Source organism: Nonomuraea polychroma (genome assembly GCF_004011505.1).
Lineage (GTDB): Bacteria > Actinomycetota > Actinomycetes > Streptosporangiales > Streptosporangiaceae > Nonomuraea > Nonomuraea polychroma.
Genome location: NZ_SAUN01000001.1, coordinates 8652426 through 8709734, shown reverse-complemented (window position 1 = coordinate 8709734; position 57309 = coordinate 8652426). Strand labels below are relative to the sequence as shown.

The 57309-nt window shown below is 68.7% G+C and carries 49 protein-coding genes, 2 rRNA genes, 1 pseudogene and 1 riboswitch (2 of these 53 running past the window's edge); of the genes and pseudogenes, 26 read left to right on the top strand and 26 right to left on the bottom strand.

All coding sequences use genetic code 11. The annotated features are described in order from the left end of the window. Positions 1-995, top strand: a 23S ribosomal RNA gene (locus tag EDD27_RS39960); it begins 2110 nt to the left of the window's first position. Between the two features lie 80 nt (positions 996-1075). After that, positions 1076-1192: ribosomal RNA gene (gene rrf, locus EDD27_RS39955) — 5S ribosomal RNA — on the top strand. Between the two features lie 252 nt (positions 1193-1444). Here the strand turns inward: rrf and EDD27_RS59005 are convergent. After that, positions 1445-1840: pseudogene (locus EDD27_RS59005) on the bottom strand (transposase family protein); the annotation flags it as partial. Positions 1841-1896: 56 nt separating this feature from the next. Then, a complete protein-coding gene (locus EDD27_RS39945; RefSeq protein WP_206641861.1) occupies positions 1897-2454 on the bottom strand; it encodes a DinB family protein in 558 nt (185 codons plus the stop codon). Between the two features lie 22 nt (positions 2455-2476). Between EDD27_RS39945 and EDD27_RS39940 the strand changes: the two genes are divergently transcribed. Continuing rightward, positions 2477-2923: a VOC family protein gene (locus tag EDD27_RS39940; protein ID WP_241564510.1), complete on the top strand. Its 447-nt coding sequence runs from the start codon at positions 2477-2479 to the stop codon at positions 2921-2923. Between the two features lie 141 nt (positions 2924-3064). Here the strand turns inward: EDD27_RS39940 and EDD27_RS39935 are convergent, their stop codons facing one another. Further along, a complete protein-coding gene (locus EDD27_RS39935) occupies positions 3065-3829 on the bottom strand; it encodes a PhzF family phenazine biosynthesis protein (RefSeq protein WP_127936997.1) in 765 nt (254 codons plus the stop codon). A 167-nt stretch (positions 3830-3996) separates the two neighbouring features. Between EDD27_RS39935 and EDD27_RS39930 the strand changes: the two genes are divergently transcribed. After that, positions 3997-4380: a cell division protein SepF gene (locus EDD27_RS39930; protein ID WP_127936996.1), complete on the top strand. Its 384-nt coding sequence runs from the start codon at positions 3997-3999 to the stop codon at positions 4378-4380. Between the two features lie 413 nt (positions 4381-4793). Here the strand turns inward: EDD27_RS39930 and EDD27_RS39925 are convergent, their stop codons facing one another. The 5 genes from EDD27_RS39925 to EDD27_RS39905 all read right to left on the bottom strand — a co-directional run bounded on the left by EDD27_RS39925 (position 4794) and on the right by EDD27_RS39905 (position 12378). After that, positions 4794-6083, bottom strand: coding sequence for a hypothetical protein (locus EDD27_RS39925; protein WP_127936995.1), 1290 nt, complete (start codon positions 6081-6083; stop codon positions 4794-4796). A 164-nt stretch (positions 6084-6247) separates the two neighbouring features. After that, positions 6248-7975: an arginine--tRNA ligase gene (gene argS / locus EDD27_RS39920; protein ID WP_127936994.1), complete on the bottom strand. Its 1728-nt coding sequence runs from the start codon at positions 7973-7975 to the stop codon at positions 6248-6250. After that, on the bottom strand, positions 7972-10326 hold the full coding sequence (locus EDD27_RS39915; protein WP_127936993.1) for an HAD-IC family P-type ATPase: 2355 nt from the start codon (positions 10324-10326) through the stop codon (positions 7972-7974). The genes argS and EDD27_RS39915 overlap by 4 nt, the downstream gene beginning before the upstream one ends. A gap of 41 nt (positions 10327-10367) precedes the next feature. After that, the gene (gene plsX / locus EDD27_RS39910) at positions 10368-11387 is read right to left on the bottom strand and encodes a phosphate acyltransferase PlsX (protein ID WP_127936992.1); all 1020 of its coding nucleotides are present in this window, start codon (positions 11385-11387) and stop codon (positions 10368-10370) included. Between the two features lie 433 nt (positions 11388-11820). Beyond that, complete coding sequence (locus EDD27_RS39905; protein ID WP_241564509.1) at positions 11821-12378, bottom strand: DUF1707 SHOCT-like domain-containing protein; 558 nt, start codon at positions 12376-12378, stop codon at positions 11821-11823. Between the two features lie 200 nt (positions 12379-12578). Here EDD27_RS39905 and EDD27_RS39900 point away from each other — a divergent pair, with 200 nt between their 5' ends. Then, a complete protein-coding gene (locus EDD27_RS39900) occupies positions 12579-13895 on the top strand; it encodes a KamA family radical SAM protein (protein WP_127936991.1) in 1317 nt (438 codons plus the stop codon). A 402-nt stretch (positions 13896-14297) separates the two neighbouring features. After that, on the top strand, positions 14298-15155 hold the full coding sequence (locus EDD27_RS39895) for a hypothetical protein (protein WP_127936990.1): 858 nt from the start codon (positions 14298-14300) through the stop codon (positions 15153-15155). A 480-nt stretch (positions 15156-15635) separates the two neighbouring features. Here the strand turns inward: EDD27_RS39895 and EDD27_RS54880 are convergent, their stop codons facing one another. From EDD27_RS54880 to EDD27_RS39885, 3 genes are all read right to left on the bottom strand, one after another. Continuing rightward, the gene (locus EDD27_RS54880) at positions 15636-15791 is read right to left on the bottom strand and encodes a hypothetical protein (protein ID WP_164903389.1); all 156 of its coding nucleotides are present in this window, start codon (positions 15789-15791) and stop codon (positions 15636-15638) included. Between the two features lie 579 nt (positions 15792-16370). Next, positions 16371-17237, bottom strand: coding sequence for an ABC transporter ATP-binding protein (locus EDD27_RS39890; protein ID WP_241564508.1), 867 nt, complete (start codon positions 17235-17237; stop codon positions 16371-16373). Next, positions 17230-18165 (bottom strand): ABC transporter permease, encoded by a 936-nt coding sequence (locus EDD27_RS39885; protein ID WP_127936989.1) that lies wholly within the window; start codon positions 18163-18165, stop codon positions 17230-17232. The genes EDD27_RS39890 and EDD27_RS39885 overlap by 8 nt, the downstream gene beginning before the upstream one ends. Before the next feature lie 474 nt (positions 18166-18639). On the opposite strand from EDD27_RS39885, the gene EDD27_RS39880 reads away from it, so the two are divergent. The 5 genes from EDD27_RS39880 to EDD27_RS39860 all read left to right on the top strand — a co-directional run bounded on the left by EDD27_RS39880 (position 18640) and on the right by EDD27_RS39860 (position 24341). Further along, positions 18640-20283 carry a peptide ABC transporter substrate-binding protein gene (locus EDD27_RS39880; protein ID WP_164903993.1) on the top strand — a complete coding sequence of 548 codons (1644 nt, stop codon included), beginning with the start codon at positions 18640-18642 and terminating at the stop codon, positions 20281-20283. A gap of 126 nt (positions 20284-20409) precedes the next feature. After that, positions 20410-21354: an ABC transporter permease gene (locus EDD27_RS39875; protein ID WP_127936988.1), complete on the top strand. Its 945-nt coding sequence runs from the start codon at positions 20410-20412 to the stop codon at positions 21352-21354. Beyond that, the gene (locus tag EDD27_RS39870; RefSeq protein ID WP_127936987.1) at positions 21347-22288 is read left to right on the top strand and encodes an ABC transporter permease; all 942 of its coding nucleotides are present in this window, start codon (positions 21347-21349) and stop codon (positions 22286-22288) included. Before EDD27_RS39875 ends, EDD27_RS39870 begins: the two co-directional genes overlap by 8 nt. Before the next feature lie 33 nt (positions 22289-22321). Next, positions 22322-23341, top strand: a complete 1020-nt coding sequence (locus EDD27_RS39865) for an ABC transporter ATP-binding protein (protein WP_127936986.1) — start codon at positions 22322-22324, stop codon at positions 23339-23341. Continuing rightward, positions 23328-24341 (top strand): ABC transporter ATP-binding protein, encoded by a 1014-nt coding sequence (locus EDD27_RS39860; RefSeq protein ID WP_127936985.1) that lies wholly within the window; start codon positions 23328-23330, stop codon positions 24339-24341. Before EDD27_RS39865 ends, EDD27_RS39860 begins: the two co-directional genes overlap by 14 nt. A gap of 88 nt (positions 24342-24429) precedes the next feature. On the opposite strand, the gene EDD27_RS39855 is transcribed toward EDD27_RS39860, so the two are convergent. The 4 genes from EDD27_RS39855 to EDD27_RS39840 form a co-directional block, all read right to left on the bottom strand. After that, positions 24430-25599 (bottom strand): lipid-transfer protein, encoded by a 1170-nt coding sequence (locus EDD27_RS39855; protein WP_127941274.1) that lies wholly within the window; start codon positions 25597-25599, stop codon positions 24430-24432. 11 nt (positions 25600-25610) lie between these two features. Next, entirely contained in the window at positions 25611-26015 is a 405-nt protein-coding gene (locus EDD27_RS39850; protein WP_127936984.1) for a Zn-ribbon domain-containing OB-fold protein, read from the bottom strand. Between the two features lie 25 nt (positions 26016-26040). Then, positions 26041-27168: a S8 family serine peptidase gene (locus tag EDD27_RS39845; protein ID WP_127936983.1), complete on the bottom strand. Its 1128-nt coding sequence runs from the start codon at positions 27166-27168 to the stop codon at positions 26041-26043. A gap of 228 nt (positions 27169-27396) precedes the next feature. Continuing rightward, entirely contained in the window at positions 27397-28209 is an 813-nt protein-coding gene (locus tag EDD27_RS39840) for an SAM hydrolase/SAM-dependent halogenase family protein (protein ID WP_127936982.1), read from the bottom strand. A gap of 117 nt (positions 28210-28326) precedes the next feature. On the opposite strand from EDD27_RS39840, the gene EDD27_RS39835 reads away from it, so the two are divergent. The 3 genes from EDD27_RS39835 to EDD27_RS39825 are packed head-to-tail and all read left to right on the top strand — an operon-like array spanning position 28327 to position 30044. Beyond that, positions 28327-28626 carry a DUF3263 domain-containing protein gene (locus tag EDD27_RS39835; protein WP_127936981.1) on the top strand — a complete coding sequence of 100 codons (300 nt, stop codon included), beginning with the start codon at positions 28327-28329 and terminating at the stop codon, positions 28624-28626. A gap of 39 nt (positions 28627-28665) precedes the next feature. Then, positions 28666-29436, top strand: a complete 771-nt coding sequence (otsB, locus tag EDD27_RS39830; protein WP_127936980.1) for a trehalose-phosphatase — start codon at positions 28666-28668, stop codon at positions 29434-29436. Positions 29437-29471: 35 nt separating this feature from the next. Continuing rightward, positions 29472-30044, top strand: coding sequence for a hypothetical protein (locus EDD27_RS39825; protein WP_127936979.1), 573 nt, complete (start codon positions 29472-29474; stop codon positions 30042-30044). Between the two features lie 3 nt (positions 30045-30047). Here the strand turns inward: EDD27_RS39825 and EDD27_RS39820 are convergent, their stop codons facing one another. Continuing rightward, entirely contained in the window at positions 30048-31472 is a 1425-nt protein-coding gene (locus EDD27_RS39820; RefSeq protein ID WP_127941273.1) for an alpha,alpha-trehalose-phosphate synthase (UDP-forming), read from the bottom strand. A 31-nt stretch (positions 31473-31503) separates the two neighbouring features. Between EDD27_RS39820 and EDD27_RS39815 the strand changes: the two genes are divergently transcribed. From EDD27_RS39815 to groL, 5 genes are all read left to right on the top strand, one after another. Then, on the top strand, positions 31504-32058 hold the full coding sequence (locus EDD27_RS39815) for an RNA polymerase sigma factor (RefSeq protein WP_127936978.1): 555 nt from the start codon (positions 31504-31506) through the stop codon (positions 32056-32058). Between the two features lie 79 nt (positions 32059-32137). After that, positions 32138-32279: riboswitch (SAM riboswitch) on the top strand. 13 nt (positions 32280-32292) lie between these two features. Continuing rightward, on the top strand, positions 32293-33528 hold the full coding sequence (thrC, locus tag EDD27_RS39810; RefSeq protein ID WP_127936977.1) for a threonine synthase: 1236 nt from the start codon (positions 32293-32295) through the stop codon (positions 33526-33528). Between the two features lie 23 nt (positions 33529-33551). Then, on the top strand, positions 33552-33827 hold the full coding sequence (locus EDD27_RS39805) for a MoaD/ThiS family protein (protein ID WP_127936976.1): 276 nt from the start codon (positions 33552-33554) through the stop codon (positions 33825-33827). A gap of 241 nt (positions 33828-34068) precedes the next feature. Beyond that, positions 34069-34269 (top strand): cold-shock protein, encoded by a 201-nt coding sequence (locus EDD27_RS39800; protein ID WP_127936975.1) that lies wholly within the window; start codon positions 34069-34071, stop codon positions 34267-34269. Between the two features lie 329 nt (positions 34270-34598). Next, entirely contained in the window at positions 34599-36224 is a 1626-nt protein-coding gene (gene groL, locus EDD27_RS39795) for a chaperonin GroEL (protein WP_127936974.1), read from the top strand. Positions 36225-36465: 241 nt separating this feature from the next. On the opposite strand, the gene EDD27_RS39790 is transcribed toward groL, so the two are convergent. Next, positions 36466-36996 (bottom strand): YbhB/YbcL family Raf kinase inhibitor-like protein, encoded by a 531-nt coding sequence (locus EDD27_RS39790; RefSeq protein ID WP_127936973.1) that lies wholly within the window; start codon positions 36994-36996, stop codon positions 36466-36468. A 62-nt stretch (positions 36997-37058) separates the two neighbouring features. After that, positions 37059-39059: a HelD family protein gene (locus EDD27_RS39785; protein WP_127936972.1), complete on the bottom strand. Its 2001-nt coding sequence runs from the start codon at positions 39057-39059 to the stop codon at positions 37059-37061. An 800-nt stretch (positions 39060-39859) separates the two neighbouring features. Here EDD27_RS39785 and EDD27_RS39780 point away from each other — a divergent pair. Next, complete coding sequence (locus EDD27_RS39780; protein WP_127936971.1) at positions 39860-40195, top strand: hypothetical protein; 336 nt, start codon at positions 39860-39862, stop codon at positions 40193-40195. 235 nt (positions 40196-40430) lie between these two features. On the opposite strand, the gene EDD27_RS39775 is transcribed toward EDD27_RS39780, so the two are convergent. The 3 genes from EDD27_RS39775 to EDD27_RS39765 all read right to left on the bottom strand — a co-directional run bounded on the left by EDD27_RS39775 (position 40431) and on the right by EDD27_RS39765 (position 44059). Then, positions 40431-42077, bottom strand: coding sequence for a DNA repair helicase XPB (locus EDD27_RS39775; RefSeq protein WP_127936970.1), 1647 nt, complete (start codon positions 42075-42077; stop codon positions 40431-40433). A 68-nt stretch (positions 42078-42145) separates the two neighbouring features. Beyond that, a complete protein-coding gene (locus EDD27_RS39770; protein ID WP_127936969.1) occupies positions 42146-42502 on the bottom strand; it encodes a DUF4190 domain-containing protein in 357 nt (118 codons plus the stop codon). 78 nt (positions 42503-42580) lie between these two features. After that, positions 42581-44059, bottom strand: coding sequence for an AMP-binding protein (locus EDD27_RS39765; RefSeq protein WP_241564506.1), 1479 nt, complete (start codon positions 44057-44059; stop codon positions 42581-42583). Between the two features lie 314 nt (positions 44060-44373). Between EDD27_RS39765 and EDD27_RS39760 the strand changes: the two genes are divergently transcribed. Then, positions 44374-45090, top strand: a complete 717-nt coding sequence (locus EDD27_RS39760) for a hypothetical protein (protein ID WP_127936967.1) — start codon at positions 44374-44376, stop codon at positions 45088-45090. Here EDD27_RS39760 and EDD27_RS39755 read toward each other — a convergent pair. Continuing rightward, on the bottom strand, positions 45068-47398 hold the full coding sequence (locus tag EDD27_RS39755) for a helicase C-terminal domain-containing protein (protein WP_127936966.1): 2331 nt from the start codon (positions 47396-47398) through the stop codon (positions 45068-45070). The genes EDD27_RS39760 and EDD27_RS39755 overlap by 23 nt on opposite strands. A gap of 45 nt (positions 47399-47443) precedes the next feature. Between EDD27_RS39755 and EDD27_RS39750 the strand changes: the two genes are divergently transcribed. Next, positions 47444-48304 carry a hypothetical protein gene (locus tag EDD27_RS39750; RefSeq protein WP_127936965.1) on the top strand — a complete coding sequence of 287 codons (861 nt, stop codon included), beginning with the start codon at positions 47444-47446 and terminating at the stop codon, positions 48302-48304. On the opposite strand, the gene EDD27_RS39745 is transcribed toward EDD27_RS39750, so the two are convergent. Together EDD27_RS39745 and EDD27_RS39740 are read right to left on the bottom strand one after the other, a co-directional pair. After that, complete coding sequence (locus EDD27_RS39745) at positions 48297-48914, bottom strand: TetR/AcrR family transcriptional regulator (RefSeq protein WP_127936964.1); 618 nt, start codon at positions 48912-48914, stop codon at positions 48297-48299. The two genes, EDD27_RS39750 and EDD27_RS39745, sit on opposite strands and share 8 nt — an antisense overlap. Before the next feature lie 34 nt (positions 48915-48948). Further along, positions 48949-49344 (bottom strand): hypothetical protein, encoded by a 396-nt coding sequence (locus EDD27_RS39740; RefSeq protein WP_127936963.1) that lies wholly within the window; start codon positions 49342-49344, stop codon positions 48949-48951. A 103-nt stretch (positions 49345-49447) separates the two neighbouring features. On the opposite strand from EDD27_RS39740, the gene EDD27_RS39735 reads away from it, so the two are divergent. After that, positions 49448-50065 carry an HAD family hydrolase gene (locus EDD27_RS39735; RefSeq protein WP_127941272.1) on the top strand — a complete coding sequence of 206 codons (618 nt, stop codon included), beginning with the start codon at positions 49448-49450 and terminating at the stop codon, positions 50063-50065. Between the two features lie 89 nt (positions 50066-50154). Then, complete coding sequence (locus EDD27_RS39730) at positions 50155-50550, top strand: cold-shock protein (RefSeq protein ID WP_127936962.1); 396 nt, start codon at positions 50155-50157, stop codon at positions 50548-50550. 24 nt (positions 50551-50574) lie between these two features. Here EDD27_RS39730 and EDD27_RS39725 read toward each other — a convergent pair whose 3' ends face one another. Continuing rightward, positions 50575-52128, bottom strand: coding sequence for an MFS transporter (locus EDD27_RS39725; RefSeq protein ID WP_127936961.1), 1554 nt, complete (start codon positions 52126-52128; stop codon positions 50575-50577). A gap of 126 nt (positions 52129-52254) precedes the next feature. Between EDD27_RS39725 and EDD27_RS39720 the strand changes: the two genes are divergently transcribed. Next, complete coding sequence (locus EDD27_RS39720; RefSeq protein WP_127936960.1) at positions 52255-53061, top strand: DUF3027 domain-containing protein; 807 nt, start codon at positions 52255-52257, stop codon at positions 53059-53061. 330 nt (positions 53062-53391) lie between these two features. Continuing rightward, positions 53392-56427 carry a sacsin N-terminal ATP-binding-like domain-containing protein gene (locus EDD27_RS39715; RefSeq protein WP_127936959.1) on the top strand — a complete coding sequence of 1012 codons (3036 nt, stop codon included), beginning with the start codon at positions 53392-53394 and terminating at the stop codon, positions 56425-56427. Positions 56428-56542: 115 nt separating this feature from the next. On the opposite strand, the gene EDD27_RS39710 is transcribed toward EDD27_RS39715, so the two are convergent. Further along, positions 56543-57309, bottom strand: partial view of an alpha/beta hydrolase gene (locus EDD27_RS39710; RefSeq protein ID WP_127936958.1) — the 3' portion only. It continues 706 nt past the right edge of the window; only the last 767 of its 1473 coding nucleotides appear in the window; its start codon lies beyond the right edge, outside the window; it ends in the stop codon at positions 56543-56545.

The following is a 57309-nucleotide window of genomic DNA, read 5'->3' as shown; positions in this document are numbered from 1 at the left end:
GCGGTGGTAACTATAACCATCCTAAGGTAGCGAAATTCCTTGTCGGGTAAGTTCCGACCTGCACGAATGGCGTAACGACTTCCCCGCTGTCTCAACCACAGACCCGGCGAAATTGCACTACGAGTAAAGATGCTCGTTACGCGCAGCAGGACGGAAAGACCCCGGGACCTTCACTACAGCTTGACATTGGCGTTTGGAGCGTCTTGTGTAGGATAGGTGGGAGACTGGGAAGCTCGGACGCTAGTTCGGGTGGAGTCATTGGTGAAATACCACTCTGGTCGTTTTGAACGTCTAACCCTGGTCCGTGATCCGGATCGGGGACAGTGTCTGGTGGGTAGTTTAACTGGGGCGGTTGCCTCCTAAAGGGTAACGGAGGCGCCCAAAGGTTCCCTCAGCCTGGTTGGCAATCAGGTGTCGAGTGTAAGTGCACAAGGGAGCTTGACTGTGAGACTGACGGGTCGAGCAGGAGCGAAAGCTGGGACTAGTGATCCGGCATCGGCATGTGGAAGCGGTGTCGCTCAACGGCTAAAAGGTACCCCGGGGATAACAGGCTGATCTTCCCCAAGAGTCCATATCGACGGGATGGTTTGGCACCTCGATGTCGGCTCGTCGCATCCTGGGGCTGGAGTAGGTCCCAAGGGTTGGGCTGTTCGCCCATTAAAGCGGTACGCGAGCTGGGTTTAGAACGTCGCGAGACAGTTCGGTCCCTATCCGCTGCGCGCGCAGGAGACTTGAAAGGGGCTGTCCCTAGTACGAGAGGACCGGGACGGACGAACCTCTGGTGTGCCAGTTGTATCGCCAGATGCACGGCTGGTTGGCTACGTTCGGAAGGGATAACCGCTGAAAGCATCTAAGCGGGAAGCTCGCCTTGAGATGAGGTCTCCCTCCCTGTGAAGGGGTAAGGCTCCCGGTAGAAGACCGGGTTGATAGGCCGGAGGTGGAAGCGCGGTAACGTGTGGAGCTGACCGGTACTAATAGGCCGAGGACTTGACCACAAAGCAGACTTGTTGAAAGTCGTTGCTCGCGTCCATTATGTGATTCTGAGACAGCAAACGACTGTGCTGTTTCTCAGGGTTACGGCGGTTATGGCGGGAAGGAAACACCCGGTTACATTCCGAACCCGGAAGTTAAGCTTCCCAGCGCCGATGGTACTGCACTCGGGAGGGTGTGGGAGAGTAGGTCACCGCCGGACAATCTTTGAAGGAAGGGCCCCGACACATGTGTCGGGGCCCTTTCTGCGTTGTGGGGGAAGCGATCAGCAGGTCGGAGGCATCGACGTGCTCCAGTTGGCGGGCGAGCACGTCGAGCCGGGGATGATGGCACGCGAATGCGGTCCCTGTTCTTGATCGACTGGCTGGTTAACGTGATCATCATGGGTCCGCGTTTGTCAGCTCCGCACCGGAGCGTGCGCGCGATCGGAAGGTCATCTTCGGCTGCGGGCGACTCCTTCGTAGCCCAGGTCTCCCAAGGAGCGCAGGTCGCCGGCCGCGACGGCCAACGCAGGCAGGATCCCGGTGTGCACGCGTACGGCGGTGGTGTCGTGCTCGCGACCGGGCCGCACCTGGGAGGTCCAGATCGGCCGGCCGTCCGGGAGGGTGATGACCGGCACGTTGCCGCCGTCGGTGTGGTGCTCTCCCGACCACCACAGGTTCACGCCTTCGTGCGGGCCGGGGGCGGCGACCCGGTCGGCGCTTGCGCGGCAAGCACGTCGATGCCCTCATGAAGGCGCACGTAGTCCGGGGGATTTGCCGATCGCGTTGTCGACGGCCAGCTGGCGCACCCGGGTGGTGTCGAGCAACCAGCGGATCACCAGCACCGCCTGCTTGAAGCGGCTCAAGGCATTGGGTGCCGCAGCGGGTGCCCCTCAACGGATTGGGCGCACCCTACCCAGGATCATTACTGACCTATGCGTCCGTCGATCCGCTCGCGCAACAGGTCGACGTGACCCATGTGGCGGCCATACTCCCAGACCATCCCGACCAGCACCTCGCGCAGCGACATCTGCGCTCCACCGCTGCCATGCAGATTCATGGGATCGTCGCCCGTGATGTCGAGACTGGGCGCCTCGGCCACGAACCGCTCGGCGAAGTCCACCTCCGCACGCCATGCGTCCCACGCCTCCGCCACCACCTGAGGGTCGGGGACAGCGCCATCGAAATCGCCGTCACGGTCGGTGTCGGAGCAGAACAGCTTGGGCACATCCTGTCCCGCCATCAAGACCCGGAACGTCGCACGCTCCACCTCGGCCAGATGTCGCACCAGTCCCAGGAGCGACATCGTCGACGGCTCAACGGAACGCCGCGCCATAGCCTCCGCATCGAGACCTGAGCATTTCATCTCCAATGTGAGGCGTGCACAGCGTATGGCTTCGACCAGCGTGGTGCGCTCGTCGCCCAACGTTGGTCCGCTTTCACGCGGGTCGTCGTCAGACGGCTTGCCATCCGCAGTGAACATGTCGGCTCGTCGTGTCGTAGCCATGGCCGCAATCATCGGCGATGCGTGTGGCGGCCGACAACTGATTAACGATGCCCGCACACATGATCAACGGGTTCGGGCACGCCCTGCCCTGGGCCTAGCTCGCGGCATGGCCCTTGACATGTACGCGGGGATTCCGGTCACCGACCATGCGACCGCCCTCGGCTGGTATCAACGGCTGCTAGGGTCGCCGTCGTACGTCGCGAGCGACACGGAGGCCGTGTGGGAGCTCGGGGAACATCGGTCCATTTTCATCGAGCTGCGGCCGGAGCAGGCCGGCCACGCCATGCACACCATCATCGTGGATGACCTTGATGAGCTCGTCGCGCAGATTGCCGAGCGGGGACTCGATGCCATAGAGCGGGAGACCTACTCGAACGGCGTGCGCAAGGCCATATACCGCGACCCAGACGAGAGCGAGATCCAGTTCGGCGGCGCTCCCCTGTAAGCGGCTTCGGCTCGTTTGCCGTCCACTGACCAACGGCGATGTGCCGCGGAAGCGGAGACGACGCGATGAACACGCCCATGAGGGCGACGACGCGGGTCCTCGCTCTATGCGATCCCATCCTCGCGTAAAGTGAGGTCCATGTCAGACGTGCAGGGTGCCCGACAGGACCGTGACGGCTCGGCCGGCCAGGTGGACCCGGTCGTCGTCCAGCGTCACCTGGACCAGGCCGCCGCGCTTCGACAGCTGGGCGCCGACCAATGAGGCGCGACCTAGGCGGGCCGACCAATACGGAGAGAGCGCGCAATGTGCCGAACCCGTTACCGGGTCCTCGGGGACGCCGACCTTGGGGGCGAAGAAGCGGGAGACGAAATCCGTGTCGGTGCCCGCGGCGGTGACGATGACGCCCCTGGCGTCCACGGTGGACAAGGCGGTGATATCGGGGGACAAGTTCCGTACGGTTTCCTCCGAGTCCACCTCCACCAGCAGGTCGAGCTGGCTTTTTCCGACCCGCACAGGTGTCACGCCGAGTGCTTTCTCCAGACCTTCTGGCACCGTGACGGAGGTCACCTCCTTGGCCGGAAAATCCATCGTGATCATGCCGTCGGAGAGGCGATTCACGGTAAGGGTGCCGCTGGCCGTCATGAATTCGAGCTGCCCCGTCGCCGCCCCTGTGGAATAGAGCACGTGCGCGGTCGCAAGAGTGGCATGACCGCAGAGCGTGACCTCGACTGCGGGGGTGAACCAGCGCAGCGAATCACCGAGCAGGAAGGCGGTCTCGGAGAGGTTCATCTCGGCGGCTACGCTCTGCATCCAACTGTCAGTAACCGGAGTCTCCAACAGGCAGACGGCGGCGGGATTACCCTGAAAAGCTCTGCCGGTGAAGGCGTCCACAGTGAAGAGGCGCATGTGGCCGATGCTATCCGGGGGCGGATATCGAGATGCAAGCGGGCTGCAAGCTGTACAAAATGGAATTAGGGCTGGGCGTGTCGCGTGGCGAATGCGGAATCGTCGGTTACCGTCCAATGAGTAGGGACGTGCCGATTACGGTGAGTTCCTGAGGAAAGGACAAGCCGATGGGGGCAGTGCGCAAGGTGGTGAGCTACCTTGGCCTGAGCGGGGTCGATCACTACGACGAGGGCTATGACGACGACGAGCACTACGAGGACGAATACGTCCCCGCGACCGAGCGGGCCGCCAGGCGGTGGCGCGCGAACGTTGACTCGTCACGGATCGTGATGGTCCAGCCGCTCAAATACAACGACGCACCGTTGATCGGCCAGCACTTCCGTGACGGCCAGACGGTGATCATGGACGTTTCCGGGATGGCGATGCCCGAGGCCACGCGGATGGTCGACTTCGCCGCCGGGCTGGCTTTCGGGTGCGAGGGGCGGATCGAGCGCATCGCCGACCGTGTCTTCCTGCTCGCCCCAGCACATGTGGAGATCGAGACGACTTAACAAGGACGCTGCTGAGTGCTGAGCGGGCTGCCGTGCCGGTGGCTCGTATCCAGCGCGTCTGCGGCGCCCAGCGGGGATGGCCTTCGCGCTGTCCGCCGCAGTCATCGGGAACCCCGCTTTCGGCGCCCGTTCGCCGCAGTGAGCGGGAATTGTGATTATCTACGCGGCGGACTGCGGTCAGTCGGGACATCGCAGTCGGGGCATCGCAGTCGGTGGAGACTGCGGGCCGGGGCGTGTCGGCCCGGCAGCGTACGAGCGCGGGACTGAACCTATCGGCTTGGTAGGGCACGAGTGCGGCGACCGGCCCGCCGACCTGGTAGGGCACGAGTGCGGGGACCGGCCCTATCGGCCTGGCAGGGCGCGGCAGCAAGGCCGTCTGTGAGCGGGGGGCTCGCTGCTGCTGGTCAATCGAATCAGGCAGCGCGCGGGCCGCGACGGACCAGCCGAGTCAGTTCGGTTGCGTCGTCAGTGGCTTGCTTCGCGCGTTCGTCCGATTCGCGGGCGTACGCGTGCAGCGCCCACACCGCCCCCTCGGCCAGCTCCCTCAGCTCGCTGATCTGGGCGTCCACGAACCGAGCGTCGGCTTGGACCAGCTTGCGGCGCTGCCAGAGCTGCCAGCCGGCCAGACCGATCATGGTCACGCCGGCGGCCGCGAGCAGGCTGTTGGCCAGCACCGCACCGACGAGGCAGGCGATCCCGGCCACGATCAACACCATCGCCGCCCACGGCAGCGGGCGCGGCACGACTGCCTCGGTGAGGATCGCGTGCTCGGCTGCGGCGAGCGAGGTCCGGTCGGGTCCCTCAGGCCGCAGGTGGATGCGGTGGCCGAGCAGCGGCACGGTGAGGGTGTCGGGAGGCTCCAGCCGGCTGTCAGCCTCGAGCTCCTCGGCCACGCCACGGAGGATCGGTGCGGCCACGTGCAGCGCGATCGCGGCCAGGTGCGGGTCGGCGCCGGGACGCAGGTCGTCGAGCAGATGCGTGCCGAGCGAGGCCATCGGCCCTTCGGGACCGCCGGAGCCCATGAGTGAGCGCAGCACGGCGAGGGGCTCGTCCTCGGCCCAGGCCACGGCCGGGCTGCTCGCGGCGTTGTCGAGCGACGCGGTCAAGCCGTGCTCGGCCTGCCGCGTCGAGGTGATCTCCGCGCATCGGCTACGCAACCTCGCCAGCCGGTCGGCGGCCATGGACGGCCGGGCCAGCTCGGGGAGCTCGGCCATCTCCGGGAAGTCGACCAGCGACCGCGGCACGACGACCGTCGGCTTACCGGGGATCAACGCCTGCACCCACTGTTCGGGGTCGGCGTGCTCCTGGACGGCCAGGGCGTCGAGCTTGCGCAGGACGAAGATCTTGCCGGCGGGGCCGTACGCGCCTCGGGCGGCGGCCAGCCACAACGCGCGCTGGCCGTGCGTGACGGGCCGGTCGAGTGACAGCTCGCCGAAGGCGGTGCCCAGCCAGGAGGCGTGGATGCGGGCGCCCTGCCCGGACACGGCGAGCGCGAGGCACAGGAAGAGCGCGGTCCGCTGCTGGTCGCGGCCGGCCGCCCGGCTCAGCGGCTCCAGCGGGTCATTGCCGGCGAGGATGGTGGCCAGCGCTTCTATGGCAGGAGGAAGCCAGTAGCCGGGTACGTCGCGGAACCCCGGCGCGGCGGGAGGCACGCTGCCGTTCGCGGCGAGGTGCGCCAGCAGCGCCTCCGCGTAACGATGCACCTCCGTCGCTGCTTGGGGGCTCGCAGTCAGGTCCGTGCTCAAGGCAGAGAACTCCCCCATGTCGGCCTCAGTTCATGACCGCGTAAAGCCTAGCCGTTGGGGCGCGCCAACCCGGTGGAGGCGCGCCCACGACACGGAACGGGGGACTTTGCGATGACTGCCTGTTACATGCGCTCGGGGACGGGAACGCCCAGAAGGTCGAGCCCGGTCTCCAGCACCCGCAGGGTCAGCGCGCACAGGGCGAGCCGGTGGTCCCTGGTCTCGGGGTCGACGCCCGCCTTGACCACCGGGCACTCCTCGTAGAAGGTGCTGAACAGGCTGGCGGTCTGGAACAGGAAGTTACACAGCCGGTGCGGCTCGGCGTCGGCGGTGATCTGCATGAGCAGCTCGCCGAAGCCCAGCAGGTGGAGGCCGAGGGCGCGTTCGGCGGGCGCGGCCAGCACGATGGAGGCCGTCGCGTCGGCCGGCTGGATGCCGGCCTTGCGGAAGATGGAGCGGATCCGGGCCGTCGCGTACTGCATGTAGGGGCCGGTGTTGCCGGTGAAGGCCAGCATGCGGTCGAAGTCGAGGACGTACTCGCTGTCGTGGCTGACCGACAAGTCGGCATATTTCACTGCACCCATGCCGACGTGGCGGGCGATCTCGTTCCGGGTGGCCTCGTCGTAGCCCCGCTCGGAGATCGCCGCGGTGGCCCGGTCGATGGCCTCCTGCAGCAGGTCCATCAGCTTGGCCGACTCGCCGGAGCGGGTCCTGAACCGGCGCCCGTCCTTGCCCAGCATCATGCCGATCTGGATGTGCTCGGCCGAGACGGAGTCCGGCAGCCAGCCCGCCAGCTTCGCCGCCGCGAACACCATCTTGAAGTGCAGCGTCTGCTCGTTGCCCACGACGTAGAGGATGCGGTCGGCCTTGAGGTCGTGGACGCGGTAGCGGATGGCGGCCATGTCCGTGGTGGCGTAACCGTAGCCGCCGTCGCTCTTCCTGATGATGAGCGGCAGCGGCTTGTCGTCGGAGCCGGTGAAACCGGGCGGGAACACGCAGAGCGCGCCCTCGCTCATCACCGCCGTCCCGGACGCCTCCAGGTCGTCGCAGGTCTTGTCCAGCATGGGGTTGTACATGCTCTCGCCGGCGATGTCGGCGTCGGTCAGCGTCACCCCGAGCAGCTCGTAGACCTTGTTGAAGTAGCGGACGGTGGCGTCCATGAAGACGTGCCAGAGCCGCATCGTGGTCGGGTCGCCGCCCTGCAGCGTGGTCACCCGCGAGCGGGCACGCTGCCTGAACGCCTCGTCGCCGTCGAACTTGACCCGCGCCGCCTGGTAGAACTCCGTCCCCATGCCGGCTTCGAGCTGCGCGACCGCGGCCTCCTCACCGATGTCGAGCAGGTGCTCGATGAGCATGCCGAACGGCGTGCCCCAGTCGCCCAGATGGTTTTGCCTGATCACGGTGTTGCCGAGGTGCTCGTGCAGGCGGGCCAGCGAGTCACCGACGATGGTGGTGCGCAGGTGGCCGACGTGCATCTCCTTGGCCGCGTTGGGCGCGGAGTAGTCGATCACCACGGTCTGCGCGGGCGTGATCGTGCCGACGCCGAGCCGCGGGTCCGTCAGCATGCGCTGAGCCTCGGCGGCGATCCACGTGTCGTCGAGCGTGATGTTGAGGAAGCCGGGGCCGCTGACCTCGACCGTGCCGGGGAAGTCCGACAGCTCCGACTTGATCGCCTCGGCGACCTCCCGCGGCGCCCGTCGCAGTCGCTTCGCCAGGCTCAGCGCGACGTTCGCCTGGAAGTCGGCGAACTGGGAAGGCCGGATCAGCGGGTCTGCGTCGGCGTGCTCCGAGCCGAACGCGTGCGCCAGCGCCTGCTGGACGCGCTCGGTGAGCACTATCTGCGGGTCGGTCATGTTCTAAGGGTACCGGCGACCTTGACCGCGATGCTGATCGCCGCAGCCGCCACGAGCGAGACTCCGACGGCGGTCAGATCGTTGCCGATGTCGCCGGGTTCGAGCGCGAAGAACGCCCTGACGAACGGCAACGTCAACCCGATCCCGAACGCCACCGCCATGGAGGCGACCAGCACCACCCGCCACCAGTTGAGCGGTCTGGCGATCAGCACGAGCACCCACCACGTGGTGAGGAACAGCGTGATCACCGCGGACGTCTGGTCCTGGATGAGAGTGGAGGTCCCGCTGTGCGCGGCCCAGAACGACACCAGCACCGCCACCGCGCACAGCACCCCCGCCGGCACGGCGAAACGCAGCACCCGGCGCACGAACCCGGGCTTGGGGCGCTCGAGGGTGGGCGCGAGCGCGAGGAACAACACCGGGATGCCGATGGTCAGGGCGTTCGTCAGGGTCGAGTGGCGGGGCGCGAACGGGAACATCACCCCGGCCACGCCCACGGCCAGCGACAGCACGATCGCGTAGAAGGTCTTGGTGAGGAACAGGTTGGAGACCCGTTCGATGTTGGCCAGGACCCGCCGGCCCTCGCCCACGAGGTGCGGCAGCGTCGCGAACTTGTCGTCCAGGAGCACCACCTGCGCGACCGCCTTGGTCGCCGGGCTGCCCGCGCCCATCGCGATGCCCAGGTCGGCGTCCTTCAGCGCCAGCACGTCGTTGACGCCGTCGCCGGTCATGGCCACCGTGTGTCCACGTGCCTGGAGCGCGGTGACGAACGTGCGCTTCTGCTGCGGGCTGACCCGGCCGAAGACGGTGTGTGCGTCCAGCAGCTCGCCCAGCTTCTCCTCGTCGTCAGGGAGGGTCCTGGCGTCGATCGCACGATCGCCGCCCGGGATGCCCAGCCCGGTGGCGATCGCGGAGACCGCCTCAGGGTTGTCGCCGGAGATCACTTTGACCGTGACGCCCTGTTCGGCGAAGTAGCGGAGGGTCTCGCAGGCGTCGGGCCTGATGCGCTGCTTGAGCGTCACCAGCGCGACGGCCTGGAGCGCCACACGCCCGCCGTCCGCCGCGTGACCAGTCGCCGTGGTGGACGTGGTGCCGCCGGTTGCGGCGGGCAGGCGGTCGGCGCGGCAGAGTGCCAGGACCCGGGCGCCGGTGGTGGCCAGCTCGGCGGCCCGGTCGTACCCTTCGCCGCCGTCCAGCAGGACGTCCGGGGCGCCGAGCAGCCAGACGCCGCGCTCGCCGAAGTCGGCGCCGCTCCACTTGCGTGCCGAGGAGAACGGCACGCTCTCGCGGGCGGTCCAGCCGTCACAGACGGCGGGGCAATGGGCCCGGATGGCCTGGGCGGTGGCGTTCGGCTGCTGGTCGAGGTGGGACAGGGCGGCCAGCGCGGCGTCGATCGGCTGGTCGTCGCGCAGCGGCAGCACCTCGTCGAGGTCCATGCCGCCGGCAGTGAGAGTGCCCGTCTTGTCCAGGCAGAGCACGTCCACCCTGGCCAGGCCCTCGATCGCGGGCAGCTCCTGGACCAGGCACTTGCGCCGGCCCAGACGTACGACGCCGACCGCGAACGCGATCGAGGTCATCAGCACCAGGCCCTCGGGGATCATGGTGACGATGCCCGCGACGGCCCCGGTGATGGCGGTACGGAAGTCGACCGAGTTGCTGACCTGGCTGTGGATCAGCAGAGCGCCGACCGGGATGACCAGCCAGGTGATGTACTTGATGAAGTTCGCCACGCCCGCGCGCAGCTCCGAGTGCGCGAGGTGGAACTTGCTCGCCTCCTCGGCCAGCTTCACGGCGTACGCGTCGGTGCCGACTTTCGTGGCCACGAACGCGCCCGAGCCCGCCACCGCGAAGCTGCCCGACAGGACCTGGTCGCCTGCCTTTTTGTGCACGGGGTCGGCCTCGCCGGTCAGCAGCGACTCGTCGACCTCCAGCCCGTCGGACCGGACCACCTCTCCGTCGACCAGCAGACGCTCGCCGGGGACGAGCAGGATCAGGTCGCCGAGCACGACCTGCCGGGGCTCGATCTCCTGCTCCCTGCCGTCCCGCCGGACCCTGACGGGCACCTCGTTGATCACCGCGAGCTTGTCGAGCGTGCGCTTGGCACGTAACTCCTGGACGATGCCGATCAACGTGTTGGCCACGATGATCAGCCCGAACGCGCCGTCCTGCCACTCGCCGAAGATCAGAATCAGCGCCCAGAGCACGCCGATGACGAGGTTGAACAGGGTGAGGACGTTCGCTCTGATGATCGCGCTGAGTGACCTGCTCGATCGGCGCGGAACGTGGTTGGTCTTCGCGACCGCCGCTTGCGCCGAGGTGAGGCCATCCACCGTCAAGGTGAGCCGGTCCACATAACCCCCTGTATCTGTGGATCGGTGTCAAAGAATACGTGTCACCACAGTCTGTGTGAGCGATGTGTGGCGGCTATTCTCTCGCCGATTCCGGCCACGATCCCCTCGGCGGACAGGTCGGCGGCGAGCTGGCAGGCCGCACTGATCGCCGGCGCCTTGGACGCGCCATGGGCGATCACGACGGTGCCGTTCAGCCCGAGCAGCACCGCGCCGCCGTGTGCCTCCGCGTCGAGGCGGCGGCGCAGCTCACGCAGGCGTGAGCGCTGCAGGGCCGCGCCCAGCCTGGCCAGCCTGCCGTCCTCGATCGTCTGCCGGAGCTCGGCGAACGCGTACCGGACCGCGCCCTCCATGGTCTTCAGCGCCACGTTTCCGGTGAAGCCGTCGGTCGTGATGACATCGACCTTGCCGGTCAGCAGGTCGTAGCCCTCCACGTTGCCGGCGAAGTTGATGCCGGGGGAGCCCTGCAGCAGCTCGTGGGCGCGCTTGACGAGCTTGTTGCCCTTCTCCGCCTCCGCGCCGATCGTGAGCAGGCCGACCTTGGGCTGGGCGATGCCGTAGGCCAGTTCGGCGTAGGCCGTGCCCAGGTGGGCGAACTGCACCAGCATCTCTGGCTTGACGTCCGCGTTGGCGCCGGCGTCCACGAGCAGGGTCGGGTTGGGGAGCGTGGGGAGCGCGACGGCTATCGCGGGTCTCTGCACACCGTGCTGCGCTTTGAGCCGCAGCCTGCCGGTGGCCACGATCCCGGCCGTGGAGCCGGCCGAGACGACCGCGCTGGCGTCGCCTCGCCGTACGAGGTGGCAGGCGATCGCGATGCTGGAGCGGGGGCGCCGCAGGCTGGCCAGCGCGCCCTCGTCCATCGCCAGGGCCTCCTCGGCCCGTACGATCGGGACCTGCTTGGTGGCGTCGTGGTCGGCGAGCGCCTCGTAGAGCACGCGGGGGGAGCCGACGAGCACGATGGACAGGCCACGCTCCCGTACGGCGTGCACCGCACCCGCCACGATCTCGTGCGGTGCGTGGTCGCCGCCCATGGCGTCCAGCGCGATGGGCTTGCTGTCGGACAATGATCACCTCGTACGGCATCGAGCCCGCCGTCACGGCTTGGCCGGAACGCGGGCTCTGCATGTCCGCATCGTAGGCAAGGCAGCTGCCAGGTTAACCGGCGGGTAGGCCCTCTTGGTTCCCGCCAACGCCCCTTCCAGTCCCACCATCTTGCCGGATCGATCACCTTTGCCGTCAAAACGCCTTTATATGGGGCGATGAGTGATATATCAGCCCTTAGGGGGTCAAGAAGCCGCACTGTAACGGCGCTCAGCCGGTGAAGGGTCAGCGGCCGTTCCCCTGGAGGGCCGTCAGCCGAAGTGCGGCGGGTGGAAGGCCACGGCAGCGCGTAAGAGATGGGGTTTCTAGCGGAGTCGGGCCGTTCCTCTGGAGGGTCCTGAGCCGAAGTGCGGCGGGTGGAAGTGGAAGGCCGCGGCAGCGTGTAAGAGACGGGGGTTAATGCAGGTTCCAGTCGTCCTTGCTGCGGGACACGATCACCTTCGAGAACTTCGACTTCCCCGTGACCCGGATCAGCGGCCCGTCCGCTTGGGACCCGCCCGTCACGTTGCGCTTGCCGAACATCGATCCGCCCTCGTCGATCACGTGGGCGTTGTCGGGAACACGCACGATCAGCTTGCTGAACCAGGCGTTGGTCTCGATCGTGATCTCCCGGCCGGGCAACACGGCGTCCGACAGGTCTATGATCAGTGCACCGAAGCGCGCCGTGAGCTTGGTGTTGCGGGAAGCCACCCAGCGGCCCTTGCGTACGATCTTGCTGAATTTCGAATCGATCACCTGCCGCTCGATGGTGGCGGGCACACCGGACGCGGCCACCTCGGGCAGGTCCCGGGTGAGGGGGACGAGCTCGCCGACCGTCTTCGCCGTGTAGGCGACATCCAGGCGGTCCGCGTGCTCGACGCTGGTCAGTCTTCCCGTGGCGAGCGCCTCGCTCAACACCGCGGCCACGCGGTCGCGGTCGGCGTCCGAGGCGCGCAGGTCCGGATCATCGGTCACGAGAAAGCAGTGTAAGCCAGTTCGCGATATGTCGCGAGTGTCTGAACCGATCGCTGATCCTTTCCGTGATCCTGAAGGAAAACTTGGAAGCCAGCGGAACCGCTGACGCGCCGAGTTGCGTCCGGGTATTAAGAACCGTAGACGCGCGACAGGGTCGTGAGGTTTACGCCCGATCGAACAAAAAAGATGGGAAAGGCCTAGTGATCTTGAACCAAGCTGGCACACGACGCTTCAAGGCGTACACGTCCAAGCACCTCGACGAGCTCCTGCAGCGAGCGGGGCTCGACGACGAGGAGCGGCTGAAGGTCCGCGCCGTGGCGACGGTGCTGCCCTTCCGGACGAACGCCTATGTCGTGGATGAACTCATAGATTGGTCGGCAGCGCCCGACGACCCCATCTACAAGCTCGTCTTCCCGCAGGAGGACATGCTTCCCGCTGCTGACGTCGCCAGGCTGGCCGATCTGCTGAAGGCCGAAGCGCCCAACGCCGAGATCCAGGCCGAAGCGAACCGCGTACGCGCGCAGCTCAACCCGCATCCTGCAGGTCAGAAGGAGCTCAACGTCCCGAAGATGGACGAGGAGCCTGTGCCTGGCATGCAGCACAAATATCACGAAACCGCGCTTATCTTCCCCAAACAGGGGCAGACCTGTCACGCCTACTGCACCTACTGCTTCCGCTGGGCCCAGTTCGTCGGTGACGCGGACCTGAAGTTCGCCTCCGACGACATCGGCCAGATGGTGAGCTACCTTCGCCGGCATCCCGAGGTGACCAGCGTCCTGATCACCGGCGGCGACGCCATGATCATGGGCGAGCCCGTCATCAGGCGATATATCGAGCCGCTGCTCCAGTTGGAGCAATTGGAGTCGATCAGGATCGGCACCAAGGCTCTGGCCTACTGGCCGCAACGTTTCACCACCGACCCGGACGCGGACGCCACGCTCGGCCTGTTCGAGGAGGTGGTGAACGCGGGCAAGAACCTCGCGTTCATGGCCCACTTCTCACACCCACGGGAGTTGGAGTCGCCGCTGGTCGAATCGGCGGTCAAGCGTATTCTCGGCAGCGGCGCCACGATCAGGACGCAGGCGCCGCTGATCAGATCCATCAACGACGATCCCGTCGTGTGGTCCTCGATGTGGCGACGGCAGCTCAGGATGGGGATGATCCCCTACTACATGTTCGTCGAGCGCGACACCGGGCCGCAGGACTACTTCGCCGTTCCCTTGGCCCGTGCGTACGAGATCTTCAGGGACGCGTACTCGACGGTGTCCGGACTCTGCCGTACGGTCCGGGGCCCGTCCATGTCGGCCACACCCGGCAAGGTATGCGTCGACGGTGTCACGGAAATCGCCGGGGAGCAGGTCTTCATGCTCCACTTCATTCAGGCGCGCGACCCCTCGCTGGTGGGGCGGCCGTTCTTCGCGCGCTACGACCCGACAGCGGTCTGGCTGACGGATCTGCGCCCGGCCTTCGCCGAGCGTTTTCCGTTCGAGCCGGCCGAAGCACTGCTGCCGGTCTGACAAGTTCAGCGCGTCGTCCATCACTACCGGAAATCTGCGTCCTCCGGCCCGGCACAATTCTTTTCGCGACCCATTTGTGCACGGACCGGAGGACTGCTCCGTCACCTCCCGCAGACACCCCTCAATCGCCTGCGCTATATCGGAAACAAGACCCTCCTATTTCCGTTTTGTCTTCCCGATCAACGCTCCCCCTTTACTGGGTAACCAGGCTGCAAACCCCTGCTACATGGGCATTCATGCGCCTGCGGTCGATCATCGCCGGTGATAGAACTGCTGGCGTAGCTCGGCCGCGACGCCACGCTTCGTGTGGTGCCCATGGCGTGCACGCCGCGGCATACGGGGGTTATCGATTCGCATTTCCACTGCATTCGAGAGCGATCGATCACGAGCCGGAAGGCAATCATGAATCGGGTAGTCAAGGCGGCGGTCGCCGTCACAGCATTCGGCTTGGCGGCGGCTTTGGCCGTGCCAGCTCAAGCGGAAGTCCAATACAACACCGCCAGGTACGCTCCCACCGATGTCGTCGGCGATGCCGCCAACCTGGCAGGCAGTCCGCTCGGTCTCCTGGGCGGGGTCACCGGTGGGGGCCTGCTGGGCGGGCTGCTCGGCGGCGTCACCAAGGGCAAGTCAGCTGCTCGGTCGGCTGCGGCCAAGACCGGCCAGATGATCGAGGCGCAGCGCGACGCCGCCTTCGCGGCGCGAAAGGGGCGGCGTGCCGGCGACCCCAACGCGGCCGAGGACGTCACCCGCCTCGGCGGGCCGCTGCCCGAAGTGTCGCCGATCGTCGGTCAGCTGTCACCGGTCGGAGGGAGCGGCCTGACCCAGTCGCTGCCCGCCCGGTCGGGTGCGGCCCGCCTCGCGCAGCCGGCGACGTCGGTCAAGACCGCCAGGCAGAGCCAGGGCGCGACCGACGCCTTCAACAGCGCCACCAAGGGCTTCGACTCCCTGACGAGCAACTCCACCCTGGCCGGCCTTACCCAGGCGGCCAGGAACGCGCTGCCGAGCCTCACGAAGGGCGAGCTGTCGCAGATGGTCGGGCAGGTCGCTCCCTCCGAGATCGCCCCGGTCGCCGAGGCGCTGCCCGGCACCACCCACGCCGCCAGCATGGACGAGCTCAACCCGCTCGTCGAGGAGGCCTCCGGCGCCGTCTCCACCAAGGGGACCACGGCCGTCGGCTCCTACGGCGACCTGATGACCGCTCTCGGGTGGACCTCCAACGCGCTGACCAGCTCGGTGCGGGACTCCTGGGTCCACGAGTAGACACAGAGGTGAAGGCGGAACGTGGCTGGCCGACAGCCGGCTACGGCGGTTCGCGGGCGTCGTAGGTGCCAACGCTCGGGAACCGGTTGTGGCGGCTGATGGCAGCCCGCTCCGTCCGTTGGCAGGCACCGTCGGCGTGAATTCCTAGGGCACGCCGTTCGGTGACCGCCTGTGTGCCGCGCCATTCTCCAGCAGGGCGGGCGCGGCACCGCCCCTGCACTGGTTCCGTGGCCCTCCAGAGACACTTACATCGGCTGATGGCCCTCCAGGGGAACGGCCTGACCCCATGACAAGCCCATCCTTTACGCGCTGCCGTGGTCTGCCACCCGCCCTACTTCGGCTGATGGCCCTCCAGGGAAACGGCCTCTGACCCTTCACCGGCTGAGCGCCGTTACGGAGCGCATTCTTGGCCCCCTAAGGCTGAAGTGTCGGCCGCCCGCGCCCGACCGCCCGAGGCTCAACCGCCCCGCCGTCTGCGGCTCAGGGCAGGCGGACGCCCGTGCGGCGGGCTATTTGTGCTTGCAGTCTGGCCATCTGCCAGTGCAGCTCGAGGAGCTGCTCAGCGAGCTGCGTCCGGGGAATCTCGGACACCTCCTCGGTGGCCAGGTGGTCGATCGCGGCCGAAAGCTCTCCCATCGCGCGCCCCCACTCCATCACCGGTCCTCGGGTCGAAACGACGTTCGAATCCTATCGGAACGCCGCCCTCGGTGTCAGTCTTTTGCCCCTAGAGTCCCGCTGGTTTCGCACAGAAGATCGAATCGCCTGAGAGCGGAACCCCGACCACGGAACCGGCCCACATGGGCTCGCGTAACGGCGCCCAGCCGGTGAAGGGTCAGAGGCCGTTCCCTGGAGGGCCATCAGCCGAAGTAGGGCGGGTGGCAGACCACGGCAGCGCGTAAAGGATGGGTCTTCTCATGGGGTCAGGCCGTGTCCCTGGAGGGCCATCAGCCGAAGTAGGGCGGGTGGAAGGCCACGGCAGCGCGTAAAGGATGGGCTTGTCATGGGGTCAGGCCGTGTCCCTGGAGGGCCATCAGCCGAAGTAGGGCGGGTGGAAGGCCACGGCAGCGCGTAAAGGATGGGCCTTCTCATGGGGTCAGGCCATTCCCCTGGAGGGCCATCAGCCGAAGTAGGGCGCGTAAAGGATGGGGCTCTAGCCGGATCAGGCCGTTCCCTGGAGGAGGCCTCGCCCGAAGTAAGGCGGCAGGAAGGACTCGATCAGCCCTTGTTGTAGGCGGAGATGACTTCCTTCGGGTCGCCGTCCATTTTGATTTTGCCCTTGTGGAGCCAGATCACGCGGTTGCAGGTTTCCTCGATGACCTTGAGGTCGTGGGCCACGAGGAAGACGGTGCCGGCGGATTCCCGGATCTGGCGGATGCGCTCTTCGCTCTTCTTGCGGAACTCGCGGTCTCCCGTGGCCAGGGCCTCGTCGATGAGCAGGACGTCGTGGGTCTTGGCGGAGGAGATGGCGAAGCGCAGGCGGGCGCCCATGCCGGAGGAGTAGGTGGACATGGGCAGCTGGACGAACTCATCGATGCCGGAGAAGTCGACGATCTCCTGGTATTTCTCCCGGACCTCGGCCGGGGTCATGCCCATGGCGTAGCAGCCCAGCACGATGTTGCGCTCGCCGGTCAGCTCCCGCATGAGGGCCGCGTTGACGCCCAGCAGCGAGGGCTGGCCGTCGGTGTAAACGGCGCCCTTGTGCGGCGGCAGCAGGCCGGCGATGGCGCGCAGCAGCGTGGACTTGCCCGAGCCGTTGCGGCCCACGATGCCGATGGCGTCGCCGTGGTAGGCCACGAACGTGACGCCCTTGACCGCGTGGACCTCTTTCATCTGCGGGCGGCCCTGGCGCCTCAGAATGCGCGTGAGGGCGTTGACCGCGTTGCCCTTCTCCGACTCGGAGGCCGCGCCGTAGACGCGGTAGACGATGTGGAGGTCGTCGACGATGACGGTCGGAGTGCCCGTGGGAACGTCGAGTGGCCGCTTGCCCGAGGGTTCCGGGTTGGGATGCACCCTCACGTCCTTGCCAGGGACGGCGGGCTTCTCGCCCTTCACCTGTGACAGCTCCTTGGTCAATTCAGCCACGCCCGTACCTCTCCTCGGCCCGCCAGAAGTACCAGAAGCCGAACCCGAGAGCGAACACCGCCCAGGATACGCAAGACACCCACACCATCGTCGGCGGGTGGTGGCCGTAGTCCTCGTTGTGGGTCTTGATGAGGATCTCCCGCATCCACTCGATGTAGGAGGCGGCCGGGTTGAGATACATCACGTTCGCCACCCATTGGGGCAGCTCCGCGGACCCGACGACCTTGTCCTGGATCGAGAAGAAGACGCCCGACGCGTAGAGCCAGGTGCGCGTGATGAACGGCAGCAACTGGTTGAGGTCGCGCATGGTGGCGCCGAGCCGGGCGATCACCAGGCCGGCGCCGATGTTGAACATCGTCTGCAGCGCGAGCACGACGGGGATCATGAGCCAGTGCCAGGTGGGCCATTCCTGCGTGGCGACCACGAGGGTGAGGAGCACGCCCATGGAGATGGCGAGCTGCTGGAGCTCCTGGATCGTGTAGGCCAGCGGCAACGACGCGCGGGGGAAGTGCAGTGCCCGGATCATCGACAGGTTGCCCGAGATCGACTTCGCGCCCGCGGTGACCGTCCGCTGCGTGAAGGTGAAGATGAACATCCCGGTCAGCAGGAACGCCGGATAGTTCTTGATGTCCTTGCTGCCGCCGAGGATGAGGCCGAACATCAGGAAGTAGATGGCGGCGTTGAGCAGCGGGGTCAGCACCTGCCACAGCTGGCCGAGCGCCGAGCTGGAGTATTTCGTGACGTTGCGTGAGGTCGCGTACGTCAGGATGAAGTGACGCCGCTGCCACAACTGGCGCAGGTAGACAGGGAACCTCGGCCGTGCGATGGCACGGCGAAGCCCATATCGCTTGGCGAGCTTGGCCAGCGGCTCCTGCCCGCTTCGGCCGCCCGCCTGGGCGTCCGCGACGGCGGATTCCGGCTGGCTCATGGCAAGGACTCTATTGGATCCCGGTCGGTGGGGTGCCTGTCGCACGGGACGGCGACAGTCAGTTGGACGGAGTCTTGCGACGCCGGGTTCCAAGGCGTCGTCAAGACCTGCTCAACCGTAGCCCAGGCGGGCGCGGTGTGGTGGCAAGGGCACGAGCACTCTCCTCTGGGAGGTACTTTTCATCGACTGTTCATGTCCAGACTTGACCGGTTACTGAAGCTTTGTACGATCTAGTGCTGATAGTGCCGAATGTCCGTGACATTGGATAGGCGCACGTGTGACCGAACTGCAACGCGCCAGAGACTCGCTGGTGGCAAGTAGTAAGGGATAGTCGCGATCGACTGGCAGGGCGTTCAGCTGGCTTGACCATGTCAGCCAAACCCGGGGGAGATACCAGGACTCTCCCGTCAGGCTGCTCTCATCACCGCAGCTCAGTGCTGTCCGCCCACTGTAGAGGGAGGAATTTCTTTCACCATGCGTGTTACTAAGGGCGCACAGATCGTCGCCGGTACCGCGCTGCTCGCCCTCGCGGTTGCCGCGTGTGGCGGCGGTGCCTCGAACAACGGCGGCACCGCCACGGGTGGCGGCTCCGCAGAAACGCCGGTCCGCATGGAGCTCGGTGAGCCCCAGGAGCTCCTGGTGCCGTCGAACACCACTGAGTCCGAGGGCGCCGAGACCCTTGCCGCGATCTTCGAGCCGCTTGTCACGTACGACGAGAACAAGAACGCCGTCGAGGCCGCGGCCGAGTCGATCACGAGCGATGACCAGAAGGTCTGGACGATCAAGCTGAAGTCCAACTACACCTGGCACAACGGCGAGCCCCTCATCGCCCAGAACTACGTGGACGCGTGGAACTACGCGGCCAACCAGGAGAACGCCCAGGGCGCCGGCTACTTCTTCGGCCGCATCGACGGCTTCGCCGACCTGAACCCGGGTGAGGGCAAGCCGGTCACCACGAAGACCATGAAGGGCCTCGAGGCCGTCGACGACACGACGCTGAAGGTCACCCTCGCGGCGCCGTTCTCGCAGTTCAAGGTCATGCTCGGCTACACCGCCTTCTACCCGCTGCCCAAGGCCGCCTTCGGCCCCGACGGCAAGGTGACGCAGGCGTACGGCGAGCAGCCCATCGGTCAGGGTCTGTTCAAGATGGACAAGCCCTATAAGAAGGGCACCGACCAGACCATCGACATGACGGTGTACGACAAGTACCCGGGCCAGAAGCCGAAGAACTGGACCAAGCTTCAGTTCAAGCTCTACACCGACTCGGACGTCGCGTTCAACGACCTCCAGGCCAACAACCTGGACATCCACGACTCGCTCAGCCCGGCCGCGATCGCCACCGCCAAGTCCACGCTCGGTGAGCGCTATCAGGACCAGCCGGACGCCGGCGTCGGCTACATCGGCGTTCCGCTCAAGTACAACCCCGAGCTGAACAAGGTCGAGATCCGCAAGGCCATCTCGATGGCCATCGACAGGAAGACCATCGCCGAGACGGTCTTCTCCGGCACCCGCGCCCCGGCCGACGACTTCATCAACCCGGCCATCGCGGGCTACCGCCAGGGCGCCTGCAAGGCCTGCACGTACAACCCGGCCGAGGCCAAGAAGCTGTACGACGAGGCCGGCGGTCCCAAGACGCTCGAGCTGGGCTACAACGCCGACGGCGGCCACAAGGAGTGGATGGAGGCGGTTGCCAACAACCTCCGTCAGAACCTGGGCATCGAGGCCACGGCCAAGCCGTTCGAGAAGTTCGCCAGCATCCTGGACGAGCTGGACGCCAAGACGTACAAGGGCCTGTTCCGCATGGGCTGGGCCATTGACTACCCGTCGGCGGAGAACTACCTGTCGCCGATCTTCAGCACCGGCGCCATCAAGACCGGGTCGAACTACGGTGGCTACTCCAACGAGAAGTTCGACGAGCTGATCGCCAAGGGTGACCAGGCCGCCACGGTCGAAGAGGGCCTGAAGTTCTACCAGCAGGCCGACGACATCCTGAACGAGGAACTGCCGTACATCCCCGTGTACTTCTACCGGAACAACTCCGGCTACTCGACGAGCGTCAAGAACGTCAAGATCAACCTGCTCAACCAGATTGAGTGGGCTGACGTCGAGAAGGTCTGACGGTCGTTCCCTGGGACGGGCGCGGGCGACGCGCCCGTCCCTCTAGGGGTAAGCGAGGAGGCGGCTCCTCGGCCGGAAACCCATATGGTCGAGGGGTGGCCTTCTTCGCATGTACGGGAGGCTTAAATGGGCCGTTACATCATCCGACGTCTGCTCCAGTCGATCCCCGTGTTGTTGGGTGCCACCTTTCTGATCTTCTCCATCGTCTTCGCGCTGCCTGGTGACCCCATCGCGGCGCTGGCCGGAGAGAAGCGGGCAGACCCCAACCTCGTCGCGATCCTTCGCGAGCAGTATCACCTCAACGATCCGCTGTTGCTCCAGTACTGGCACTACATCAGCGGAGTGCTTTTCCGGGCGGACTTCGGCGTCACCTTTGCCGACGTGCCCGTGTCACAGATCATGGCCGGAAAGTTCCAGGTCACGATCAACCTGGCGGTCACCGCACTGATCATCGAGGCGCTCGTGGGCGTCGGTCTGGGCCTGTGGGCGGCGCTGCGCCGCGGCACGGCCATCGACACCATGATCCTGGCCTCGACGCTGCTGCTGATCTCGGTGCCGACCCTGGTGTCCGGCTTCATCCTGCAGTTCATCCTGGGTGTGAAGCTCAAGCTGTGGACCGGGCTCGACATCTTCCCGATCGCGGGCATCAGCAACGGCCTGCGCAGCTATCTGCTGCCGGGCTTCGTGCTCGCCGGAGTGTCGATCGCCTATCTCACCCGCCTCACCAGGACCAGCCTGGCCGAGACGCTGCGGTCCGATTTCATCAGAACGGCCACCGCCAAGGGCCTGTCGCGACGGCGCGTCGTCGGCAGGCACGCGCTGCGCAACGCGCTGATCCCGCTCATCACGTTCCTGGGCGCCGACCTCGGCAACCTCATGGGCGGGGCGGTCATCACCGAGAGAATCTTCAACCTGCCCGGCGTCGGCCTCCAGCTCTTCGACTCGGTGTATCTCCGAGAGCAGCCGATGGTCGTCGGCATCGTGACCGTCCTCGTGCTGATCTACATCCTGGCCAACCTGGCCGTGGACGTGATGTACGCAGTGCTCGACCCGAGGATCCGCTATGAGTAACATTCTGCCGGGCGGGCCTGCCATCGCGCCCGAAGAGAGCCCGGCTCCCCCGTCGGCGGAGACCAAGGCGAGCAAACCGGCGAGCCTCTGGTCCGACGCCTGGTATGACCTGCGGCGCAGGCCCATCTTCATCATCTCGTGCATCATCATCGCCGTGCTGGTGCTGATGGCGATCTGGCCGTCGTTGTTCAGCTCGGTCGACCCGTTCAACCCCAGGACCTGCGAGCTGTCCACCGCGCGGCAGCTGCCCAGCGCCGGACACCCGTTCGGCCGCGACAACCTGGGCTGCGACATGTATGCCCGCACGATCTACGGCGCGGCGAACTCCCTGAAGATCGGCATCAGCACCTCGATCTTCGCCGCCCTCATCGGCGGGCTGCTGGGGCTCGTCGCCGGCTTCTTCGGCGGCGCCACCGACACCGTCGCCTCGCGCATCACCGAGATCTTCTTCGCGATCCCCAGCATCCTGGGCGCGCTGCTCATCGGCTCGACCTTCCGCGGCAGCGGGCTGGGCATCTGGCTGGTGGTCATCTCGCTCACCATCCTGGGCTGGCCGATGACGTTCCGAATCATGCGGGCGGCGGTCATCACCGCCAAATCGCAGGACTTCGTGGTGGCGGCCAGAGCACTGGGCGCGGGTCCCATGCGGATCATGTTCAGGCACCTGCTGCCCAACGCGCTCGCCCCGGTGATCGTCGTCGCGACGATCAACCTCGGCGGGTTCATCGCGGCCGAGGCCGCGCTGTCCTACCTGGGTGTGGGCGTGCAGCCGCCGGAGATCTCGTGGGGTCTGATGATCGCGGACGCGCAGCGCAGGTTCCTGGAGGCGCCGCTGCCGCTGATCTTCCCCGCCGTGTTCCTGAGCATCACCGTGCTCGCGTTCATCATGCTGGGCGACGCCGTACGCGACGCGCTCGACCCGAAGCTCAGGTAGAAGGGGGGATCAGTGAAAAGAACGTCACCGGCCGTGTCACCTTTGCCCGCCGAGCGAGTGTCGGGCGACCAGCCGTTGCTCGCCGTCGACAACCTGCACGTGGAGTTCCGCACCCGTGCGGGCCTCGTGCGGGCCGTGAACGGCGTGAGCTACACGGTGAACCCCGGCGAGACGCTCGCGGTGCTGGGCGAGTCGGGTTCGGGCAAGTCCGTGACCGCTCAGGCGATCATGGGCATCCTGGACATGCCGCCTGCCCACATCCCCATGGGGGAGATCCGCTTCAGGGGCACCGACCTGCTGAAGTTGTCGGAAGAGGCCCGCACGCAGGTACGCGGCCAGCGCATCGCGATGGTCTTCCAGGACGCGCTCTCGGCGCTCAACCCGGTGTTCACCGTGGGCTGGCAGATCAGCGAGATGTTCCGGGTTCACCGCGGCATGTCCAAGAGCGACGCCATGAAGAAGGCCGTCGAGCTGATGGACCGCGTCCGCATCCCGGCCGCCAGGCAGCGCGTCAACGACTATCCGCACCAGTTCTCCGGCGGCATGCGGCAGCGCATCATGATCGCGATGTCGATCGCGCTGGACCCCGAGGTGCTGATCGCCGACGAGCCGACCACGGCGCTCGACGTGACCGTCCAGGCGCAGATCATGGAGCTGCTGGCCGAGCTGCAGCGTGAGAGCCAGATGGGCCTCATCCTGATCACGCACGACCTGGGCGTGGTCGCGGACGTGGCCGACAAGATCGCCGTCATGTACGCGGGGCGCATCGTGGAGAAGGCCCCCGTCCACGACATCTACCGCGCTCCCGCGCATCCGTACACGAAGGGCCTGCTGGAGTCGATCCCCCGGGTCGACCTCAAGGGCCAGGACCTGTACGCCATCAAGGGGCTGCCGCCCAACCTGCTCGAACTGCCCACCGGCTGCGCGTTCCACCCCCGGTGCCCCTACCGGCAGGACAACTGCGTGACCGACAGCCCCCCGCTCTATCAGATCAGCGGCTCGCGCGGCAGCGCCTGCCACTACTGGAGGGAGGTCCTTGATGGCGAACGGTGACCGCATCCTCGAGGTACGCGACCTGGTGAAGCACTTCCCGCTGACCCAGGGCATCCTCTTCAAGCGGCAGATCGGCGCCATCAAGGCCGTCGACGGAGTCTCCTTCGACCTGCACAGGGGCGAGACGCTGGGCATCGTGGGCGAGTCGGGCTGCGGCAAGTCCACGCTGGCCAAGGTGCTGATGGCGCTGGAGCGGCCGACCTCGGGCTCGGTGATGATCAACGGCAGGGACATCGGCCGGGCCAGGGGCGCCGAGCTCAAGCGCATGCGCCGCAACATCCAGATGGTGATGCAGGACCCGTACACCTCGCTGAACCCGCGCATGACCGTGGGCGACATCATCGGGGAGCCGTACGAGATCCACACCGAGGTGGCGCCGAAGGGCGATCGCCGCAAGAAGGTGCAGGAACTGCTGGACGTGGTCGGGCTCAATCCCGATCACATCAACCGGTATCCGCACCAGTTCTCCGGTGGTCAGCGGCAGCGCATCGGCATCGCCCGAGGGCTGGCGCTGCAGCCTGAGATCATCGTGTGCGACGAGCCGGTGTCCGCGCTGGACGTGTCGATCCAGGCCCAGGTGATCAACCTGCTGGAGCGGCTCCAGAACGAGTTCAGCCTGGCGTACATCTTCATCGCGCATGACCTGTCGGTGGTGCGGCACATCTCCGACCGGGTCGGGGTGATGTATCTGGGTAAGTTCGTGGAGCTCGGGAAGGACGCCGAGATCTACGACAAGCCGGCGCATCCGTACACGCAGGCGCTGCTGTCCGCCGTGCCCGTTCCCGACCCCGAGGGGCGGGAGCAGCGTGAGCGGATCATCCTCCAGGGCGACCCGCCGTCTCCGGCCAACCCGCCGTCGGGGTGCCGGTTCCGGACGCGGTGCTGGAAGGCGCAGGAGATTTGTGCGGAGGAGGAGCCGTTGTTGCAGATTCGGCCGGGGACCGGGCACGAGAGTGCCTGCCACTTCGCCGAGACGCACGACGTGGTCCACATCAACTGACTGCCCCGTTTGCACGAAGGCCCTCCGAAAGCCGCCCGTTCGGAGGGCCTTCGCCCTTCCCACCCCTCATCACCACCCGGTGTCCCGGTCAGCGGGTGGTGATGAGGGCGGAGCCGTGGCCGAAGAGGCCCTGGTTGGCGGCCAAGGCGGTGCGGGGGGAAGGGACCTGGCGAGGGCCTGCGCGGCCCCGTAGCTGGGTCGTCAGTTCGCAGAGCTGGGCGATGGCCTGGGCGGGGATCGCCTCGCCGAAGGAGGCCAGGCCGCCCGACGGGTTGATCGGGACGCGGCCCCCCAGCCCCGTCTCGCCCGAGCGGAGCAGTTTGTCGGCCTCCCCGGGCGGGCACAGCCCGATGTCCTCCATCCAGTCCAGTTCCAGCGCCGTCGACAGGTCGTACACCTCGGCCAGTGACAGGTCCTTCGGCCCCACCCCGGCCTCTTCGTACGCCGCGTACGCGATCGCCGCCCTGAACGGCCTCTCAGGCGCCGGTACGGCGGCGCTGGAGTCGGTGGCGAAGTTCGGCAGCTCCAGGACCGTGTTGGGGAAAGTGGGCGTGACGGTGGAGACGGCGGACAGGAAGACGAGGTCCCGGGCGCCGCGGCGGCGGGCGTACGACTCCGAGGCCAGCACCACCGCCGCACCCCCGTCCGAGGTGGCGCAGATGTCCATGAGGCGCAGCGGGTCGGCGACCATGGGGGAGGCCAGCACCTCCTCGGCGGTGACGGGCTTGCGGTAGCGGGCCATGGGGTTGAGCGACCCGGCGCGGGCGTTCTTGACCTTGACGGCGGCGAAGTCGTCGGGCGTGGAGCCGTACAGGGCCATGCGCCGACGCGCGTAGAGCCCGAAGTAGGCGGGGTTGGCAGCGCCCAGGAGGCGGAACCTGAGCCAGTCGGGGTCGTCGGGACGATCTCCGCCGACGGGTTTGAAGAAGCCCTTCGGGGTCGAGTCCGCCCCCACGACGAGCGCCACGTCGCACAGTCCGGCCAGGATGCGGGTACGGGCGATGTCCAGGGCCTGGGCGCCGGACGCGCACGCCGCGTAGCACGAGGCGATCCTGGCCCCCGTCCAGCCGAGGGCCTGGGCGTAGCTGGCGCCGGCGACGAAACCCGGGTAGCCGTTCCTGATGGTGTCCGCCCCGACGACGTACTGCACGTCCGTCCATGCGATGTCCGCGTCGCGCAGGGCCGCGCGGGCGGCCGCGACGCCGTACTCCAGGAAGGGCCGGCCCCACTTGCCCCAGGGATGCATGCCCACCCCCATCACCGCCACATTCACGACGCCCGCCTCCACATCCACACCAGTGGCCCGTCGGCCAGCGGTCCGCTGGTCAGCTCCAGCTCCATCCCGACGTCGAGCTGATCCACGGTGAGGCCGGCGACCTGCCCGAGGACCACGATGCCCGCTCCGTCGAGCTCCACCGCGGCCAGCGTCACCGGCTCGTACGGCTGCGCCGCCACGAACGGCGCCGGCGGCGGATAACAGGCGTTCGTGTACGACCAGACGCGCCCGCGCCGCGGCAGCCTGGTCAGCTTCAGGTCCTCGCCCTCGCACCGTGGATTGGGACAGAAGCCGCGGCGCGGTGGGAAACAGACGGTGCCGCAGGCCGCGCACCGGGTGCCGAGCAGGAAGACCCCGTCGGCGTCGACGGCGAACCAGCCCTCGATCGCATGCGTCATAGCCGGAGTATCACACAAGCGCTTGCTAGGTTGAATCCCTTCTGCTCGCTCGATGCGTCGCCAGCACCCAGACCGCCATCGCCGCCACCAGTCCCAGCATGCTCGCCACCACCGCCGTCCTGGAGGAGGGTCCGGCAGTGGCGGCGGCGACGGACGGGGCGGGCGGGCGCGCGGGCGTGGACAGCTGGTCGGCGGCGCGCAGGGCCAGCAGCGCGTTGGCCACCCCGTTCCCGTAGGCGCGGCTGTAGCCGGCCGTCGGCCGCCGAAGGACGCCGAGTTCGATGGCCGTGCGTACGTGGTGGGGTGACATGTCGGGATAGGCGGATTTGATCAGGGCCGCGATGCCCGCCACCATGGCCGCCGCCGAGCTTGTGCCGTCGCCGACCACGTACGAGTCGCCGCCGTCAGCCGTGACGATCTGCGTGCCCGGCGCGACGACGGACAGGTAGTCCTGCCGGTTGGAGAAGCCGGCCACCTTGAGACGCCGGTCCACGGCCCCCACGGCGATCACCCCGGGATAGGCGGCCGGGAAGTTCTTCCTGTTGGCCGTGTCGCCGTCGTTGCCCGATGAGGCCACCAGCACCGCGCCCTTGCCGATCGCGTACCTGATGGCCTCCTCCTCGTCCGCCGACCCCTCCCACGCGCCGCTCCCGCCGCCCAGCGACATGCTGATGACGTCGGCGCCGTGGTCGGCCGCGTACCGGATGCCCTTGGCCAGCGCGTGGCGCCCGACGGGGGATCGTTTGCGGCGCAGCGGGTCGCCGTTCTCCAGGGTGACCCTGATGGACAGCACCTTGGCCTCGGGCGCCACACCGATGACGCCCTCCCGGTCGCCGTGCCCGCGACCGGCGATCAGGCTGGCCATGGCGGTCCCGTGCCGTCCCCAGAGTCCCGCGCTCCGGCTCGCGCCGGTCAGGTCGGGTCCCTGGGTCACCGCGCCCTCCAGATCGGGGTGCCGGTCGTTGACGCCGGTGTCGAGCACGGCGACCAGCACGCCCGCGCCCTTGCTCGCCCGCCACGCCTCGGGCAGGCGCAGTGTGTCCAACTGCCATTGCCCGGCCCGCGCGGCCTCGCCCATGTCGTCGGAGGCGCTCGGCGCGGCGATCCCGACCACGAGCGCGGCGAGCAGGACGGGGACGATGAGCCTGCTCATCGGGTCAATGCCCGAGCGGCATCGCGCAACGCAGGCACGGGTGGGCTAAGTGGCATGAGAGGGAGAGCGGGCATCGGGGAGGGCGGCACAACGGGCAGGTAGTACACGTCAACCTCGAGCGGGAAGAGGGGGACGCCGAAGGGTATTCTGACACGCGACCGCCCATCGCATGCGACGCTTCAGTAAACAGACCGATACGCGGAGTAATTCCGATCTGCCGCTTTCGTCCTACCGAGTGGGCGAAAGTCGGACATGCGCACCCGGTGGGAGCCCCAGGCGCTGCGCCGCGTCGCCGGAATTGACCGCGATCGCGATCAGCCCGGCCGAGTCCGCGAACGCCACCAGCTCTCCGGGCGGCACCGCCGCGTACGTCTCCCGATACGGCAGCGCCATCTGCCGCCGCCCCAGCCACACCCCGAGCGTGTCGCCCACCTGGATCCCGAGGGCCTGCAGGTCCCCTGCCGCGATCGACAGCTGGGTGTTGCCGTAGCGGTCGACCGAGACCACCTCGCCCTCGACCGACCCCTCGCGCAGCAGCGACGTCGGCTCAGGCAGGATGACGAGCCGGTCGACCGGCACCTCGGGCCCCAGGTCCGCGAGCCGCAGCCCGCCGCTTACGCACAGCCGCGCCGCGACCGGCGCGAACACGTCCCGCCCGTGGAAGGTCGGCGAGACCGGCCGCAGGAAGTGCTCCTCATTGCTCAGCTCGTACGCGGCCCGCGCGCCGCCGCTGGCGTGCACGGCCCACGACAGCAGCCCGTTGTCCGGGCCGATGAACACCCGGTCGCCGGCCTCGACCGCAACCGCGCGCCTGGCGCCGCCCGCGCCGGGATCGACGGCGCCGATGTGGACGCCGGCCGGCAGGTACGGGATGGTCTGAGCGAGAACGGCCGCGCCGCGCCGTACGTCCCCTGACGGGATCAGGTGACACACGTCGATCACCCGCGCCTGCGGGGCGATCCCGGCAATCACGCCGTGACATGCCGCCACATACCCGTCTTCGAGCCCATAGTCGGTGAGGAGGGTGATTACTGAGGTCACATTTCGTGACTGTACGTCTCCCAATCCTCCGTGAACAGCAGCACCCGGCACATTACGATTGGCACGGGCCGCGAGCGTGTGACGAGATCGTCGCACGCCCCCTTCGAGGAGGACACCATGGGAGCACCGCTCAGCGGTGACAATGCTGCCCAGGAAACGTCCCACCAACCCCTGACAGAACGCGATCTCGAGCTCCTCGCCTTCGAACGCCAATGGTGGCGTCACGCGGGCGCGAAGGAGCAGGCCATCAAGGAGACCTTCGGGTTCTCCGCCACTCGTTACTACCAGCTGCTCGGCGAGTTGATCGACCGGCCGGAGGCGCTCGAGCAGGACCCCATGCTGGTCAAGCGGCTCCGCAGGCTGCGCTCAACCCGCCAGCGTGACCGCGCGGCAAGAAGGCTTGGCATGCGCCCCTGACCGGCTGGGTACGGGGGCCGCGTGAGGAACATCCCTGCAATGGAAGCGATCTTGAAGGATCCGGCAGGCGCCGTGATCGGGCTCGACTTCGACGGGACACTGTCGCCCATCGTGCCCGATCCCGCCACCGCCGTGATCCACCCGAAGGCGCCCGCGGTCCTCTCCGAGCTGGGCCGGCACGTCCTGGCGGTCGCCATCGTGACGGGCCGCCCCCCGGCCACGGCGCTGGAGCTGGGGCCGGCGCTGGCCGACGTGCCCGGCCTGGTCATACTCGGGCACTACGGTTTCGAGCGTTGGGAGAACGGCCGGATCTCCGCGCCGCCTCCGCCGCCCGGCGTGCCGCGGGCCGAGGCGGAGCTCCAACTTCTGCTCGACGAGCTCGAGCTGGAAGGCGTGCGGATCGAGGACAAGGGCCGGGCCGTGGCGGTGCACACCAGGCGCAGTCCCGACCCTGAAGGCGCGCTCGCCGCGCTGCGTGAGCCGCTGGCACGGCTGGCGGACAAGCACCAGCTGGTGGTCGAGCCCGGCCGTATGGTGCTGGAGCTGCGGCCGCCGGGCATGGACAAGGGGCACGCGCTGAGCCTGTTCCTGGCCGAGCGGGCCGCGAGGTCCGTCCTGTTCGCAGGTGACGATCTGGGGGATCTGGCCGCGTTCGAGGCCGTACGCGTCTCCGGGCTGCCCGGCGTGACCGTGTGCAGCGGGTCGGCGGAGGTGACCGAGCTGGCCGAGCGCGCCGACATCGTGGTGGACGGCCCGGACGGGGTGGTGGCGCTGCTGGAGGAGCTCGCGTCGGCGTTCAGTCGTTCATGAGTGAACTGCAAGTCGTGATCCCTACAGTCGGGCGCATGTCCAAGCGTTACCTCGCCGTCGCTGCTGTTGCCGCGGCCACCGTCCTGACCACCGCCCTTCCGGCGAACGCCGCGCCCGCCCAGCCGCTGAAGTTCCGCAACGGCCTGACCCTCTACATCCCCATCCAGTGGGAGGTCCACCGCTTCGGCGCCGACGTGGTCCAGGTGGTCACCGGCAAGTGCGGCAAGCCACAGGGCTGGGGCACGCCGCAATGCGACGCCTTCTACCTCCTCGGCCCGAAGTACATCAAGATAGGCGCGGAGGGCTGGGGCGCCTACACCGGGAAGAGCCCCTTCTACACGGCGAGCGACGTGCAGCCCTGCCCGTTCAACAAGAAATATGGCGAGATCATCGGCCCCAAGGTGACCAGAGGGCTGCGTCAGGTCGGCGAGGGCCACAAGGCGGCCTACAACGCCTGGCAGTCCACGTGCGTCAGCTACTCGAGCAGCAAAGTGTACGCCCGGTTCACGCAGCGCGAGTGGTACCTGCCGAAGAGCAAGATCCTCATCGTGGACCAGTGGAACACGCCGGGGCTGTCCGACGCGCTCAAGTACGCGGACTGGACGTAACTCCTACTCCAGGGCTTGGAGCTGGGCGGCGAGCCATTTCTGCGGAGGCAGGGCGGTGGCCGCGGCGCAGAGCTTGTCGCGGCGCCACCTGCGCTCGTCCTCGGGCATGACGAGCGCCTCGTGGAGGGCGGCGGCCGTGCCGCTGATGTCGTAGGGGTTCACCATGATCGCGTATGGCCCGAGCTCGGCCGCCGCCCCCGCCTCGCGCGAGAGCACCAGCGCGCAGGTGTCCGAGAGGACCGGGCCCTCCTTGGCGACCAGGTTCATCCCGTCGCGGATGGGATTGACCAGCAACACGTCGGCCATCCGGTACGCAGCCAGCGACCGGGGGTAGTCGTCGTTGACATTGAGGATCAGCGGGTCCCAGTCCTCGGTGGCGAACTGGTCCTCGATCTCCTGAGCGCTGCGTTGCACCGAGGCAGTGTATTCGCGGTATTCGGGCAGGTCGTGCCGGCTCGGATAGGCGAAGGCCAGGTGCACCACCCGCCCGTGCCATTCGGGATGCGCGGCCAGGAACTCACCGTAGGCGACCAGGCCACGCACGATGTTCTTCGACAACTCGGTGCGGTCGATGCGGACGATCAGCTTGCGGTCGCCGACCTGATCCCTGATCGCGGCGATGTGCGACTCGACATCGGGCTCGCAGGCCCGGTCCCACAACGCCGCGCCGTCCACGCCGAGGCTGTGCACGCCGATCCTGGTCGTCCTGCCCTCGTGCGTGACGCTGTGGGCCACGCGGTCGACCTCGGCGCCGAGCAGCGCCTCGCAGCAGTCCATGAACGCGCCCGCCCACCTGCCTGTCAGGAACCCGGCGTGGTCGGCGCCCAGGATGCCCTCCAGCACCTCGCCGGCCACCTCGTCGGGCAGCAGGGAGAAGTATTCGGGCGGCGCCCACGGGGTGTGGCTGAAGTGGGCGATGCGCAGGTCGGGCCGCTCGGCCCGGAGCATCGCCGGGGTCAGCGTCAGATGGTAGTCCTGCACCATCACCCGCGCGCCGTGCCCGGCCTCCTCGGCCAGGGCCAGGGCGAACGCGCCGTTGTAATCACGATAGGACTCCCACTCGCGCGCGAACCTCGTGCCGAAGTTGGGCGCGTTGGGGATGTCGTAGAGCAGGTGGTTGACGAACCACAACGTCGAGTTGGCCACGGCGTTGTACGCCCGGTGGAAGATGGCCGGCGGGATGTCCAGCATCCGCAGCGGCCCGGTGTCGTAGCCGGCCTGGTCGATCCGGCCGCCCGGAGACAGGCGCACGGCACTGCGGTCGTCGTCGGACAGCGCCGCGCATACCCACAGGACGCCGTCTTCCTTGACCACTCCGGACAGCCCGGACACCAGCCCGCCCCCGCCGCGTTTCATGGTCAACTCGCCGTCGTCGGAGACGGTGAAGGAGACAGGCCCTCTGTTGGAGGCCACCAGGACGCTGTTCATCATGGCTCCCTTCGATCATAGGATCCCAGCTATGGCGCTTGATGAGCTAACCGAGGAACTCGCCCGATCCGCCGCAGCCGGAGATCATCGCGCGCTCGGCGAGCTTTTGGCCAGGATCGAACCCGATGTGATGCGTCACTGCGCCCGGATCCTGCCCTACCACCAGGACGCGGAGGAAGCCTCCCAGGACACTCTGCTGGCCGTGGCCCGCAACATCGGCCGCTTCGAGGGGCGGGCCAGGTTCAGCACCTGGCTGCACATCGTGACCGCCAACTGCGCGCGGACCACGTACCGATCGCTCAAGCGCAGGGCCGCCGAGCAGACCTCCGACGAGTTGCCCGTGCAGAAGCCCGACGTGCGGCGGGTGAGCGTGATCGCCGGCTCCCGGCTCGATCTGCTCGACGCGATGGAGGCGCTGGAGGCCGACAAACCCGACCTGGCGCAGGCGCTGGTGTTGCGGGACATCGTCCAGCTCGACTACAACGAGGTGGCCGAGCAACTCGGCATCCCGCTGGGCACGGCCAAATCCCGCATTCATCAGGCGAGGAAATACGTGCAGGGAGTGCTCGGTGAGGACTATCGCTGAGACCGCTTGTCTCGAATGCTGAGACGGGTGGCCGTTTCAGCCACTTAAGCGGGTAGAGTCCCTTTCAACAACTGCATATTGCTCATCCAGAGGGGTGGAGGGACCGGCCCTACGAAGCCCCGGCAACCCTCCCGGCTTGTGACTCGCGACCTGGCGAGGCCGACCGGGACAAGGTGCCAATTCCGGTTCGCGGTCAAGGTGGCCGTGGGCGAAGATGAGGGAAGGCCTCGCTTCATGTCGCACGACTTTGGTCCTGCTGTCGCTCTCTCCTGCCGCGAGTGCGGCGCGCGCTACCCGCTCGGTCCGAGCTTCGCGTGTCTGGAGTGTTTCGGGCCGCTCGAAGCGGCCTACGAATTCGGCAACGTGACCCGCGCGGACATCGAGTCCGGTCCCGCCAACATCTGGCGCTACCGCTCGCTCCTCCCGGTGCCGGCCGACGTCGCCACCAAGCCCAACATGAACCCGGGCTGGACCAAGCTGGTCAAGGCAGGCAACCTCGGGCAGGCGCTCGGCCTCAAGTCCCTGTACGTCAAGGACGACTCCGGCAACCCCACTCACTCCTTCAAGGACCGCGTGGTCGCCATCGCCGTCGAGGCGGCACGCACCTTCGGTTTCCACACGCTTTCCTGCTCCTCCACGGGCAACCTCGCGGGCGCGGTCACGGCCGCCGCGGCGCGGGCGGGGCTCGACGCCTGCGTGTTCATCCCGGCCAACCTCGAAGCCGCCAAGATCGCCATGGCCCGGGTGTTCGGCGGAAAGCTGATCGGGATCGAAGGGACCTATGACGAGGTCAACAGGTTCTGCTCGGAGCTGATCGGCGACCCGCTGGGTGACAAGTGGGGGTTCGTCAACGTCAACCTGCGGCCCTACTACGCCGAGGGCTCCAAGACGCTCGCGTACGAGATCGCCGAGCAGCTCGGCTGGCGGCTGCCTGAGCAGATCATCATTCCCATCGCCTCCGGCTCGCAGCTCACGAAGATCGACAAGGGCTTCAAGGAGCTGGTGGCGCTCGGGCTGGTCGAGGACACGCCCTACAAGATCTTCGGGGCGCAGGCGGCCGGGTGCTCGCCGGTCTCCACCGCGTACAAGGCGGGGCACGACGTCGTCCAGCCGGTCAAGCCGGACACCATTGCCAAGTCGCTGGCCATCGGCAACCCCGCCGACGGCCCGTACGTGCTCGACATCGCCCGCCGCACCGGAGGGGCCGTCGAGGACGTCACGGATCCTGAGATCGTGGCCGCCATCAAGCTCCTGGCCTCGACGGAGGGCATTTTCGCCGAGACCGCGGGCGGGGTTACCGTGGGCGTGCTCAAGAAGCTCGCCGAGAGCGGGCGGCTCGACCCCGAGGCCGAGACCGTGGTGCTCAACACCGGCGATGGGCTCAAGACGCTGGATGCCATCACCGGCGACGACGCCAAGCCCACCGCCGTGATCCGGCCCTCTCTCGACGCGTTCCGCGCGGCTGTCTGACAACCAGGAAAGGCAAGATAACCATGAGCGTTTCTGTGCGGATTCCCACCATTCTGCGCACGTACACCGGGGGGAACGCGGAAGTGAGTGGCGAGGGTGCGACGCTTCGTGACGTGCTCGCCAAGCTCGACTCCGACTACCCGGGGATCGGCGCAAGAATTCTGGATGAATCGGGCAAGATTCGGCGTTTCGTCAACGTTTACGTTGGGGAAGAGGACGTCCGTTTTGCCGAAGGGCTCGACACTCCGGCTCCTGACGGCACCCAGATCTCCATCATCCCGGCGGTCGCCGGCGGCTGAGTGCCATAGATCACATCTTTGAAGGCGCCCCTAGTGGGCGCCTTCTCCTTTTCCCCACTAATTCAACGTTGAACGAGCTTCCCTGCGAAGAAATGCGTAGTTTGTGGATTGACTCTGTTGCCAAACCCCGTGCCACAGGTATGGTCGAGGCGATCGTCTGGCTGATTTTCAGTTAAGTCATGCGATTACGGTCTCGCGGTGGAATGGGCGAGATCTGTGAGCCCAGTAAGAGGAGTCGGAAGTGGCGCAGGGCACCGTCAAGTGGTTCAACGCGGACAAGGGCTACGGCTTCATCGCGGTAGACGGTGGTAAGGATGTATTCGTCCATTACTCAGCGATCCTGATGGACGGGTACCGAGCACTCGAACAGGGCCAGCGCGTCGAGTTCGAGATCACGCAGGGCCAGAAGGGGCCGCAGGCGGAGTCTGTCCGGGCGGTCTGATTTACATCACTGGTATGCACCCGGTGGCATCGCACGGCAACGCAGTCCGGGCGAGGCGGCCACCATTCCTTCGTCGACCTACGGCGAGCCGCACGGTGAGCGGCTCGCCGTACAGACGGACTGACCAGGGCGGAAACCGCAGGATGGTAGTCCTTCGCTTGCACTCGGCAGGGTAGAGTGCTAAACAGTTCGTTGGCACTCTGTGCAGCAGAGTGCCAACAACTCGGATCGAGACGATGGGGTCTGCCGAACGGAGATGCAGGCCCGTGCCGTCGCGGGCGTCGGCTCGGTCCAGGACAAGCCACCCTGTATCTGGGAGGTCTAGCCTTATGGCAGCCAAGATGATCGCGTTTGACGAGGACGCCCGGCGCGGTCTCGAGCGCGGTATGAACCAGCTCGCCGACGCCGTCAAGGTGACCCTGGGCCCCAAGGGCCGCAACGTCGTGCTGGAGAAGAAGTGGGGCGCTCCCACGATCACCAACGACGGTGTCTCCATCGCCAAGGAGATCGAGCTCGAGGACCCGTGGGAGAAGATCGGCGCTGAGCTGGTCAAGGAAGTCGCCAAGAAGACGGACGACGTCGCCGGCGACGGCACCACCACCGCCACCGTGCTCGCCCAGGCACTCGTACGCGAGGGTCTGCGTAACGTGGCCGCCGGCGCCAACCCGATGGCACTGAAGAAGGGCATCGAGGCCGCCGTCGAGCGGGTCAGCGAGGAGCTCTCCAAGCTGGCCAAGGACGTGGAGACCAAGGAGCAGATCGCCTCCACCGCCTCCATCTCCGCGGCCGACCCCGAGATCGGCGCCCTCATCGCCGAGGCGATGGACAAGGTCGGCAAGGAAGGCGTCATCACCGTCGAGGAGAGCAACACCTTCGGCCTCGAGCTCGAGCTCACCGAGGGCATGCGCTTCGACAAGGGCATGACGTCGATGTACTTCGTCACCGACTCGGACCGCATGGAGGCCGTGCTCGAGGACCCGTACATCCTGATCGTCAACAGCAAGGTCTCGGCCAACAAGGACCTGCTGCCCCTGCTCGACAAGGTCGTGCAGTCCGGCAAGCCGCTGCTGATCATCGCTGAGGACGTCGAGGGCGAGGCCCTGGCCACCCTGGTGGTCAACAAGATCCGCGGCCTGTTCCGCTCCGTGGCCGTCAAGGCCCCGGGCTTCGGCGACCGCCGCAAGGCCATGCTCAACGACATCGCCATCCTGACCGGTGGCGCCGTCATCGCCGAGGAGGTCGGTCTCAAGCTCGAGAGCGCCACCCTCGACCTGCTGGGCCGGGCCCGCAAGGTCGTCGTCACCAAGGACGAGACCACGATCGTCGACGGCGCCGGTGACGCCGAGCAGATCTCCGGCCGGGTCAACGAGATCCGCGCCGAGATCGAGCGCACCGACTCCGACTACGACCGCGAGAAGCTCCAGGAGCGCCTCGCCAAGCTGGCCGGCGGCGTGGCCGTCATCAAGGCCGGCGCGGCCACTGAGGTCGAGCTCAAGGAGCGCAAGCACCGCATCGAGGACGCCGTCCGCAACGCCAAGGCGGCCGTCGAGGAGGGCATCGTCCCCGGCGGTGGCGTGGCGCTGCTGCAGGCCGGCGCCAAGGCGTTCGACAAGCTCGAGCTCAACGGCGACGAGGCCACCGGTGCCGCGATCGTGAAGAAGGCGCTCGAGGAGCCCCTCAAGCAGATCGCGGTCAACGCCGGTCTCGAGGGCGGCGTCGTGGTCGAGCGCGTTCGCAACCTCACCCCTGGTGAGGGCCTGAACGCCGCTTCGGGCGAGTACGTCAACATGTTCGAGGCGGGCATCATCGACCCGGCCAAGGTGACGCGCTCCGCGCTGCAGAACGCCGCCTCCATCGCGGCGCTCTTCCTCACCACCGAGGCCGTCATCGCCGAGAAGCCCGAGAAGACCCCCGCTGCTCCGGCCATGCCGGGCGGCGGCGACATGGACTTCTAGGTCCTTTCTCGCGTAGCGACGAAGAGCGGCCCGGGTTTCACGGGCCGCTCTTATTCGTTTCACCAGGCATGACGTTGCACAATTGATCCGCTACTGAGAGTGAGAAAAATGCGGTTGCCGCACATGACTCACCAAAGAAGCAGCGGATGCTTTCTCGCAACGCACGTATTCCCGGCATCGCCATGCCTGCGGCGGTGCTCGGGGCGGCCGCCGCATCGAGCTCCGTCGCGCCGGCGCTCCGTCAGACCCCGTAGTGGGGGATGACGTGGCCGCGGGCCAGGGTGTTGGCGGTGATGTTGAAGCCGACCACCGCCGGGCTCGCGTCGCTGTCCACGCCCAGCTTGTCCACGCCCAGCGCGTGGACGGTGAAGACGTAGCGGTGCGGGGCGCCGGGCGGCGGCGCCGCACCGCCGTAGGCCTCGATGCCGTAGTCGTTGCGGGCGTGGACAGCGCCCTCGGGCAGGCCCTTGAAGTCAGGAGCCGTGCCCGCGCCCGCAGGCAGCTCGGTCACCGAGGCCGGCAGGTCGAACAGCACCCAGTGCCAGAACCCGCTGCCCGTGGGGGCGTCGGGGTCGTAGCAGGTGACGGCGTAGCTCCGGGTCTCGGCCGGTGCGCCTGACCAGCGGAGGTGAGGCGAGACGTTCTGCCCCGTCATGCCCCAGTCGTTGAAGACGTGCAGGTCGCTCAGCCGCTCGCCGTCCTGGATGTCGTCGCTCTCGACCACGAGCGCGGGAACCGACGGCAGGTATTCGTGTGGCAGCGGTGCTGGCACGGCATCCTCCTAGTAGAGAGCTTCCTGCTCGCCATCCTAGAAGCGGCCGTGCCCCCCGCCAGTCAGGCCGCCAGTTGGGCCGGCAGCGCCTTGTCGTGCAGGACCGTGAGCGAGGTGACCGCGCGGGTCAGGACCACGTAGAGCCGGGCCAGCCCGCGGGGTTCGGCCGCGACGATGTCCGCGGGCTCGACGACGATCACGTGGTCGTACTCCAGACCCTTGGCCAGGGTCGCCGGAACGACCAGCAGGCGGTGCTCCTCGGTGGAGTCGGGGCCGAGCACGGCGTGCGCGAGCTCGCCCAGGGCGCTGGAGACGTCGCCGACCAGCGCGTCGGGGACGATGACGCCGATCGAGCCGTCCTTCGTGAGGGTCTCCGCGGCGGCCTCGGCGACCGAGCCGCCCGGGCGCACGGAGAGCGAGCCCAGGCCGGGGCGCAGGGACTGCGGGGCGGCCAGGTCGGGGGCGATCGAGGGGAGCAGGCGGGCCGCGTAGTCCAGGATCTCGCGCGGCACGCGGAAGCCGAGCGTCAGCTCCGTCACCTCGCCCTCGCGCTGGCCCAGGTGCTGGAGCACGGACTCCCACGAGCTGGTCGACCACGGTGTCGTGCCCTGGGCCAGGTCGCCCAGGACGGTGGCCGAGCCGTTGCGGCAGCGGCGGCCGAGCGCCCTCAGTTGCATCTCGGAGAGGTCCTGCGCCTCGTCGACCACCAGGTGGCCCAGTGAGGGCGTGCGTTCCATCAGGTCGCGGAGCTCGTCCAGGAGGGCGGCGTCCGCGGCGGACCATTTGGCGGATTTCCAGCTCCGGTACGGCTTCCGCCAGATAAGCATTTCTTGCTCGTCAGGCGACAAATCGGATTTCGAGGCCTTTGCTAGAAATTCCGGATCCGAGAGCAGGCGATAAAGGACCTGCTCTGGCGTCAATTTCGGCCAGACCGCGTCCACGAGTTGTTTGACCGGCTTCGATCGGGCCACGGCGTCCTGCACCCGGTCGTCGGGCGATTCGCCGCGCTGCTCCATACGGACCAGGATCATGTGGGCCAGCCGCTGCGCCAGCGCCGCCCGGCCGGGGAGATAGCGGGTGGTGCCGCGCAGGGAGGCCACGATCTCGCGTACCTCGTAGTCGGCCACCCGGTAGCGGTAGGCGCCCTTGGTGAAGACCACGCCCTCCTCCGGCTTCACGACGTGCAGCCAGAGTGCGCGTTCGAGCACCGCCGCCATCCGGGCGTCACCCTTGACCGCGGACACCATCGGGTCCTCGGCGGCCGCGTGGTCGCCGAGCAGGCCTGCCACCGTGGTCTGGTCGACCTTGACCTCGCCGAGCGCGGGCAGCACCGAGGAGATGTAGGACAGGAACGCCCGGTTGGGGCCGACGATCATCACGCCGGACCTGGCGAGCCGCTCGCGGTGGGTGAACAGCAGGTACGCCGCCCGGTGCAGGCCCACCGCCGTCTTCCCGGTGCCCGGGGCGCCCTGCACGCACACCGTCTGGGCCAGCGTGGCGCGGACGATCTCGTCCTGGTCGGGCTGGATCGTGGCGACGATGTCGCGCATGGGGCCGGTGCGCGGGCGTTCGATCTCCTCGGTGAGGATCTTCGACGGGCCGATCTCGACCCCCTCGCCCAGGGGCTCGTCCTCGTAGGCGGTGAGGGTGCCGCCGTGGTAGCCGAAGCGGCGCCGGCGTACGACGCTCATGGGGTCCGCAGGGCTGGCCTGGTAGAAAGCGCGGGACACCGGCGCGCGCCAGTCGATGACCAGGGGCTTGCTGTGGCCGTCGTGCACGTGGCGGCGGCCGACGTAGATCGTGGTCGGCAGGTCGTCACCGGCCTCGCGGTCGAGCCGGCCGAAGAACAGCGGCGTGTCCGGGTGGTCGGCCAGCGCGGCCACCCGCTGGTCGAGGAGGGACTGGAGGATCTGTTGCGACACCCAGTCGCCGGCCGCGTCGGCGGACAGGGACTGGGCGTGGGCCCGCATGGCGGCGAGCGCGGCCCTGGATTCGGCCAGGTGGGCCTGCTCGGAGGCCAGGACGTCGGCGGGTATGTCGGGAGCCAGCTGGTGTGCGGGCATGCGGAAGTGCCTCCCTACGGAGTAACGGAGGTGGTTAAGGCAGCGAATCGGCCAGTTTAATGGCGGGCGGCGCGGGTTCCAACGCATTTAACGGGCCGCGGCGGCGGTGAGGGTCGTTCCGGCCTGGCGGACTGCCGTCCCTTGGGGAACGGCCGCCCCAACGCGCGTGCCGCCCATGGGACGGACGCAAAGCGCCGTCGCCACCCGTTCGCCCCACAGGCGTACATCGGCGCGACCGCCGCGCCCCCACGGGGTGGCACCGCCCTACGCGGGCTAGCACCGGCTCCGCATGGGGTGGGCACCGGCGCGGTCGCCGTCCCCGCGCCCTCACAGGATGGCACCCGCCCTGCGCGGGCTAGCACCGGCTCCGCATGAGCCGGGCACCGGCGCGGCCGCCGTCCCCGTGCCCCCACGGGATGGCACCCGCCCTGCGCGGGCTACCCGGCTTCGCCTGGGGCGCACCGGCGCCGCAGGGTGGAAGCGGCCCCGCACGGGAGGCACTGCATGGGCTGGCACCGGCACTGCGCGGGGCGACGCTCATCGGGCAGGGCGACGCCCACTGGGCGGGGAGCGCTCGTCAGATGGGCGGAACCACCGGACGGGACCCATCGGGCGGGGGCGATGCTCACTGGGCGGGGGAGTGCCCGTCAGATGGGCGGGACCACCGGACTGGGAACCCACCGGACGGAGGTCCGCCGGATGGGGCGGGTCCCTTAGGACGGGGTGGCGCCGACGCGGGCGCTTGGCGGGTGGTGGGGTGGGGCCGATTGCCGTGAGGGTGGGATGGGTAGGGATGGGAGGTGGCGCGGCTTCAGATCAGGTTCTCGCCGATCATCCCCACGATCGCCAGCTTCCTCCTCGCAGCGCTGTGGGGCCTGTCGGTGTTCGCGGGCTGGGGCCTGGAGGCGTTCTGCGCGGGCGGTGAGGACTCCTCCCTCTGCTCCCAGCGCCTCGGCACGGTCTCCGCGGTGTCCGGCCTGTTCGCCGCGCTCGCTGCGTGCTGTACGGCCGCCGCGTGGCTGCTCCCGTCCGCCAGGGATGACACGAGCGCCTTCGCACGGATCATGGGCGCCGGCGTGGTCTCGTGGATCGTCGCGGAGGGTGTGCTCTTCCTCGGCGGAATGCTGGTGCGGTAGGCACGACCCAGTTTCGTAACGAATATGACAGAACCCTCAGCTTTGGAACCAACCTGGGAATACCGAAAAAACCGGGCATATCAGGTGGATTTGCCGGATCATGAGGGTATGTCGGAGGCGGCGTGATAGTACGCAGGTGAGGGGGGTGGTTCGCTTGTCGACGGCCCGCGGAGTCTCGTGGACGTGACACCACGGCTGAATGCTCGGCCGCTCCGGCGAGCGGCCGGGTCATTCGTCACACGCCGTCGAGTACGTCGTCGGCGTCGATGATCGAGTACGCGTACCCCTGCTCGGCCAGGAACCGCTGCCGATGCGCCGCGAACTCCTGGTCCACCGTGTCCCTGCTGACGACGGTGTAGAACCGGGCGCCCCCGCCGTCGGCCTTCGGCCGCAACACCCGCCCGAGCCGCTGCGCCTCCTCCTGCCGGGAGCCGAACGTCCCCGACACCTGGATCGCGATCGCCGCCTCCGGCAGGTCGATGGAGAAGTTGGCCACCTTCGACACCACCAGCACCTGGATCTCCTTGTCGCGGAAGGCCTGGTAGAGGCGCTCGCGCTCCTTGATCCTGGTCTCGCCCTTGATGACCGGCGCGTTGAGGTGCTCGCCGAGCTCGTCGAGCTGGTCGATGTATTGCCCGATGACCAGCACCTGCTCGCCCAGATGCCGCCTGACCAGCGCCTCGGTCACGTGGGTCTTGGACGGCGTGGTGGCGCAGAAGCGATAACGCTCCTCCGACTCGGCCATCGCGTACGCCAGCCGCTCCTCGTCCGTCAGCGTCACGCGCACCTCGACGCAGTCGGCAGGCGCGATCCAGCCCTGGTTCTCCATCTCCTTCCAGGGCGCGTCGTAGCGCTTGGGACCGATGAGCGAGAACACGTCGCCCTCGCGCCCGTCCTCGCGCACCAGCGTCGCGGTCAGCCCGACGCGCCTGCGGGCCTGCAGGTCGGCGGTCATGCGGAAGATCGGCGCGGGCAGCAGGTGCACCTCGTCGTAGACGATCAGTCCCCAGTCGCGCGCGTCGAACAGCTCCAGGTGGCTGTAGACGCCTTTCCGCCTGGTGGTCATCACCTGGTAGGTGGCGATGGTGACCGGGCGGATCTCCTTCTTCGAGCCGGAGTATTCGCCGATCTCGTCCTCGGTCAGCGAGGTGCGCTTGAGCAGCTCGGTCTTCCACTGGTGGGCCGAGACGGTGTTGGTCACCATGATCAGCGTGGTGGCCTGGGCGTGGGCCATGGCGGCCGCCCCCACGATCGTCTTGCCCGCGCCACAGGGCAGCACGACCACGCCGGAGCCGCCGTGCCAGAAGGCGTCGGCCGCCTCCTGCTGGTAGGGCCGCAGCGTCCAGCCGTCCTGCACCAGCTTGATCGGGTGCTGCTCGCCGTCGACGTAACCGGCCAGGTCCTCGGCCGGCCAGCCCAGCTTGAGCAGCGCCTGCTTGACGTTGCCGCGGTCGCTCGGGTGCACGATGACGGAGTCGGGTCCGAGCCGCTCGCCCAGCATCGGCTGCATCTTCTTGGAGCGCAGCACCTCTTCCAGCACGGCGCGGTCGCTGGAGGTCAGGACGAGGCCGTTGACCGGGTCCTTCTCCAGCCGCAGCCGGCCGTAGCGGGCCATGGTCTCGGCGACGTCGACGAGCAGCGCGTGCGGCACCGGGTAGCGGCTGAAGCTGATCAGCGCGTCGATGACCTGCTCGGCGTCATGGCCGGCGGCGCGGGCGTTCCACAGGGCCAGCGGGGTGACGCGGTAGGTGTGCACATGCTCGGGAGCACGCTCGAGCTCGGCGAATGGGGCGATCGCCTTGCGGCATTCGTCGGCCTTGTCGTGGTCGACCTCGAGCAACAGCGTTTTGTCCGACTGGACGATGAGCGGGCCGTCGTTCACGGACTTCCTTCCTCCGGGTGACCCTTATCCAACACACACGGCGGCAGGAACAGTCCCCGATCGGGCAATCAGTCGTTGAGATATCCGCTGAGGCCGAGGAAGAGGAAGAGGGCGACCCCCAGCGCGAAGCCGAGCCCCAGCAGGACCCAGCTCCACATCACCATGGTACGTGCGCGCTCGGGCTCGTGGGGCGCCCGGCTGATCGCCAACCCGGCGAGGATCGCGCCGGGGATCCCGAAGATGTTGCAGCAGGAGACGACGGCGAGAATGTTGAGGATCAGCGAGACGATGGCGTTGGCGCTCGGCCCCTCGTGGCGCGGGGGCGGCGGGTAGCCGTATCCATAGCCGTAACCAGGGGGAGGCTGCTCACCGTAGGGGGCGCCATAAGGCTGGTACGGATGCCCCGACGGATCTTGCTGACTCATCTTCACCTCCAGACACGTCAACACTTATCACGGAATGCAGACGTGCCTGACCTCAGTTCGCAATCCTGCCATAGATCGTCAGGTCAGCCGGGCCCGCAGGGCCTTGCGGTCGAGTTTGAGCACGCTCGTGACCGGGATCGTGTCGACGAACCGGACATCCCGCGGATACTTCACCCGGCCCACCCGCTCGCGCGCCCACTCGATCAGCTCCTCGGCCGTGGCCGTGCCGCCCGGCTTGAGCTGGACGAACGCCACGACCTCCTCCCCGACGCGAGGGTCGGGGCGGCCGACCACCCCCGACATCACCACGTCGGGGTGCTGGTTGAGCGCGTCCTCGACGTCGCGCGGGAACACGTTGAAGCCGCCGCGGATGATCAGGTCCTTCTTCCTGTCCACGATGTAGAGGTAGCCGTCGTCGTCCAGGCAGCCGATGTCGCCGGTTCGCAGCTCGTCGCCGACCAGCGCGGTGCCGTCGGGATCGGTCTCGTGCTCGCCCCAGTAGCCGAGCATCAGGGACTCTCCCGACACGCAGATCTCGCCGACGTCCCCGATCTCCATGGCTTGGCCCTCGCCGTCGCGAACGGTGATCGTGTAGCCGGGCAGCGGCAGGCCGACGCTGCCGATCCGGCGCCGGCCCGGCGGGTTGAACGTGGTGACGGCGCTGGTCTCGGTGAGGCCGTACCCTTCGAGAATCTGCACGCCGGGCATCCTGCGCTCGAACTCCTCCAGCACCTCCCTGCCGAGCGGCGCGGCCCCGCAGGTGAGGAAGGCCAGGTCGGGGAGAGGGTGTGACTCCAAGGGCTCGGCCAGCAGCATCTGGAGCATGGCGGGCACGACGGTGCCGTACTGGACGCGTTGCTCGGCTGCCAGCGTGAGGAACGCCTTCGGGTCGAACCAGCGCATGAGCACGGCCTGCTGCGGCTCGGTCGCGTGCATCGAGGCGACGGTGATGATCAGCCCGTACGCGTGGGACAGCGGCACCGGCACGATCGCGCGGTTCATGCCCTCCTGATGGGACATGTCCCAGGCGTCCTTCCCGACCTGCCAGAGGCCGCGGTGGCTCAGCATGACGCCTTTCGCCTTGCCCGTGGTGCCGCCCGTGTACATGAGCGCGGCCAGGTCACCGGGGTCCCTGCGGACCGGACCGTGCTCGGCCGCCCCTTCCAGCACGGCCGTGTCAACATGGACGGGGATGTCGACGGCGGCGGCCCGTACGGTCTCCTCCAGCTCGGGGGAGGTCACGACCGCCGCCGCGCCGCTGTCGAGGAGGATGTGCCGCAACTCCTCGGCTCCGACGAGGAACACCACGGGCGTCACGACCGCGCCTGCCGCCCACAGCGCCTGGTAGATCAGCGGCACCTCCGGCGAATTGGCCATCATCACGACGACCCGATCACCGGGCCGGACCCCCGAGGCGATGAACCCCCCGCACATCCGGCGGGCCCGCTCGGCGAGCGTGTGATGGCGATGCCAGACGCCTTCGTAGAACGTCGCGTCGTGATCGTCGAAGCGGCCCCATGACTCCTCGGCCAGGCGGCCCAGCGTTTGCTCGGTCACATGCCCAACCTGATGCGAGAGGGGACGCGTCGTCAAGCCTCGACCGGCTTGACTAGTCATTGTGGATGGTGTGCTACTACACAGTAAATAGCCATAAATCCGCCTCTGCAGCGGTTCGTGTTTTCTTGTTGTGCTAGATCGTGTAAAGGTGGAAGATCTAGGGAGCGTCAGCGGCCCTGGATGCGAGGAACGCGCGAAGTGCCTGGTCAGGCGGCATGGTAACGCAGTGCAACTCCTTCGTAGAAAAAGAAGAAACTCGTTGGGTCAAGACACTTTCTGTAGGAAATCTTCTCGTTAGGCACCGAGGTGACTTCGTGACCGATACGCCTGGACCGGGCGAGATCGACCTCGACTACATAACGCCCATCAACGACCGGTTACGGGCGATGGCCCCACCGGTCACCAGGGAGCTGACCCGCCGGGAGGCCGACACTCTCCTGCGTTCCTACCTGGAGCCGCCCTGCTTCCCCGACGCCGTGCGCCGGCTGGCCGAACGTCACCTGCTCGTCCTGGTGGGCCAGGAGGAGACGGGCAAACGTCTGGGAGCCCTTGCCCTGTTGTCGCGCATGTCGCTGGCCGAGGGCACGGTCACCGTCCTGCCGCCTGGCCGGAGCGCCGCCGAGCTGCTCTCCAGGACCGAGTACGCGCCCGGGCGGGCTTACCTGCTGTATGACTGGATCATCGCCAGCACCGACAGGACCGAGCTGATCAACCTGGCCCGCAAGCTGGCCGAGCTCGGTTCATACCTGGTCGTCACCAGGAACGGCGCGCCGTCGCAGGCCGTCGAGGTGGAGCAGGCATGGGGCGCGCCCGATCCCGGTGAGCTGTTCGACCTGTGCCTGAGCACCTACGACCTGCGTGCCGGGCTGGCGCCCGAGGTGCTCGCCGGGGCCAGGGACCGGGCCCTGACCCTGACCACTCCCGCCCAGGTCGTGCGGCTGGCCGCCGGGCTGGCGCCGATCGAGCAACCGGCGGGCAGCACCCGCCCGCAGCCGGTGCTCGCCGAGCTCAGAGGCCGGCCACGCCCGTGATGCGGTGCAGGGCGAAGCGGTGGACGGCGGCCCTGGTCTCGTCGTAGGCAGTGAGGTAGCCGCCCTCCATCCTCGCCGGCTCCAGGATGCGCGAGGTCGCGTTGCCCTGCGAGTCGAGGTAGCCGATCCACACGCGCACGCCCTGCTTGATGGCCTCCTGCAGGGCCGAGATCGTGGCGGTCGCGGGCCCGCGCGGCAGCTGGCCGTTCGGGGCGTCCACGGGCTCGCGCCGCGCCAGGTGCGCCGCGTCGCCGGCCCGCAACGCGCGTACGGCCGCCGCGGCCACCTCGGGGTCGATGCCGTTGACCGCGGCCACGGCGCGGACCGGCGCCGCCGCCTCGGCGCGGCGGCTGTCGAGCTGCGAGATGATCACGTCGCCGTCGAGCGACTCGGCCACGGGCGAATACCCCATCGCACGTAGCGAGTCCACCAGCGCCGCCCTGGACGAGCGTGAGGCGATCACGGTGGGCGCGAGCCGGCGCAACCGCAACGCCGCCGAGCGGCGATCGGCGGTGATCTGGTCGAGCAGCGCGGGGTCGTCGCAGCGGATGTACGCGCTCGCGGTGCCCACGCGGATGCGCCCGTGCCGCCGCGCCACATCGCTCACCAGGTAGGACAGCGCCTGCGGCACCGGTGTGGCCGAGTGCCTGGACAACATCGCCAGCAGCTCCTCGCCCCCGTGCCCGGCGTCCAGCGCCCGGCGGACGGACCCCTCGCTGAACCGGTAGACCGTGGCCCCGCCCTTCGACTCCACGTCGGCGGTGAGCGTCATCCAGCGGTTGAGCTCGCTCGTGAGCGGTCCCGGCGCGACGGCGGTCAGGTCGGCCTGGAGCAGCACGTGGTCGACCGGCTCGGGCAGCAGCGGCGCGAGCACGCCCGCGGCGTCCCCGCCCTCGATCAGCGCCCGCCCGTGTCCGGACAACGCGCCCAGGCCGGTCACGCCGACCTGCTCGGCCTCCCGCAACGCGAACTCGGTCAGCTGCTCGCGCAGCGGGCCGCGGCGGCGCGGCTGCTCCCACGCCAGCCGTTCCAGCACGGAGTCACGCGCGGGCGCCAGGCCAGGCGCTGCCGCCAGCACGGCCAGCGTGGCGGCCCGCACGCCGGGCGCGGACGAGCGGCGCAGCTCGGTGTGCAGGGCGTTCAGCGGCCTGTCACGCTCGTCCCGCTCGCCCACCAGCCCGGGCATCCGGTCCATCTGCAGCCATGTGGCCGCCAGCGTCACCCATCGGTCCGAGGTCCCCCTGACCCGCCACAGGTCGTAGCCGGGGGTCGGCAGCCACTCGCCGTCCACCCCGCCGCCGGCCGCGATCAGCCCGGCCGCGTGCGCCACCTCCACGACGAGCGCCGCCACCCACTCGGGCAGGTCCAGCTCGCTTGCCGTGCGCTTCAGGTCCCGCACGCCGAGACCACCGGTACGCAGCACGCCCGGCGGCTCGATGCTCCACCGCTCGCACAACTCCTCGACCGACCTGACGAACGAGAACGCCTGCCCGGCCGCGGTGCGGTCGGCCAGCCCGCGATCGCGTACGGCGCCGTCGAGCGGCGGCGGCACGGCGAGCAGGCCGCGATGCACCCGCCCGCCCCGTAGGTAGAGACCGACCTCGCGGGGCAGCGTCACGCTCTCCTCGCCGGTAGCGGCCAGCAGGCCGCGGGCCAGCAGCTCCTCGATGGGGGAGCGGGCCGAGTCCCGGCGCACCTCGCGCCTGGCGTTGGGCACGCGGCCCGCCGGCGGCCCCCAGGCGAGCTGGTCGAGCGCCGCCCTGGCCTCGGGCGACACTTCCTCGACCAGCGTGGCGGGGTCGGCCAGCGCGGCCGCCAGACGTTCCTTGCCCGATCCTGCGGTGCCGGGGGCGACGTCGTCGGCCATTTCGTCGAGCTGCTCCGGCGGATGGTGCCGGAACGCGTCCACCGCCCTGGGGCCCAGCCCGGCCGGGTCCTGCAGGGCCTTGCGCACGCCTGGCCCGAGGTCGAGAGCGTCGTCGGTTCCGTAGACCAGGGCGAGATCGGCCAACCTGCCGAGCGCGGCGGACAGCGCCGGCTCGGCGTCGCCGTCCTCCAGAGCCGCGCTGACGAGCTCGCGCAGGCGTCCCTTCGGAACCGGGCCGTCCTGCACGGCGAGCGTCTCGACGACCGCGAGCGTGAAGCGGTCGAGCCGGTCGAGCGCCCTGCCGATCGCCGAAGGACTGGCCGCCCGCGACGCCAGACCCTCCAGATGAGCGGGCACCGGAGTGATCAACTCCGGACGCGCCGAGACGAGCGCCCGCAGCTGGTCGTCGGTGCGCCCCCTGATCCACTCCGTGAACTCCATCGTTGCCATGGTATGTCCCCCCTGATTGGGGCAGCATGGCTTGACGTGATAGAGCGCGCGGACCAGCTCGTGCTGAACTACGTCTCCAAGGCCGCGGACGTGGCCCACGGCGTGCTGCGGGCCGACCAGCGGCTGGACTTCTCCCGGCGGCTGCGGGCCAGGATCGAGGCCGAGCGGGGCGGCAGCCAGAACGCCCGCGAGGTGGCGAAGGTGCTGGCCAGATTCGGTGATCCGGTGGCGCTGGTCGAGCGCGAGGCACGCAGGCTGGCCCAAGCCGAGGCCGCGGCGGCCGGCGCCGACCAGAGCGGTGTTTCCGCTGGTGATCGGCGCGGGGCCGAGGCGGGTCAGGGAACGGGATCCACGATGCGTTTCCCCGCGATCGTCGACGACCGGGACACGCCGCCGGGCGTGCGGGCGTACCGGCGGATGGCCCAGGAGCGGCTCGCGAGGTCACCAGGGCGGGGCATGCCGTTCGCGGGGCTGCGCAGGGCGGCCATGGCCGGCGCGAATCCGATGACCACCGGCGGCAGGGACGCCAGGACCATCGTCAAGGAGCACCCGCGCGAGACGGCCGCCATGGTGATCCTCGTGGTGGCGGCGTTGCTGGTGCCGTTCGACCTGCCGCTGTTGGCGATCTTCCCGATCCCGCTGGTGGTGTGGGCGGGCGGCGCGGTGATGGTGCTGTTCAGCGAGAGCTGGGACCCGCGTGACCGCTTCCTCGGCGCGGGCGCGCCGCTGCTCGGCTACACGGTCGGCGGGGTCCTCGTCGGCGGCCTGCGGGTGGGGAGCGAGCCGGGGCTGAACGCGTTCCTGACGCAGTTCTGGGCGGTGAGCGGGATCATGTTCATGATCGGTACGGGGTTCGGCGTGGTCTGGCTGGCCTACCGGCTGCTCGACCTCAACTGACCGGCGCCGGACTGGGGAGCAGGCCGACCGCCAGGCGTACCCAGGCGGTGACGAACCGGTCCTTGTCCGCGTGGCCGGGCAGCTCGCCCACGGTCTCCTGGAACAGCCGGTAGTGCACGACGGCGCCGCCCAGCACCGCCGAGATGCCCGTCCAGTCGACTTCGGCGTCGCGGTATTCGGGTTGCGCGCGGAACCAGGTGACGATCGCGTCGAACATGGGCTGCAGCAGCCCTTCGCGGACGACGGCGACCAGTTCGGGGAACTGGCTCAGGTCGCGGAAGAACACCCGGGTCAGCTCGGACTCCTCGCGTACCTTGGCCAGACCCGCCCTGCACACGTGCGACAGGCGTTCCTCCAGATCCACGGAGGCCTCCATGCCGCTCAGCTCGGCCAGGCTCTCGGCCACCTGGATCCTGGTGCGGGCGGCGTGCTCGTTGATGGCCGCGGCGAGCACTTCGTACTTGGACTTGAAGTGCCTGTAGAGTCCGCCGGCGCCGGGAGACAGCCCTGAGGCGGCCTCGATCTCTGCCACGGACGTGGCGGAGTAGCCCCGCTCGGCGAACAGCCGCAGGGACTCATCGATGATCCGCTCACGGGTCGATCTGGTCATGTCTATCCTGATACCTCCGCATCGAGAGTAGTCGTCACGGAGCGGCACGGCGGATCAGGCTCGCCAGAGCGGAGCCGATGATCAACCAGACGATCGCGGCGAGGCCGTAATTGACGAGGGTCGTCCAGCGCGGTTCGGCGAGCTGGAACAAGTTGGCCAGGCCCAGGGACAGCGATGCGGCCAGCGACTCGACGAACTGATACCAGACGTTGGCGCGGTTGGCCTCGAAGACGGTGAACAGCGCGTACAGCACCAGGGAGAGCGCCGCTAACCGGGAGGCCAGCCTCACCAGAGAGGCCACGGACGACACGACACGCTGCCATGTCGTGACGGGTGACCCGAGGTGTCTCGCGGGCCTGTGCGGGCGGGCGGGGGCGGAGGAGGCGACGAGGCGGTCTCCGGTCTGCGGCGGTTTGGGGGTGTCGGCCACGGCCGCTCCTCTCCGATAAGTAATTCCTTTCTTCCCATTCCCACCATCCCACAACAAGGGCCGTTACGCGGGGTCGAGGAGGGTTTGGCATCCTGCACATGTGATGACTTCGGTGGGCTTCGACCTTGACATGACATTGGCGGATACGCGATCGGGTATCGCTGCGGTTTACGATGAGCTGTCCGTGCGTTTGGGGGTGCCCATCGACAGCGCGGCGGTCGTCTCGCGGCTGGGCCCGCCCCTGGAGGTCGAGCTGGCCAACTGGCTGCCCGCTGAGGAGGTCGCCGCGGCGGCGGAGCTGTATCGGGAGATCTATCCGGAGATGGGGGTTCCGGTGCACACCGCCATGGCGGGCGCGCACGACGCGATCGCCGCCGTACGCGCGGCCGGCGGCCGGGTCATCGTGGTGACCGGCAAGAACCAACGTGACGCCATCGGCACGGTCGAGGTGCTCGGCCTGGTCGTGGACGAGGTGGTCGGCTCGGTTTTCGGCGCGGGCAAGGGTTCGGCACTCGCGCGGTTCGGCGCGGCGGCCTATGTTGGTGACCATGTCGCGGACATCGAGGCGGCGCGTGCGGGCGGGGCCGTGAGCGTGGCCGTCGCGACCGGTCCTTACACGGTGGGAGAGCTGCGTGAGCACGGAGCCGATGTGGCGCTGTCTGATCTGACCGAATTCGCCGAGTGGTACACCGGTTGGTCCCAGCGCGACGAACTCCGGTAATTCACCGGCATTTATGCGCTCGCCCTGGCGCTCATCGGGGCATAACCTACATCCATCCAGCTTTTCGACTGTTTGAACGAGGTCCTCCTGTGCCGAGTGGCAAGGTCAAGTGGTACGACGCCGACAAGGGATTCGGCTTCCTCACCCGCGACGACGGCGGTGAGGTCTTCGTGCATTCATCCGCGCTGCCCACTGGCGCAGGCCCGCTCAAGCCCGGCCAAAAGGTCGAGTTCGGGGTCGCCGAGGGCCGTCGCGGCCAGCAGGCGCTCTCCGTCAGGATCCTGGAGCAGCCGCCGACCCTGGCCAAGCCCAAGCCCAAGGGAAAGCGGAAGAAGCCGGACGAGATGGTGGTCATCGTCGAGGATCTGATCAAGCTGCTGGACGAGATCTCGACCTCCTATCAGCGCGGCAAGCACCCGGACGCGGCGCACGCCAAGAAGATCGCCCAGGTCCTGAGGGCCGTCGCCGACGACCTCGACGCGTAGGCGCCGCACGGGCGGTCAGCCGTATCAGCCGAAAGGGTTGGTCAGCGGCTTGGTCGAGTCCAGCGTGTCGCCTGGCTGCGGGTCGAGGTCGTCTTCCTCGGCCCGCCGCGGGGCGTGCTCGCTCGCCTCGGCCCGCTGCCTGGCCAGTTTGGCGTTGGTGGCGCGTACGCGCTTGCTCCTGGCCACCAGCAGCCAGCCGAGCGCGACGGTCAGCGCGACGGCCAGCGTGACCAGGCCGGCCAGGCTGCTCCCGGTCAGCGAGAGCAGCAGCCCGATCAGGCCGCCGAACACCCAGGCGAGCTGGAGCACCGCCTCGACGACGCCGAACGTCGACGAGCGCACCTCCTCGCCGATCTCCCGCTGCACGATCGCGTCGAGCGCGAGCTTGCCCAATTCCTGCGCGAACGCCGTGATGAGGGAGATCGCCAGCGCGGCCCACAGCCCGAAGAAGATCGCGGTGACGATCGTCGTCACGACGGTCACGGCCAGCGTGATCAGCACGATCAGCTGAGGGGCGTGGTTACGCGTCCAGTTCGCCACGGCCGCGCCTGCCAGGCCGCCGAGCCCCGCCGCCGCGGCCAGCAGCGCGATCGTCTTGGGGATGTCGAAGAACGGATCCTGCGCCCATGACTGGTTCACCGCCAGCCACGGCACCGCCTTGTCCTGCACCAGGAACAGCAGGAAGAACAGCAGGAAGCCGGAGAAGACGCGGATGGCCAGGTTCGCCCAGACGGCCTCGGCGACCGCGGGGCCGACCTTGAGCAGGGTGCGCCAGCGGGACGGCTGGGCGCCCTCTTCCTCCAGGTCGGGGGAGTCGACGTGGCGCGGCAGGCGTACCGCGACGACGCCGAGCAGCAGGAAGGCCACCATCGCGATGCGCAGCACCGCCGCGCTGCCCAGCCACGCCGTCATGCCCGCCCCGACGGGCACCGCCACCCCCGCCGCGACCAGCGTGAACAGCGCCACCCGCGCGTTCGCCGACACCAGCGTGATGTCGGCGGGCAGCACGTTCGGCATGATCGCCGCCCGGGACACGTTGTAAGCCTTCGACAACACCAGCACGCCCAGCGCGCCGATGAACAACGTCGGCAGGTCGCCGGGGCCGACCGCGGCGGCCATCGCGAAACACAGCAGGCCGCGCCCGAACAACGTGCCCGCCATCACGTAACGCCGCCCCGACCTGAACCTGTCGAGTATCGGCCCCACGAACGGCGCCAGCAGCGCGAACGGCAACATCGTGATGACCAGGTAGAGAGCCACCGAGCCGCGTGCCTCGCCGACGGGCACGCCGAAGAAGACCGTGCTCGCCAGCGCCACCGTCACCAGCGCGTCGCTTGCGCTGTTGCCCGCCGACAGCTCGATCAGCCGGCCGAGCCCGGTGCGGTCGGCGCCATTGGCGTACGTCAGCCTCCGCGTGGCCTTCCCGACCTTCTGCGCGCCCTTGGCCGTGGCCTTGCCGGCCCGCGCGGTGCCGCTGGCCGTGGCCTTTCCGGCACGCGCGGTCGCGCGGCCGGCGTCGGCGACTCCTCGCCCGACGCGCCGCGTGATCTCGCGAGCTCGCTCCCAGCCACCCTCCACGCCTACCAGTCTTACCCGATTCGTCTGCCGAGACGGAGGAGGATCCCCCGTTGTGTGCCCGTCCAGGTCCGGTCATGGGTGAGAATGAAGTGTGAGCGAACAGCACCTTTCGCCGGAGGCGGTCCGATGAGCCGGACCAGGGCCCGCGTCCCCGCTCCCGACCAGGCCTGCGCGGCCGCGGTCGATCTGGCGCGCGCCGCGGCCGAGGAGCTAGCGCGGCCGGGCGAGCCCGGCGAGCACCTCGGCTATGAGAGCGAGGGCGACCGGATCGTCACCCACTACTTCGCCTGCCTCGACCGGGCCTACCACGGCTGGCGCTGGGCCGTCACGGTCACCCGTGCCTCGCGCGCCCGCAAGGTCACGGTCAGCGAGGCCGTCCTGCTGCCCGGCACCGGCGCGCTGCTCGCCCCCGAATGGCTGCCGTGGAGTGAGCGCCTGCGCCCCGGCGACCTCGGCGTGGGCGACCTGCTGCCCACCCCGGAGGACGACGACAGACTCGCCCCGGGGTTCACGGAGACCGGCGAGGACGCCGATCACCAGGCGGTTTTCGAGTACGGCCTGGGCCGAGCCCGTGTGCTCTCGGCCATTGGCAAAGACCGGGCGGCCAGACGCTGGCACTCGGGCGAGCACGGGCCGCATACGCCGATCGCACACGCCGCTCCCGCGCAGTGCTCCACCTGCGGGTTTTACTGGCTGCTCGCGGGTTCGCTGCGGCAGATGTTCGGGGTCTGCACCAATGAGTACGCGCCGGACGACGGCAAGGTGGTCGCCGCCGACCATGGCTGCGGCGCCCATTCCGAGGCCGCGGTCCTGCCGCCGCCGGTGGAGCAGGCCATCCCGATCCTCGACGACCTGGGGTATGACCTGATGGAGGAGGAAGCGGCGGCCGGGTCGGTCGACGAGTCCGGCGCCGAGGAGCTCGGGCACTCCTGACCCGGACCCGCCGCCCATGGCCCGGCCCGCCGCCCCAACAGCAGCCGCCGCCGGCGCTCGCGGGGCCGGTGGGGCTCGCGGGCCTGTTGGGACCCGCCACGGCTGGTGGGACCCGCCACGGCTGGTGGGACCCGCCACGGCTGGTGGGACCCGCCACGGCTGGTGGGACCCGCCGGGCGGGGCTTTGGCGCTGCCTTCATGTGGCGGCGTGCGCCCGATCGGGAGTCCGGTCAGCGGGCTGCCCCGGTGGTCGGTGAAGGCGGCGATCGTTGTCGGCCGGGGCCGCTAACCTACCCTGGCCCCCTACTCCTCAACACTGGATCGTGATCGATGACCGACACCTTTGGCTGTGACCGGATGCGAGCCGCCGTCCTGGCGGCCTGGACGGCCTCGCCGGCCAGGTTCCGCGAGGACGCCAACGCCGAGGAGGACTTCGCGCTCGGCGGCTACCGCGACCGGCTGATCGTCGAGCTCGCGCAGAACGCCGCCGACGCGGCGCTGCGCGCGGGCGTGCCAGGGGTGCTCCGGCTGACGCTGCGCGGCGACGTGCTCACGGCCGCCAACACCGGCGCCCCGCTCGACGCCACCGGCGTGCAGAGCCTGTCCACGCTGCGGGCCTCGGGCAAGCGGGACGAGGCAGGCGCGGCGGGGCGGTTCGGTGTCGGGTTCGCGGCGGTGGTGTCGGTCACCGACGCGCCGTCCATCGGCTCGCGCGGAAGCGGCGCCGTTCGGTGGTCCCGTACGGAGACCGCCGCCCTGGTCGGCGAGATCCACGCGCTGGCGGGTGAGCTCGCCGACCGGTCGGGGCACGTGCCGCTGCTCAGGCTGCCGTTCGACGAGCCGCCCATGGTCGACATCCCCGAGGGGTTCGACACGCTCGTCCGCCTGCCGCTGCGCGACCAGGCCGCCGTCGAGGCGGTCCGGGGCATGCTGACCGAGACCAGCCCCGCTTTGCTGCTCGGCATGCCCGCGCTGGAGGCCATCGAGGTCGACCTCGACGGCACAGTCCGCAGGGTGGTAGCCGACGGCTGGCACGTGGTGTCGGAGTCGGGCGAGTTCACGCCGGACGAGGTGAGCAGGCTCTTCGCCGACCGGCCCACCGAGGAGCGTGCCCGCCCCTACTGGTCGCTGCGCTGGGCGGTGCCCCTCACCGGCACCGGGGACCCCGGGCCGCTGCCGGGCACAGTGCCGCCCGTCGTGCACGCTCCCACGCCCAGCGATGAGCCGCTCGACCTGCCCGCGCTGCTGATCGCCTCCTTCCCGATGGCCACCGACCGGCGGCACGTCGCCAAGGGGCCGTTGACCGACTTCCTCGTCGAACGGGCCGCCGACGCGTACGTCAAGCTCCTGCGTGAGCTGCCGCGCACGCCCAAGCTGCTGGACCTCGTGCCCTCCCTCATGGGCAAGGGCGAGCTCGACGCCAGGATCCGCAGGGCCGTGCTGGGCCGGTTGCCCGGCACGCCCCTCCTGCCTGCCCTGTCCGCGCCCGCGCCGGTCGTGCAGAGTCCGTCGTTCGCCGACGCCGAGGTCTACGAGCCGGATGCCGAGTGGCAGGTCGAGCACCCGGCGCCAGAGCCCGGCGCCGACGGATGGGTGGTCTCCGGCCGTGAGGCGGCCGTGCTCACGTCGGGGTCGGGGGAGCTGCTGGAGACGGTCGCCGGCTTCGTGCCGGGGCTGCTGCCCGCCGGGTGGCCGCCGCGGCATCCTGCCATGACGGCGCTCGGCGTACGCAAGGTGGAGCTGTCCGATGTCGTGGACCTGCTGTCCGGCGAGGCCGTGGAGGCACGCGAGCCGTCGTGGTGGCGTTCGCTCTACGAGGTGTTGCCCGCCGACGATCCCGAGTCGCTCGGCGCCCTGCCGGTGCCCCTGACGGACGGGCGGCTCGTACGCGGGCCGCGCGGCACGCTGATCCTCACCGACGGCGGGGCCGAGCTCGACCTGACCCCGCTCGGGCTGCGCATCGTGCACCCTGACGCCGCCCACCCCGCGCTGCTCAGGCTGGGCGCCGCCGAGGCCACGCCGCGCACCGTCCTCGAGGACCCGCTGACCAAGGCCGCCGTCGCGCAGTCGCTCGACAGCCCGGACCATGAGCTGGTGGCGCGGGCCGTGTTGTCCCTCGTCGACGCGGCCGGGCTGGCGCCCGGTGAGGCGCCGTGGCTCGCCGAGCTGGCCCTGCCCGGCACCGACGGCGAGCTCTACCCGGCCGGTGAGCTCATGCTGGCCGACGGGGCGCTGGCGGGCGTGCTGGAGCCCGGCACGCACATCGGGGTGGCCGCGGCCGAGTTGGAGGAGACCTACGGCGCGCGGGTGCTGGCCGCCGCGGGGGTGCTAGACGGGTTCGCGATGGTGCAGGACGAGGACGTGCTGCTCGACCCCGACGAGTGCGACCACGATCTCGACGGCGAGGACGAGTGGCTCGACCACGTGCTCGATCTGCTGCCCGAGCTGGACGTGCCGCCGCTGGTGGCCGAGTTCACGGCCGTGCGGGATCTGGAGCTGGTGGCCGACTGGCCGGCCGCGCTGGAGCTGCTCACCAGGCCGCCGTTGCGGGCCGCCCTGCATCCGCTGCGGATCGAGGGTGTGGAGGTGCCGTCCTATACGGCGTGGTGGCTGGCCAACCATCCGGTGCTGGGCGGGCGCAAGCCTCTGGAGCTGCGGCTGCCCGGGGCCGACCCGCTCCTCCAGGGCCTTTACGCCGACGCGTCCCCTGAACTCGACGAGGGCGCGCTGTCGATGCTGGGGGTGCGTACGACCCTGACCGAGCTGCTGGCCTCGCACGGCGGCCCGGAGGAGCTGCTGGACCTGATGGCCGACGAGTCCATCGAGGTGGACCGGGCCCAGCTGCGTGCGCTGTGGGTCGCCCTGGCGGCCGTGGATCCGTCGCGGGTGGCGCCGCCGTCCCGGGTGCGGGCCGTGCTCCGCGGGGACATCGTGGTGGTGCCGGCCGACGACGCGGTCGTCGTGGAGGCTCCTGACCTGTTGCAGCTCGTCGTGGACCGGCCCTTGGTGCTGGCCCCGTACGATCTGGCCGAGTCGTTGTCGGAGCTGCTCGACCTGCCGTTGGCCGGGGAGCTGACCGCGGGAGAGGTCACCTCGCAGGGGGAGGTCCGGCCGGTGCCCGCCGAGGTGCGGTCCCTGCTGCCCACAGCGCCTGAGACGTATGTGGAGCACGAGAAGTTGCTGGTGGACGGGGTGGAGTGCGCGTGGCGATACTTCGAGGGTGCCGTCCACTGCACGGGGGTCGATGGGCTGGCCCGCGGGCTGGCCTGGGCCACGGGCCAGTGGAACGACCGGCTCGCGGTGGCCGCCCTGCTCCGCGACCCGGAGTCGGTGCCGCTCCTCCTGGCGGAGGCCGACCTGTCCTGACGGCCGCTGCTTGACGCGCTGCCGGTCGGACGGCGCCGGTTGGCGTGCGGGCCCGGGCGCGGCCATGGGCGGCTGGGGCCCGTACGCCGCACCGGGGAGCCGCGGTGGCGATGGGTCAGGCGGGGCAGGTGGTGTTCTGGGCGGGGACCGTGCCCTCCAGCACGTACGCGTCCACCGCCTTCATCACGCACCCGTTCCCGCTCAGATAAGCGCCGTGCCCCTCACCCTCATAGGTGACCAGGACACCGGTCTTGAGCTGCCGCGTCAGCGTCTCGGCCCACTGGTAGGGCGTGGCGGGGTCTCCCTTGCCGCCGATCACCACGATGGGTGCCGAGCCGGTGGCGTCGATGCGCTTGGCGGCATCGTCCCCGGGCACCGGCCAGTGGGCGCACACGCCGATCGACGCGTCCGTCGCCAGGATCGGGAAGATCTCCTTGATCCGCTCGTTGATCTGGGCGACCTCGGCGGCGGTGGGGCGTTCGGCGTTGTCGGCGCAGTTGATGGCCTGCAGGCTCGTCATCGCCGTCGTGTACGTCCCGTCCGCCTTGCGGCCGGTGTAGGAGTCCGCCAGCGTGAGCATCGCGGTGCCGTTCCCCTTGATGGCGGCCGCGACGGCCTGCTCCAGCATCGGCCAGGTGGCCTTGGCGTACAGCGGCGTGATGACGGCGAGCTGGCCCAGCCCGTACGTGAGCTGCCGCTCTCCCACCTTGAGCGGCTTGTCCTTCAACCCGTTGAGCAGTTGCTCGACCGTCCGCTCGACGGCGGCCGGGTCGGTGCCGAGCTCGCAGCTCTGGGCCACGCAGTCCTTCGCGAACGCCTCGAAGGCCCGGTCGAAGCCGGTCGCCTGGGTGACCGCCCGCTCCTCGAAGCCGCCCCTCGGGT

Excerpts from the sequence above, each read along its gene's own strand:
- EDD27_RS39850 (WP_127936984.1), bottom strand. The coding sequence starts at position 26,015 with ATGACGCATGCGATCGAGGGCTGGTTCGCCGTCGACGCCGACGGGGTC.
- EDD27_RS39735 (WP_127941272.1), top strand. The coding sequence starts at position 49,448 with ATGACTTCGGTGGGCTTCGACCTTGACATGACATTGGCGGATACGCGA.
- EDD27_RS39945 (WP_206641861.1), bottom strand. The coding sequence starts at position 2,454 with ATGTTCACTGCGGATGGCAAGCCGTCTGACGACGACCCGCGTGAAAGC.
- EDD27_RS54880 (WP_164903389.1), bottom strand. The coding sequence starts at position 15,791 with ATGGGAGAGCTTTCGGCCGCGATCGACCACCTGGCCACCGAGGAGGTG.
- EDD27_RS39930 (WP_127936996.1), top strand. The coding sequence starts at position 3,997 with ATGGGGGCAGTGCGCAAGGTGGTGAGCTACCTTGGCCTGAGCGGGGTC.
- EDD27_RS39835 (WP_127936981.1), top strand. The coding sequence starts at position 28,327 with ATGGGAGCACCGCTCAGCGGTGACAATGCTGCCCAGGAAACGTCCCAC.
- EDD27_RS39940 (WP_241564510.1), top strand. The coding sequence starts at position 2,477 with ATGGCCGCAATCATCGGCGATGCGTGTGGCGGCCGACAACTGATTAAC.
- EDD27_RS39885 (WP_127936989.1), bottom strand. The coding sequence starts at position 18,165 with ATGAGCCAGCCGGAATCCGCCGTCGCGGACGCCCAGGCGGGCGGCCGA.
- EDD27_RS39820 (WP_127941273.1), bottom strand. The coding sequence starts at position 31,472 with ATGAACAGCGTCCTGGTGGCCTCCAACAGAGGGCCTGTCTCCTTCACC.
- EDD27_RS39825 (WP_127936979.1), top strand. The coding sequence starts at position 29,472 with ATGTCCAAGCGTTACCTCGCCGTCGCTGCTGTTGCCGCGGCCACCGTC.
- groL (WP_127936974.1), top strand. The coding sequence starts at position 34,599 with ATGGCAGCCAAGATGATCGCGTTTGACGAGGACGCCCGGCGCGGTCTC.
- EDD27_RS39855 (WP_127941274.1), bottom strand. The coding sequence starts at position 25,599 with ATGGGGGTGGGCATGCATCCCTGGGGCAAGTGGGGCCGGCCCTTCCTG.
- EDD27_RS39875 (WP_127936988.1), top strand. The coding sequence starts at position 20,410 with ATGGGCCGTTACATCATCCGACGTCTGCTCCAGTCGATCCCCGTGTTG.
- EDD27_RS39720 (WP_127936960.1), top strand. The coding sequence starts at position 52,255 with ATGAGCCGGACCAGGGCCCGCGTCCCCGCTCCCGACCAGGCCTGCGCG.
- thrC (WP_127936977.1), top strand. The coding sequence starts at position 32,293 with ATGTCGCACGACTTTGGTCCTGCTGTCGCTCTCTCCTGCCGCGAGTGC.
- EDD27_RS39745 (WP_127936964.1), bottom strand. The coding sequence starts at position 48,914 with ATGACCAGATCGACCCGTGAGCGGATCATCGATGAGTCCCTGCGGCTG.
- EDD27_RS39860 (WP_127936985.1), top strand. The coding sequence starts at position 23,328 with ATGGCGAACGGTGACCGCATCCTCGAGGTACGCGACCTGGTGAAGCAC.
- EDD27_RS39770 (WP_127936969.1), bottom strand. The coding sequence starts at position 42,502 with ATGAGTCAGCAAGATCCGTCGGGGCATCCGTACCAGCCTTATGGCGCC.
- EDD27_RS39805 (WP_127936976.1), top strand. The coding sequence starts at position 33,552 with ATGAGCGTTTCTGTGCGGATTCCCACCATTCTGCGCACGTACACCGGG.
- EDD27_RS39755 (WP_127936966.1), bottom strand. The coding sequence starts at position 47,398 with ATGGAGTTCACGGAGTGGATCAGGGGGCGCACCGACGACCAGCTGCGG.
- EDD27_RS39870 (WP_127936987.1), top strand. The coding sequence starts at position 21,347 with ATGAGTAACATTCTGCCGGGCGGGCCTGCCATCGCGCCCGAAGAGAGC.
- EDD27_RS39845 (WP_127936983.1), bottom strand. The coding sequence starts at position 27,168 with ATGAGCAGGCTCATCGTCCCCGTCCTGCTCGCCGCGCTCGTGGTCGGG.
- otsB (WP_127936980.1), top strand. The coding sequence starts at position 28,666 with ATGGAAGCGATCTTGAAGGATCCGGCAGGCGCCGTGATCGGGCTCGAC.
- EDD27_RS39935 (WP_127936997.1), bottom strand. The coding sequence starts at position 3,829 with ATGCGCCTCTTCACTGTGGACGCCTTCACCGGCAGAGCTTTTCAGGGT.
- EDD27_RS39785 (WP_127936972.1), bottom strand. The coding sequence starts at position 39,059 with ATGCCCGCACACCAGCTGGCTCCCGACATACCCGCCGACGTCCTGGCC.
- EDD27_RS39715 (WP_127936959.1), top strand. The coding sequence starts at position 53,392 with ATGACCGACACCTTTGGCTGTGACCGGATGCGAGCCGCCGTCCTGGCG.
- argS (WP_127936994.1), bottom strand. The coding sequence starts at position 7,975 with ATGACCGACCCGCAGATAGTGCTCACCGAGCGCGTCCAGCAGGCGCTG.
- EDD27_RS39815 (WP_127936978.1), top strand. The coding sequence starts at position 31,504 with ATGGCGCTTGATGAGCTAACCGAGGAACTCGCCCGATCCGCCGCAGCC.
- EDD27_RS39880 (WP_164903993.1), top strand. The coding sequence starts at position 18,640 with ATGCGTGTTACTAAGGGCGCACAGATCGTCGCCGGTACCGCGCTGCTC.
- EDD27_RS39895 (WP_127936990.1), top strand. The coding sequence starts at position 14,298 with ATGAATCGGGTAGTCAAGGCGGCGGTCGCCGTCACAGCATTCGGCTTG.